General features: G+C 71.5%; 51 protein-coding genes (2 of these 51 only partly in view). 29 read left to right on the forward strand and 22 right to left on the reverse strand.

The features are described 5' to 3' along the window. Positions 1–141: the 3' portion of an SRPBCC family protein gene (locus AB0C84_RS07955; protein WP_361062528.1), read on the forward strand. The gene continues 369 nt to the left of window position 1, outside the view; 141 of the gene's 510 nt are visible here — the last part of the coding sequence; its start codon lies off the left edge, out of view; its stop codon occupies positions 139–141. A 52-nt stretch (positions 142–193) separates the two neighbouring features. Here AB0C84_RS07955 and AB0C84_RS07960 read toward each other — a convergent pair whose 3' ends face one another. Both AB0C84_RS07960 and AB0C84_RS07965 read right to left on the reverse strand, forming a co-directional pair. Next, positions 194–730, reverse strand: coding sequence for a hypothetical protein (locus AB0C84_RS07960; protein WP_361062531.1), 537 nt, complete (start codon positions 728–730; stop codon positions 194–196). A gap of 387 nt (positions 731–1,117) precedes the next feature. Continuing rightward, positions 1,118–1,591 (reverse strand): ATP-binding protein, encoded by a 474-nt coding sequence (locus AB0C84_RS07965; RefSeq protein WP_361062534.1) that lies wholly within the window; start codon positions 1,589–1,591, stop codon positions 1,118–1,120. 52 nt (positions 1,592–1,643) lie between these two features. Here AB0C84_RS07965 and AB0C84_RS07970 point away from each other — a divergent pair, with 52 nt between their 5' ends. The 3 genes from AB0C84_RS07970 to AB0C84_RS07980 all read left to right on the forward strand — a co-directional run bounded on the left by AB0C84_RS07970 (position 1,644) and on the right by AB0C84_RS07980 (position 2,927). Beyond that, the gene (locus AB0C84_RS07970) at positions 1,644–2,459 is read left to right on the forward strand and encodes a helix-turn-helix transcriptional regulator (RefSeq protein WP_361062537.1); all 816 of its coding nucleotides are present in this window, start codon (positions 1,644–1,646) and stop codon (positions 2,457–2,459) included. Continuing rightward, positions 2,459–2,650 carry a DUF397 domain-containing protein gene (locus AB0C84_RS07975; RefSeq protein ID WP_361062688.1) on the forward strand — a complete coding sequence of 64 codons (192 nt, stop codon included), beginning with the start codon at positions 2,459–2,461 and terminating at the stop codon, positions 2,648–2,650. The genes AB0C84_RS07970 and AB0C84_RS07975 overlap by 1 nt, the downstream gene beginning before the upstream one ends. A gap of 82 nt (positions 2,651–2,732) precedes the next feature. Beyond that, positions 2,733–2,927, forward strand: a complete 195-nt coding sequence (locus tag AB0C84_RS07980) for a DUF397 domain-containing protein (RefSeq protein WP_361062540.1) — start codon at positions 2,733–2,735, stop codon at positions 2,925–2,927. Between the two features lie 95 nt (positions 2,928–3,022). Here AB0C84_RS07980 and AB0C84_RS07985 read toward each other — a convergent pair whose 3' ends face one another. Continuing rightward, positions 3,023–3,988 (reverse strand): SDR family NAD(P)-dependent oxidoreductase, encoded by a 966-nt coding sequence (locus tag AB0C84_RS07985; protein WP_361062543.1) that lies wholly within the window; start codon positions 3,986–3,988, stop codon positions 3,023–3,025. 64 nt (positions 3,989–4,052) lie between these two features. Here AB0C84_RS07985 and AB0C84_RS07990 point away from each other — a divergent pair, with 64 nt between their 5' ends. After that, a complete protein-coding gene (locus AB0C84_RS07990; RefSeq protein WP_361062546.1) occupies positions 4,053–4,625 on the forward strand; it encodes a TetR/AcrR family transcriptional regulator in 573 nt (190 codons plus the stop codon). 176 nt (positions 4,626–4,801) lie between these two features. Here AB0C84_RS07990 and AB0C84_RS07995 read toward each other — a convergent pair whose 3' ends face one another. Further along, positions 4,802–5,089, reverse strand: a complete 288-nt coding sequence (locus AB0C84_RS07995) for a helix-turn-helix transcriptional regulator (protein ID WP_179846773.1) — start codon at positions 5,087–5,089, stop codon at positions 4,802–4,804. A 68-nt stretch (positions 5,090–5,157) separates the two neighbouring features. Here AB0C84_RS07995 and map point away from each other — a divergent pair, with 68 nt between their 5' ends. The 3 genes from map (at position 5,158) to AB0C84_RS08010 (ending at position 8,449) form a co-directional block, all read left to right on the forward strand. After that, positions 5,158–5,940: a type I methionyl aminopeptidase gene (map, locus tag AB0C84_RS08000; RefSeq protein WP_361062549.1), complete on the forward strand. Its 783-nt coding sequence runs from the start codon at positions 5,158–5,160 to the stop codon at positions 5,938–5,940. Between the two features lie 584 nt (positions 5,941–6,524). Continuing rightward, positions 6,525–7,952, forward strand: coding sequence for a hypothetical protein (locus AB0C84_RS08005; protein WP_361062551.1), 1,428 nt, complete (start codon positions 6,525–6,527; stop codon positions 7,950–7,952). After that, positions 7,949–8,449 carry a hypothetical protein gene (locus AB0C84_RS08010; protein WP_361062554.1) on the forward strand — a complete coding sequence of 167 codons (501 nt, stop codon included), beginning with the start codon at positions 7,949–7,951 and terminating at the stop codon, positions 8,447–8,449. The genes AB0C84_RS08005 and AB0C84_RS08010 overlap by 4 nt, the downstream gene beginning before the upstream one ends. 164 nt (positions 8,450–8,613) lie before the next feature. On the opposite strand, the gene AB0C84_RS08015 is transcribed toward AB0C84_RS08010, so the two are convergent. The 3 genes from AB0C84_RS08015 to AB0C84_RS08025 all read right to left on the reverse strand — a co-directional run bounded on the left by AB0C84_RS08015 (position 8,614) and on the right by AB0C84_RS08025 (position 10,207). Beyond that, positions 8,614–8,943: a hypothetical protein gene (locus AB0C84_RS08015; protein WP_361062557.1), complete on the reverse strand. Its 330-nt coding sequence runs from the start codon at positions 8,941–8,943 to the stop codon at positions 8,614–8,616. A gap of 30 nt (positions 8,944–8,973) precedes the next feature. Then, positions 8,974–9,309 carry a hypothetical protein gene (locus AB0C84_RS08020; RefSeq protein WP_361062560.1) on the reverse strand — a complete coding sequence of 112 codons (336 nt, stop codon included), beginning with the start codon at positions 9,307–9,309 and terminating at the stop codon, positions 8,974–8,976. A gap of 382 nt (positions 9,310–9,691) precedes the next feature. Continuing rightward, positions 9,692–10,207 carry a hypothetical protein gene (locus AB0C84_RS08025; protein WP_361062562.1) on the reverse strand — a complete coding sequence of 172 codons (516 nt, stop codon included), beginning with the start codon at positions 10,205–10,207 and terminating at the stop codon, positions 9,692–9,694. Between the two features lie 198 nt (positions 10,208–10,405). Here AB0C84_RS08025 and AB0C84_RS08030 point away from each other — a divergent pair, with 198 nt between their 5' ends. Then, positions 10,406–10,852 (forward strand): macro domain-containing protein, encoded by a 447-nt coding sequence (locus AB0C84_RS08030; protein WP_361062565.1) that lies wholly within the window; start codon positions 10,406–10,408, stop codon positions 10,850–10,852. A 33-nt stretch (positions 10,853–10,885) separates the two neighbouring features. Here the strand turns inward: AB0C84_RS08030 and AB0C84_RS08035 are convergent, their stop codons facing one another. Beyond that, positions 10,886–11,266: a nuclear transport factor 2 family protein gene (locus tag AB0C84_RS08035; RefSeq protein ID WP_361062568.1), complete on the reverse strand. Its 381-nt coding sequence runs from the start codon at positions 11,264–11,266 to the stop codon at positions 10,886–10,888. Between the two features lie 116 nt (positions 11,267–11,382). On the opposite strand from AB0C84_RS08035, the gene AB0C84_RS08040 reads away from it, so the two are divergent. Both AB0C84_RS08040 and AB0C84_RS08045 read left to right on the forward strand, forming a co-directional pair. After that, positions 11,383–11,991, forward strand: a complete 609-nt coding sequence (locus AB0C84_RS08040; RefSeq protein ID WP_361062571.1) for a helix-turn-helix domain-containing protein — start codon at positions 11,383–11,385, stop codon at positions 11,989–11,991. 104 nt (positions 11,992–12,095) lie between these two features. Beyond that, positions 12,096–13,064, forward strand: a complete 969-nt coding sequence (locus AB0C84_RS08045) for a suppressor of fused domain protein (RefSeq protein WP_361062574.1) — start codon at positions 12,096–12,098, stop codon at positions 13,062–13,064. Here the strand turns inward: AB0C84_RS08045 and AB0C84_RS08050 are convergent. Continuing rightward, a complete protein-coding gene (locus AB0C84_RS08050; protein ID WP_361062576.1) occupies positions 13,061–15,010 on the reverse strand; it encodes a SpoIIE family protein phosphatase in 1,950 nt (649 codons plus the stop codon). The two genes, AB0C84_RS08045 and AB0C84_RS08050, sit on opposite strands and share 4 nt — an antisense overlap. A 259-nt stretch (positions 15,011–15,269) precedes the next feature. Between AB0C84_RS08050 and AB0C84_RS08055 the strand changes: the two genes are divergently transcribed. Continuing rightward, positions 15,270–16,700: an MFS transporter gene (locus AB0C84_RS08055; RefSeq protein ID WP_361062579.1), complete on the forward strand. Its 1,431-nt coding sequence runs from the start codon at positions 15,270–15,272 to the stop codon at positions 16,698–16,700. A gap of 183 nt (positions 16,701–16,883) precedes the next feature. Here AB0C84_RS08055 and AB0C84_RS08060 read toward each other — a convergent pair whose 3' ends face one another. Then, entirely contained in the window at positions 16,884–19,040 is a 2,157-nt protein-coding gene (locus tag AB0C84_RS08060; RefSeq protein ID WP_361062583.1) for a hypothetical protein, read from the reverse strand. Positions 19,041–19,112: 72 nt separating this feature from the next. Next, positions 19,113–20,384, reverse strand: coding sequence for an acyltransferase (locus AB0C84_RS08065; RefSeq protein ID WP_361062586.1), 1,272 nt, complete (start codon positions 20,382–20,384; stop codon positions 19,113–19,115). 131 nt (positions 20,385–20,515) lie between these two features. On the opposite strand from AB0C84_RS08065, the gene AB0C84_RS08070 reads away from it, so the two are divergent. The 11 genes from AB0C84_RS08070 to AB0C84_RS08120 all read left to right on the forward strand — a co-directional run bounded on the left by AB0C84_RS08070 (position 20,516) and on the right by AB0C84_RS08120 (position 30,867). Next, positions 20,516–21,043, forward strand: a complete 528-nt coding sequence (locus AB0C84_RS08070; protein ID WP_218905653.1) for a VOC family protein — start codon at positions 20,516–20,518, stop codon at positions 21,041–21,043. A gap of 73 nt (positions 21,044–21,116) precedes the next feature. Beyond that, positions 21,117–21,779, forward strand: coding sequence for a nitroreductase family protein (locus tag AB0C84_RS08075; protein ID WP_361062590.1), 663 nt, complete (start codon positions 21,117–21,119; stop codon positions 21,777–21,779). A 262-nt stretch (positions 21,780–22,041) separates the two neighbouring features. Then, positions 22,042–22,827, forward strand: coding sequence for an ABC transporter permease (locus tag AB0C84_RS08080; protein WP_361062593.1), 786 nt, complete (start codon positions 22,042–22,044; stop codon positions 22,825–22,827). A gap of 26 nt (positions 22,828–22,853) precedes the next feature. Beyond that, entirely contained in the window at positions 22,854–23,693 is an 840-nt protein-coding gene (locus AB0C84_RS08085) for an ABC transporter permease (protein ID WP_361062596.1), read from the forward strand. Then, positions 23,690–24,718: an MCE family protein gene (locus tag AB0C84_RS08090; RefSeq protein ID WP_361062599.1), complete on the forward strand. Its 1,029-nt coding sequence runs from the start codon at positions 23,690–23,692 to the stop codon at positions 24,716–24,718. Before AB0C84_RS08085 ends, AB0C84_RS08090 begins: the two co-directional genes overlap by 4 nt. 1 nt (position 24,719) lies before the next feature. Beyond that, positions 24,720–25,784: an MCE family protein gene (locus tag AB0C84_RS08095; RefSeq protein ID WP_361062602.1), complete on the forward strand. Its 1,065-nt coding sequence runs from the start codon at positions 24,720–24,722 to the stop codon at positions 25,782–25,784. Further along, positions 25,775–26,806, forward strand: coding sequence for an MlaD family protein (locus AB0C84_RS08100; RefSeq protein WP_361062605.1), 1,032 nt, complete (start codon positions 25,775–25,777; stop codon positions 26,804–26,806). Before AB0C84_RS08095 ends, AB0C84_RS08100 begins: the two co-directional genes overlap by 10 nt. Further along, positions 26,803–27,849 carry an MCE family protein gene (locus AB0C84_RS08105; RefSeq protein WP_361062608.1) on the forward strand — a complete coding sequence of 349 codons (1,047 nt, stop codon included), beginning with the start codon at positions 26,803–26,805 and terminating at the stop codon, positions 27,847–27,849. The genes AB0C84_RS08100 and AB0C84_RS08105 overlap by 4 nt, the downstream gene beginning before the upstream one ends. Beyond that, on the forward strand, positions 27,846–28,841 hold the full coding sequence (locus AB0C84_RS08110) for an MCE family protein (protein WP_361062611.1): 996 nt from the start codon (positions 27,846–27,848) through the stop codon (positions 28,839–28,841). Before AB0C84_RS08105 ends, AB0C84_RS08110 begins: the two co-directional genes overlap by 4 nt. A gap of 11 nt (positions 28,842–28,852) precedes the next feature. Next, positions 28,853–30,139 carry an MCE family protein gene (locus AB0C84_RS08115; protein WP_361062614.1) on the forward strand — a complete coding sequence of 429 codons (1,287 nt, stop codon included), beginning with the start codon at positions 28,853–28,855 and terminating at the stop codon, positions 30,137–30,139. Between the two features lie 14 nt (positions 30,140–30,153). Further along, complete coding sequence (locus AB0C84_RS08120) at positions 30,154–30,867, forward strand: hypothetical protein (protein WP_361062617.1); 714 nt, start codon at positions 30,154–30,156, stop codon at positions 30,865–30,867. 124 nt (positions 30,868–30,991) lie between these two features. On the opposite strand, the gene AB0C84_RS08125 is transcribed toward AB0C84_RS08120, so the two are convergent. The 5 genes from AB0C84_RS08125 to AB0C84_RS08145 form a co-directional block, all read right to left on the reverse strand. Next, positions 30,992–33,553 (reverse strand): glycosyl hydrolase family 18 protein, encoded by a 2,562-nt coding sequence (locus AB0C84_RS08125; protein ID WP_361062620.1) that lies wholly within the window; start codon positions 33,551–33,553, stop codon positions 30,992–30,994. A 9-nt stretch (positions 33,554–33,562) separates the two neighbouring features. Then, positions 33,563–34,183, reverse strand: a complete 621-nt coding sequence (locus AB0C84_RS08130; RefSeq protein WP_361062623.1) for a DUF305 domain-containing protein — start codon at positions 34,181–34,183, stop codon at positions 33,563–33,565. Positions 34,184–34,196: 13 nt separating this feature from the next. Next, the gene (locus AB0C84_RS08135; protein WP_361062626.1) at positions 34,197–35,066 is read right to left on the reverse strand and encodes a lytic polysaccharide monooxygenase; all 870 of its coding nucleotides are present in this window, start codon (positions 35,064–35,066) and stop codon (positions 34,197–34,199) included. Between the two features lie 64 nt (positions 35,067–35,130). Continuing rightward, on the reverse strand, positions 35,131–36,897 hold the full coding sequence (locus AB0C84_RS08140; protein ID WP_361062629.1) for a glycoside hydrolase family 18 protein: 1,767 nt from the start codon (positions 36,895–36,897) through the stop codon (positions 35,131–35,133). A 10-nt stretch (positions 36,898–36,907) separates the two neighbouring features. After that, complete coding sequence (locus AB0C84_RS08145) at positions 36,908–38,476, reverse strand: cellulose binding domain-containing protein (RefSeq protein WP_361062632.1); 1,569 nt, start codon at positions 38,474–38,476, stop codon at positions 36,908–36,910. 415 nt (positions 38,477–38,891) lie between these two features. Here AB0C84_RS08145 and AB0C84_RS08150 point away from each other — a divergent pair, with 415 nt between their 5' ends. Beyond that, positions 38,892–39,296: a Fur family transcriptional regulator gene (locus AB0C84_RS08150; protein WP_218907114.1), complete on the forward strand. Its 405-nt coding sequence runs from the start codon at positions 38,892–38,894 to the stop codon at positions 39,294–39,296. A gap of 30 nt (positions 39,297–39,326) precedes the next feature. Further along, positions 39,327–41,543, forward strand: coding sequence for a catalase/peroxidase HPI (gene katG, locus AB0C84_RS08155; RefSeq protein ID WP_361062635.1), 2,217 nt, complete (start codon positions 39,327–39,329; stop codon positions 41,541–41,543). A gap of 81 nt (positions 41,544–41,624) precedes the next feature. Here katG and AB0C84_RS08160 read toward each other — a convergent pair whose 3' ends face one another. Both AB0C84_RS08160 and AB0C84_RS08165 read right to left on the reverse strand, forming a co-directional pair. Further along, positions 41,625–42,059 carry a Fur family transcriptional regulator gene (locus AB0C84_RS08160; RefSeq protein WP_179846796.1) on the reverse strand — a complete coding sequence of 145 codons (435 nt, stop codon included), beginning with the start codon at positions 42,057–42,059 and terminating at the stop codon, positions 41,625–41,627. A gap of 126 nt (positions 42,060–42,185) precedes the next feature. Next, complete coding sequence (locus AB0C84_RS08165; RefSeq protein ID WP_361062639.1) at positions 42,186–43,754, reverse strand: cellulose binding domain-containing protein; 1,569 nt, start codon at positions 43,752–43,754, stop codon at positions 42,186–42,188. Positions 43,755–44,016: 262 nt separating this feature from the next. On the opposite strand from AB0C84_RS08165, the gene AB0C84_RS08170 reads away from it, so the two are divergent. Continuing rightward, positions 44,017–44,742 (forward strand): hypothetical protein, encoded by a 726-nt coding sequence (locus tag AB0C84_RS08170; RefSeq protein ID WP_361062642.1) that lies wholly within the window; start codon positions 44,017–44,019, stop codon positions 44,740–44,742. 41 nt (positions 44,743–44,783) lie between these two features. Here AB0C84_RS08170 and AB0C84_RS08175 read toward each other — a convergent pair whose 3' ends face one another. Further along, positions 44,784–45,320, reverse strand: coding sequence for an isochorismatase family cysteine hydrolase (locus tag AB0C84_RS08175; protein WP_361062645.1), 537 nt, complete (start codon positions 45,318–45,320; stop codon positions 44,784–44,786). A 40-nt stretch (positions 45,321–45,360) separates the two neighbouring features. After that, entirely contained in the window at positions 45,361–45,978 is a 618-nt protein-coding gene (locus AB0C84_RS08180) for a TetR/AcrR family transcriptional regulator (RefSeq protein ID WP_361062648.1), read from the reverse strand. An 86-nt stretch (positions 45,979–46,064) separates the two neighbouring features. Between AB0C84_RS08180 and AB0C84_RS08185 the strand changes: the two genes are divergently transcribed. Further along, on the forward strand, positions 46,065–46,979 hold the full coding sequence (locus AB0C84_RS08185) for an oxygenase MpaB family protein (protein WP_361062651.1): 915 nt from the start codon (positions 46,065–46,067) through the stop codon (positions 46,977–46,979). A 23-nt stretch (positions 46,980–47,002) separates the two neighbouring features. Continuing rightward, positions 47,003–48,547 carry an AMP-binding protein gene (locus tag AB0C84_RS08190; protein ID WP_361062653.1) on the forward strand — a complete coding sequence of 515 codons (1,545 nt, stop codon included), beginning with the start codon at positions 47,003–47,005 and terminating at the stop codon, positions 48,545–48,547. A gap of 47 nt (positions 48,548–48,594) precedes the next feature. On the opposite strand, the gene AB0C84_RS08195 is transcribed toward AB0C84_RS08190, so the two are convergent. Both AB0C84_RS08195 and AB0C84_RS08200 read right to left on the reverse strand, forming a co-directional pair. Beyond that, a complete protein-coding gene (locus tag AB0C84_RS08195; RefSeq protein ID WP_361062656.1) occupies positions 48,595–50,235 on the reverse strand; it encodes a hypothetical protein in 1,641 nt (546 codons plus the stop codon). After that, positions 50,232–51,869: a hypothetical protein gene (locus tag AB0C84_RS08200; RefSeq protein WP_361062659.1), complete on the reverse strand. Its 1,638-nt coding sequence runs from the start codon at positions 51,867–51,869 to the stop codon at positions 50,232–50,234. Before AB0C84_RS08200 ends, AB0C84_RS08195 begins: the two co-directional genes overlap by 4 nt. 346 nt (positions 51,870–52,215) lie before the next feature. On the opposite strand from AB0C84_RS08200, the gene AB0C84_RS08205 reads away from it, so the two are divergent. Then, a protein-coding gene (locus AB0C84_RS08205) for an RHS repeat-associated core domain-containing protein (RefSeq protein WP_361062662.1) crosses the window boundary here: on the forward strand, positions 52,216–56,304 show its 5' portion. Its footprint extends 2,364 nt past the window's final position; only the first 4,089 of its 6,453 coding nucleotides appear in the window; the start codon lies at positions 52,216–52,218; its stop codon lies beyond the right edge, outside the window.

Consider the following 56,304-nt stretch of genomic DNA (forward strand, 5'->3'; position numbering starts at 1 on the left):
GAGAACGGTCCTGGCTGGGAGTACTACCTGGACATGCTCGTGGCCGCGCGCGACGGCTCCCCGAAGCCGGACTTCGACGCCTACTATCCCGCCATGAAGCCGTACTTCATCGACCAGATCGAGCAGGACGGGGCCAGCTGAACGGAGTTGAGACGGTACGGGGGCCTGGCAGCGCCAGACCCCCGTGGGTGCGTCAGCCGTCGGTGCGGGTGGTACCGACGGCGAGCCCCGCGGCGCAGCCGCAGAGGCTGATGAGGAAGTCGCCGGGCGTGACGGCGCCCTGAGGGCCGATCGGGCCGCGGACGGCGATGCCGACGGCGGCCAGGACGACGAACGCGACGCAGGCGAGGACCCCGGCGATGACGGCGCCACCGGCGAGGCGGGCGAAGAGCTTCCGCACGCGGGGGTCTTCGAGGACGCGGAGGACGACGCTGACGGCGCCGACGGCTCCGATGGCGCCGCAGGCGGCGCCGATGACGGCTCCCTCGACGACGCGGTTGCGAAGGAAGTCGAGGTAGTTGAACGCGAAGGCGTCGATCTCGTGGCGGTGGTGGAGGTCGGCGATGAAGGCGGCGTAGTCCAAGCCCGCGATGAGGCCGCCGACGGCCGCGCCGGTGATGACGCCCACAGCGACCGAGATCAGCCACGCCCTGCTCGCCGTGATCAGCGAGCGCGCTTTCGTCGAGATCCGCCGAATCCTCTCCGGCGAGACCAGCTGGAACCTGTCCATGTCGGATTTCCTTTTTGGGTCGTGGTGCGCGTGCCTGACACGTGCACCGGGGTTGTTTGTCGAGCGGTCGTGGTTTCACCACGGCCCTGGCTCCTACCGTGCCGAGCACGGCCCTCCCGGCAAACGACCGGGCGCACCGTCCGCGGGGCGTCAACCGTTGGACCACCACTCATGCTTAAAACCGACATGTCCAGCCAGCCTCCTGACCCCAACCCGACGACGGCCATCCGGCGCGACCGGGGGTTGCGGGCCGATGCGCGCCGCAATCGCGAGCGGGCGCTGCGGACCGCCCGACCGAGTTCGACCTGCGCACCGCCGCTCGCTGAGCGGCAGGCCGCGTCGATCCTCCGGAGAGTCGCGGGTGCGCGTGTCTTGTTCGCCCGCAGGTCATGGTCGGATGCGAGACCAGATCCACTTGCCGCCGGCCGGGTCGCCCGTGACGCCGCACTTGGTCGAGAGCGCCTGGACGATGTGAAGCCCCCAGCCGCCGTTGTCGTCGAACGCCTCTTCGGAAAGGTCGAGGTCCTCGAGGGTGAGTTCCTTCGCCGGCTTGGCCTGCGGGAGGGCGTAGTCCGCGTCCCAGACGGCGATGACGACGCCGTGCGCGTCCCGACTGAGCTGGAGCCGGATCTCCTCATGCGGCGTCTGGCGCGCCGCATTGGTGACGAGTTCCGAGACGACGAGAAGCGCATTGTCGAGAATGTGGAAATAGTTCCAGTTGCGGATTCGCGCGTCCACAAGGGTACGTGCCAGCCCCACTGCGGACGGTGTCCCCATAAGAGGCATAAGTAGATCCCCGCTCGCCGTCATCGCCATCGCCCCGCCCTTGTCCGAGATTTCATTCCCTGTGACAAGCTTCACCGGACGTCTTAGGGTTGACCTGTACAAACAACATTGCAAAACAGGAGGACTCATGCCCCTCGTTCGCGACCCCCTCGACCCCAAGATCTCGATGTACCACTTCCTGGCCTTCTACCTGCGATTCCTTCGCGAGAAATCCGGCCTCTCGCTCACTCAGGTCGGAAAGATCACCGGGGTCACCAGATCTTCTGTTTGCAACATCGAGGCGGGAAGGCAGCGGCCTCAGGAGAATCACCTGGTCAAACTGGACGAAAAATACGGTACCGGACGACTGTTGCAGCTCTTACTCTGGTTCGCCCGAATGATGCACGATCCGGATTGGGGGAAGCAGCTCGACAGATACGAAGAAGAAGCGATCTCGATCAAGACCTACCACGGTCAGGCCGTCCCGCTGGCGCTCCAGACCGACGACTACACCTGGGCCTGTGTCGAGGCGAGCAGATTCAAGGACCTGGAGGCGACCATGGCTCGCCGGGTCGCGCGTAAGCGGGCGTACTGGGAGAAGGGAGATTCCCGCCTCACCTGGGCGGTGATTGACGAGGGTGTTCTGGCCCGCATGGTCGGTGGCTCGAATGTGATGAAGAAGCAGTTCGATCACCTGCTTTCCCTCGCGGAACTTCCGCATGTGAGTTTGCGCGTCGTCCCGTTCTCTTCAGGCGCGCACATGGGTTTCGAGGGGTCGGTGCAAATCCTGGGTCTGGAAGACCGTGACGTCGCGTACTCAGGCGCTCAGCATGGAGGGCGCCTGATCGAGACGCCTGGCGAGGTTCGGGAGCTGTCCGTTATGTTCGATCGCATCGGTGTGAAGGCTGCCTCCGAGGAAGCCTCGCGCGAGATCATCAAGCGGTATGCGGAGCGACTCACATGATGCAGCAGTGGCGAAAGAGTTCGTACAGCGGTGGCGTGAACGACGAACACTGTGTTGAGCTGGCCCGCCTTGCGTCGGAGGCAGGAGTCGGAGTGCGGGACAGCAAGGACCCGGACGGGGGCCACCTCACCCTCTCCGGTGTCCAGTTCGCCTGCTTGGTCGAGCAGATCAAGCAGGACTCGACCCGCTGACCGTCCTCCCCTTCTGGCTCGTTCACACACCTGGCCCGTGCCCCTCTCGCGAGATCATCAAGCGGTGCTTGGAGAGTTACCGATGAGCATCCAGTGGCGTAAGAGCACCCACAGTGGTGGAGCAGATGATCAGCACTGCGTTCAGTTGGGGCGGCTTGGGGCAGGCGTTGGGGTCGGGTTGCGCGACAGCAAGGACCCTGATGGGGGCCACCTCACCCTCTCCGGTGTCCAGTTCGCCAACCTGATCGCGCAACTCAAGCAGGACTCGGCTGGCTGACCGTCCCTGGTTCTCAACGCCTTGGGCGGGTGTAATGCCCGCTGCCTGGGACGTCGCCGCTGCCCGGCTCTCCCCGCTCAAGCGGCATCGAGCGGTCAGGTGCAGAGCAGGTCGGTCGAGACGGTCCAGAGGCGTTCGGCGGTGGTGGGGTCGAGCGCCCATTCCTTGACACCGTGCGGGTGTTGCGCGAGGTCGGCGTCGTCCGGGACGGTGTAGGCCTCCTGCGCATCGTCGAGGTAGTGACCTCCGGAGTGGGCGAATTCGGGGGCGACGGCCGCGACGATGCTGGTGGCGGCCCCCTGCTCAACCGTTTTGTACGTGAAGACTCCGGCGGCCTCGGCCGCGTCGAGTGACTCCTTCTGTTCCCGTGTGAAGTTCCGCTGTAGTCCCGTCGCGACACCCCCGGGGTTCACCGCGTTGGCGACGATGCCGTCGGACGCCCACCGGCGGGTCGCCTCCACGGCGAAGAGGGAGTTCGCCGTCTTCGACTGCGCGTACGCGATCTGCGGGTCGTAGCCGCGACGCTCGAAGTGGAGGTCGCCGAAGTCGATGCCGCTCCGCATGTGCGCCGTCGAACTGACCGAGACGATCCGTGCTCCGTCCCGGTCGGACGCTCCCAGGGCCAGGGCGTCGTGAAGGCGAGTGGCCAGGGCGAAGTGGCCGAGATGGTTGGTCGTGAACTGCAGTTCCCATCCCTCACGGGTACGTTCGAGGCCACCGGTGACCACACCCGCATTGTTGATCAGCAGGTGGAGCGGGCCGCTCCACGCGTCGGCGAACCGGGTGACGGAGGTTCGGTCGGCGAGGTCGAGCCGGGCGACTCGGGGCCGGATCCCTCCGGTCGACCTCTCGATCGTCTCGGCGACGGCGTCACCCGCGGTCGTGTTCCGGACGGCGAGCGTCACTTCCGCCCCGGCGGCGGTCAGCGCCCGAGCCGTCTCGACCCCGAGCCCGGACGAGGCCCCCGTCACGATCGCGCGGACGCCGGTGAGGTCGACGTCCTGCAACACCTCGGCTGCGGTGCTGGAGGCGGTGAAGGGCGTGGAGATGAGTCGATCCATGAGGCCGACTATACGCACTAGACTCAACTTGTATAGTTCGTCGGCCATCTCGTAGGGTGCCTCCATGAGCAGCGCCGAAGCCGGCCACTCCCCACCGACAGCCGCCGATTCCGACCGCCGCGCGGCGGTTCTGGACTCCGCCATGGTCACGTTCGCGCGATTCGGCTACAGGAAGACCTCGATGGAGGAGGTGGCGCGGGCGGCGCACATCTCCCGGCCCGGGCTCTACTTCCTCTTCTCCTCGAAAGAAGCCCTCTTCCGGGCCGCGGTCGTTCAAGCACTGGAGCGGGACATCGCAGCGGTCGAACACGTCCTGGCAGACGTCGGCCGCCCACTTCCAGAGCGCCTCGCCGAAGCGTTCGACCACTGGGCGGGCCGCTACATCGGTCCGCTGGCGCGCGATGTCGCGGCGGTCATCGAGGCCAACCCCGGCCTCCTCGGGGAGATCGTCGAGACCATGCCGCGGCGGTTCGAAGAACTGATCACAGACGCGATCGCCGTCGGGTCGGGGCGAGAGGCGGCCTCCTCCATCGCGCAGACGTTGATCAGCGCATCGATCGGCCTCAAGTATCAGGTCGCGTCGCGGGAGTCCTACCTCGACCGGCTGAAGGTCGCCATCGGTCTTCTGGTGCGCTAGATCGCGAAAGGTAAGTGGTACCGGTCGTTCAGCATGGGGCCCGCAGCCGCTCGATCTCCTCCGCCACGCCGCCGGACGCCAAGGGGTATCGCCCGTCTCGTAGAACCGGCGTCCCGGCAGGTCTCGCGTGACGCCTCCGATTCGGCCGCGGAAGTGGGCCTCGTGAGGCCGTCCGCTTACGCTGTATTGCGACCGGTGCTGGTTGATTCGACATCGAGTTCGGGTTGGCTGATCTCGGCCCACACCTCATCGAGGGAGAGGCCGAGGACCTCGGCGATCGCGGCGATGGTCGAGAAGGCGGGGGTGGCCACGCGGCCTGTCTCGATCTTCCGGAGGGTCTCCGGGGAGACGCGGGCGTCGAGCGCGGTGTCGAGTATCGAGCGCTCTCCTCTGGCCCGTCGCAGGAGGGCGCCGAGGCGCTGTCCGCGTTCGAGCTCCGCGGGGGTGAGCGGCAACCTGACCATGGCGCCTATTGTAGTACCGGTATAGTATGACCGGTATAGTTATTGGTACACGTGAGGGTGGGCGCCGCATGATCGAGATCTTGAACGCCAGCGAAGTGGCCCAGGCCAGGCACACGGGCGCCCTGGTCGCCGACATCCTGCAGACGGTGAGGAGCCGCACCACGGTCGGCACGAACCTGCTGGACATCGACCAGTGGACGAAGGCCATGATCGTCGAGGCGGGGGCGGAGTCCTGCTACGTCGACTACGCGCCGTCCTTCGGGCGCGGGCCGTTCGGCCACTACATCTGCACGTCCGTCAACGACGCCGTCCTTCACGGGCTGCCCTACGACTACACGCTCGCCGACGGGGACCTGCTGAGCCTCGACCTCGCCGTCTCCCTGGGAGGAGTCGCCGCCGACTCGGCCATCAGCTTCATCGTGGGCGAGACGAGCCCGCCGGAGAGCGCCGCGCTGATCAGCGCGACCGAACGCGCGCTGCGGGCGGGGATCGCCGCGGCCGGCCCGGGGGCTCGCACCGGAGACATCTCCCACGCCATCGGCTCGGTCCTGCGCGAGGCGGGGTATTCGATCAACACCGACTTCGGTGGCCACGGCATCGGATCGACGATGCACCAGGACCCGCACGTCTCCAACACCGGACGCCCCGGCCGCGGGTACAAGCTGCGCCCCGGGCTGCTGCTCGCCCTGGAGCCGTGGATCATGTCCGACACCGCCGACCTCGTCACCGACGCCGACGGCTGGACGCTCCGCAGCGCCACGGGCTGCCGCACGGCCCACAGCGAGCACACGATCGCCATCACCGACGACGGCGCCGAAATCCTCACCCTGCCAAAGCACGCCCGCCCCTGAGGTCGGAGGCACGCTCGCCCCCGCGCCCCGGCGCTCTTCTTGCTCGGTCGATGCTCGGGTGTCCGGGGCCCGCAGCTTCGCGATCCGCTTCGCACCCCTCACCCCTCCCGGTTCGTGCGGATCACCTGTTACGGAAGCGGGGCCGGGCACGGACGAGAACGATCACTGCCGATGCGGGGCGGGCTGACCTGGCCAAATGGGCCTGCGGGACACCGCCCTGGAGAGACTTCGCCAAGCGGATGACCGAGATCGCGAGAGCGCCAATTGGACACATATCTCTACACTCAGGTCAGCTTCGCATCACTTGATTATATTTGGATATGCTCATATTTCGCCTATGCAAGCCCTCGTCTACACACAAAGGTGGCTGCCTACTGGCTCCGGGCCGCGCGATGACGCATGTCGACCCCCAGGACGTCGATCCGCGCACGTGCAAAGTTCGCACGTGCGCGATTACATGGGGCGCGGTTCTGCCGTGACGTCAGCCCCGCGCGCCTAGCGCAGAGCCCGGCGGGCCGCCCGACCGATGCCCTGGGAACCGGCCCGTCTCTCTCCCCCCAGCGAAAGGGCTGACGAGCGTGGGCGTGGACAATCCACCTGGTGGGCCGGGCAAAGACCCCGAGACCATCGACAAGCCCACCCCACCCGACAGCGGCGGCATGTCATTGCATGACCATCCCGGAGCGGACGGGAAAACGCCCCGCATGGACAGCCTCGCCGCAGCGGGCTGGAAGTTTCCCGGACGACCCGAGGCCGGCACCGGGCAGCCCGGCGACCGCGATACGAAGGCCAGCGGCTCCACGGCCGCCCCTCCCCGCGACAAGCCACAGGTGCAGGGCGGCCCCCCGGCCGAAGTCAAGCCGGACGCCAGGAAAGCCCCCGAGGCCGATGACACCGACTCTGGCCCCCAATCGACCGAACTTGACGACGACGAAACCGACCCGGCCCAGACTGGCAACGGTGGCCCGGAGGCGAAAAAGCTCGGCCCGGTCGAATCCGAGGACTCACGCCAGGACGAGGGTGATCGCGGCAACGACCAGGAAGACAAGACCGGTCAATCCGAAACCGGCGCGGCCGGTGTCCAGGGGAATCAGGACAACAAGGAACCACGTCCCCAAGACAGCGTCAGCTCCACCGGCGACAAGACCGACGATCCCCAACCGCCCCAGCGGCCGCCTTCCCGCCTGGAAAGCCTCGCCCGCGCCCGCGAAGCACAACAAGAGTACGCAGAACAGCTACGCGCCAAGGCCCAAGGCGCCCTTCCCTCCAACGAAATCGGGCAAGAAGCTCTGAGCGGACAGGGCGCCCAAGAAGCCCCACTCCAGAACCAGGGCACGGGAGGGCGGGAGCTTGAGCCAGAAGCGCAGCCCCCAGTCACCGAGACGCCTCCCGACGACGAGGGCGACAGTGCTGACAACGACGCCAAGGGCAACGGCGACGACAGTGGCGACGACGGCGGCGGCAACGTCGATACGTACAGCGGCGGTGACAACGACGACAACGCTGACGAGAACGGCAGGCCGCCGGAGGAACAAACGGATGCAGCGAAACAGGGCGGGGCCTCGCCCGACTCGGAAGGGACGTATTCTGTCACCGAGGAGCAACAGCGATCCTTCGATCAGACCAAGGAGCGTCTCGACGGTCTCAGTAAGAGAAAACAGCTAGAGGAAGTCGGCAAAGGTTTCGAAAGGGACGGTCTGAAGTACAAACCTGAAGCTGATCTGCTCGGGTCCACGAAGCACGGTATCGACTGGTCTGAAGGTAAGGCTCGCGCAATGAAAGACGGTCGACCGCAAGGGCGGTTCGGTGGCGCGGCAGACGTCCAGTACGCGACGGAGTGCGGAGCCGAACTAGGGCCGAAAAAGAAAGGGTTCTTCAGGCTCCCTGAAGGGCATGGCTGTATAGAATATCTGCCAGATGGCGAGACGAGGATACCGGACAGTCTATTCGTCAAGGTGCGCCCCAATGGCAAGGTTCACGCTTACCCGCTGACTCGAGAGGGACGTGCATGATTTTTTGGCTGCAAACAGGGAACCCTGAGACCCTGGAGGTCGCGTCGGCCGCGGACATGGCGCACGCGACCGCGCAAATGTATCCCATGGAAACCGAAGACGTCATCTTGTTCTGGAACCGGGTCCCCGTGCGACTCGAATACCGCTATGACATTCCCGTCCTGCTTGATGACCTGGTCCCGCTGCTTGAAGAGGTCCAGAATCCCGAAGTCCCCCAAACAGAGGTCTACTGGGGATCCGATACTTTCTCCGCCGAATGGAATATCGTCCGCGATGGTGATTCGCTCAGAATCGATTCGCGCTGGGATAGCGTTCATGGAAGCTACGAATCCCTCCTCAATGACCGAAGTCAGTTGACCGTAAGGATCGATTCCTTCGTAGCTGAGTGGCTGAAAGTGCTACGCCGGATCACATCCGACCTCGCCACCCGTCATGTGCGCCTGGAAGACGATGACATCGCCACCCGGGCGCAAGCGTTGTTGTCGAAGTCGAGGTGACCGTTCAGGAGAACCGACGTGCAGACCTCTGACGCCCATCTTCCGGCGACCGGCCTCTCCGAGATCGCCGGTGCGGTCCTGCCTGAAGGCCCCCAGAGCGGCTCCCACGATGCCGGACCCTGGAGTCGATCTGGCGCGCCCGTGACCTCACCGACTAGCAACTCTCAGACGAAGACCGCGCGGATGTCGCCGCCGAAGTAGCCGCTGCCCGCGTAGGCCCATGAGATCGCGGGAGCGTTCACGACGGGTCCGCCGATGGTGGTGCAGTGTCCCGGGCCGCAAGCCGTGCCGACGACGTAGTAGCGGCCCGCGTCGCAACCGACGCCGATGCGCTTGCCGTCCGTGGATCGGTACGTCGAGCAGACGATCCTCTTGCCGGCCCGCCCGGTGGCCTGGACGGACGTGGCGGCGTGGGCGGGAGGAGCGATCAGCCCCGCGGTGGAGGCCGCCGCGGCCGCGAGTACGGCCACGGCGAGTCGTGCGTTCGCGATCATGACATGTCCTTTGTCGGTCATCGGATGGTGTCAGTCGTATTGGGGCTCGGGTCGCGACCAGATCACCGAGGTACCCGGCGGACAGGCCACGAGCGAGAAGTACACGGAGGTGTACCACTCGTAGTTGCCGTGCTTGACGGAGCCGTCGCTGCATCTGGCGTGGGTCTGGTACATGTGCGAGTCGGGCGGCCCTGCCCAGCAGTGATAACTCGCGGTGCGGTCGTAGCTGTGGTCCTCGCAGGTCTGCCCTTTGTAAACGAAGGAGTGTGCGGGCGCCTGCGCGCTCGCGGGGACGGAGAGCGGGGACGCGAGTGCGACCGCGGCCACGGCCGTCGCGGTGATCTTGCCGAGGATGAAGCGGCCCATTCCGACCCTCCCAGAACTCTTACTCTCGGTTTCTTCTTGAATGCATAACGTAATTGTTGCTGGGTGGAGTGGGCATCCGGGTAAACGCGTACAAGGCCGGGACCTTGAAGCCGGGCCGGTGGTAGGGCGTGAGCGTGGCGGCGTCCGGAGCCGTCGTCTGGAGGCGGTGCGCGGCTCGTTCGGCACCGCCCGGACACAGCTCCCACGCACCGCTGACAAGCTGCCGATCGTCAGTTGCGATCAGATAGGCGTGGCCATACGACCCGAGGCGCCGCGGCCGGCCGCCTCGCCCCTGCCCGTTTGCTCGACGCGAACCGCGTTCACCACGAGCATTGACACGGCGAATGCAGCCCTTGCCCTGCGCCGCATCGGAGCGGCGCCATCAGCGCCCCCCGCCGCCTCCCAGATCGAGCACGCCGAAGGCGAAGTCCTGGTTCGGCGGGTCCGCGCTCGCCAGCAGGACGAAGCGGGCCCCCGGCAGGTCGGTCAAGGCGTCACCGAGGTAGGGATCCTGCTCGAACCGTGCCGTGATCATCTCCATCGGCCCGCCGAAGCCGAGCAGGAGTAGCGCGAGGAAGCGACGCCGGTGCGAGACGATGTCGGTGAGCGGCGCCCCGTCGTCCATCGGGCCGTCCTCCTCCAGCCGTTCGAGCAACTCCTCCACGGTGTCGCCGGTAGCCGCCACCACATCGACGGCCAGCAGGTCCAGCGCGTCGTAAACCGACGCGGCGCCGGCCCGGGCCGCGAACTCCTCAGCGCCCTGGGCGCGCAGGCGCGAGACGTCCAGTTCGAGTCCTTCGCCGTATGCGACCGCAAGATAAGGGCCGGCGCACAACTCGGGTCGCCGCCGGTTCCCGTCCGCCTCCGCCAGGCAGCGCAACGCTTCATCGAGATCCATGCCGCGCAAGCCTGCCGCACGCTTCCGACACCGTCCGTTTCGCCGCCGTCGCCCTTCAGACCCCTTTCGCCGCCCTCTCGCCTGTTAACCGCGTCGTGCCACCGTCCGTTGGAAGCGGTGCCGATCCGATATCGGCCATTGTCAGTGTCCGTCGTTACGCTCGCCCTCGGCGGGGCAGAGGCGGCGACGGGGGAGCTGATGATCGTCGAGAGGGCGGGGGACCTTCTCCAGGACGATGCGCAGGCGCTCGTCAACCCGGTCAACACGGTCGGGGTCATGGGCAAGGGGCTCGCGCTCCAGTTCAGGCGGGCTCACCCGGAGAACTTCGAGGCCTATGCCAAGGCCTGTGCGGAGAAGCGGGTCCGGCCCGGAGAGGTCTTCCCGGTGCCGGTCGAGGCCGGCCGCTGGATCCTCAACTTCCCCACCAAGCGGCATTGGCGGGGCTCCTCCCGGCTTGAGGACATCGAGGCGGGCCTTGATGACCTCGTCCGCCTTTCGGGTGAACTGGGGCTGGTCACGATCGCCGTTCCGCCGCTCGGCTGCGGCCACGGCGGCCTGCCGTGGCCGACCGTCCGTTCATTGATCGACGAGAAACTCGGCGAACTGAATGCGGAGATCCGCCTTTACCCGCCGGAGCCGCGATGAGGTCCGCTCGGTGAACATCCGGGGTCGAGCGCACTAGGCGAGCAGGTCCTCGGGGCTCGCCGAGGTGGGGAAGCCGGTGCTGGCGCCCCACATCTCCGCGAACCGGCCGTCCTCGAAGCGGAAGATCTCGAACAGCTCGGGCTGCGCGCCGCCGTCCGGAAGGGCGAGTCCTTCGACGATCGAGCGGACGGCGGCCCTGTCGCCGTCGACCAGGATGTCCCGGGCGACGACCCGCACTTCCGGGAACCGGGAGACGAGCATGCGCCAGGCCGCCTTGCCCGCCTCGAAACCGGCGCCGAGGGGATGGCTGAAGAAGTCAGGCGTGTGCAGGGCGGCGGCTGCGTCGAACTGCCGGGTGTTGAAGCATTCCTGCATCCGCCGTACCAGGGTGCTTGCGTCCTCGCGAGTGGTCATCGGCGCGATCTCCTCGTGGCCGGTACATGGCGAGCGGCGCGGAACGTAAGCGGTGCGCCGCCCCGGTTAGTTTCCAGAGTATCCGGTGCGGCGCCCCGGTTATGCTGGATCCAGATATGTCCAGCCAGCCACCTGATCCCGACCCGGCGACGGCCACCCGGCGCGACCGGGGGTTGCGGGCCGATGCGCGGCGCAATCGTGAGCGGGTGCTGCGGACCGCTCAGCGGCTGTTCGCGACGGAGGGGCTGGGCGTCTCGCTCGACGAGATCGCCCGCCGCGCCGGTGTCGGCCCCGGTACCGTCCACCGGCACTTCCCGGCCAAGGAGGAGCTGTACCTCGCCGTCGCGATCGACATGCTGGAAGGGCTGACAGCCGAGGCGGAGGCGCTCGCCGCCACCGGCGATCCCGAGGCCGTGTTCACGCTGCTGGCCCGGATGGTCGCCGCGGGGGCCGAGAACGAGGCCGTGAAGAGCGCGCTCGCGGCCGCCGAGTTCGACCTGCGCACCGCCGCCCCCGATGTCGCGGCAGACCTCACCCGCCACGTCACGGACCTGCTCGACCGCGCGCACACGGCCGGAACAGTGCGCGACGACGTCACCGCCGACGAGGTGATGGCCCTGGTCGCCGGCGCCTTCGCCGCCATCCGCCACGCCGGCGCGGAAACCGACCAGCGCCGATCAGCCCGCATCGCCCAACTGATCCTGGACGGCCTCCGCCCCGGCTGACCAGCAGGCCGCATGAGACCGAGAGGGTCGCGCCCCCGCGGGGTGAACCTTGATCGTGTTGGGTGCGTCGGTACGGGGGACGTTGGGTCGACGGGAGGAGCGGGATGCTCAATCTGGACGGGTGGAATGCGATCGACGGGGTGCTCAAGGAGCACTACGGGGACGCGGCGCGGTTGGAGTGGGGTGCGCCCGTGCCGTACCGGCCGGTGGGGCCGATGCCGGTGGGGCGGTTCGTCACCAACACGATCGCGATCTATCCGCGGGACGAGCCCGTGCCGCACTGGCATCTGATCGGGTACGCGCTGACGGCGCCGTACGAGGAGCGCGGGTACGAGTTCACGCTGCGGGTGCCGCGGGGGCCGGAGGAGACGGAGGCGCCGAACTGGGCGCTGGCGCACCTGGAGGACCTGGCGTTGTACGTGGTGAAGAGCGGCAACGACTTCCGGGTGGGGCACTACATCGAGTTCCCCGACCCGATCGACCCCGACCGGCCGGACTCCGACGTCCGCGCCGGGGGGCTGGTGCTCGACCCGGAGCTCGGGCGCGCGCGGACGGACTTGGGGGATGTCACGTTCCTGCAGTTCGTCGGCCTCACCACCGACGAGCTGCACGCGGCGCAGTCGTGGCATGTGGACGGGCTCCTCGAGGCGATGGCGCCGCACCTGCCGATGCTGATCACCGATCTCGACCGGATGTCGCTGGCGGATCTGCCCGACGTCGCGTGGGCGGTCCGCGAGGGCTCGGCGCGGGAGGGGGCGGGGACGGGGTTCCTGTTCTTCCAGCGGCTGGCCGTCGACACCTCGGACGGTGTCACGCTGGAGATCGGCGTCCAGCACGTGTCGCAGTTCACCAAGGTGCTGCCGGCCCGGGTGCCGCACGGGAACCCGCTGATCCTGCGCGGGCCCGGTGAGCCCGTCGTGCTGCTCCCGGGACGGGACTTCCGCCACGCCCGCAACGGTGACGCCCTGGAGATCACGATGCCGGACGGGGTGTGCCGCGCCGTCGCCGACACCGTCCGGCCGCGGCCCGGGTCGTACCTCGTCGGGCTGCTGACGGTGAACGTGGTCGCCTAGCCGGGGTCGGCGGTCGTGTGGGGGAGGGCGACCATCGCCATGACGTGCTGCGCCGGGCTGCCCGGCGGGGAGTAGAGGAGGAACGGGCGGCCCGGGGAGTCGGTGCGGTTCTCGGCCTCGTAGAGGACGGCGACGCCGGCGCTGGACAGGTGGGTGACGCCGGTCAGGTCGACGGTGAGGGGCGTGGTGCCGCCGCGGGTGCGGACCACGAGCTCCTCGCGCAGCTGCTCGGCGGTGGCGGCGTCGATCGGGCCGTCCAGGCGGATCCGCGGGTGCCCCTCCGAGGGCTGGTCCAGGATCAGCAGCAGGTTCGGCAGGTCGGACGGCGCCGGTGCCGGCGCGACCTCGCCGGGGGTGAGGAGCCGCGCGGGGCGGGTCAGCCGGTGCCGGACGGTCGCCGTCGTCCCGCGCGGGCCGGTCTCGACGTGCAGCTCGTCGGCGAAGTCGCTCGCCATGGCCAGGCCGCGGCCGCGGTCCTCGGTGGGCTGCCAGGGCTCGCGCCAGTGGCCGTCGTCGGCGACCTCGATCTCGACGACGCCCCGCGCGGTGCACTCGGCCCGGATCCGGACGGCGCCGGGCGTGCCGTCGTAGGCGTGCTCGACCGCGTTGGTGACGAGCTCGCCGATCGCGTGGCGCAGGAGGATGACGTCCTCGGCGCGGGCCCCGAGGTCGTACAGCCACTCGTCGAGGGCCTTGCGGGCGGCGGGGATCGCCTCCGACTCGGCCGGCAGGTCCAGCGGCAGCGGCGCGGGCGGGGCGGTCCGCTGCGCGGCCAGCAGCGCGATGTCGTCGTCGTGCCCCGACGTCCTGATCAGCAGTTCCAGCGTCTGCGTGGTGAGGCGGTCGACGGCGGTGAGCCAGTCCTCGCGCAGCGCCCGGCCGGCGGCGACGTCCGCGGCGACCTCCGCCAGCTCGACGGTTCCGGCCGCGACCTCCTGGCCGGGCCGCCGCACGATGCCGTCGCTGTAGAGGAGGAGCTGGTCGCCGACGGCGAGCCGGTCGTGCGCGAGCGGGAAGCCGGTCCCGGTGCCGAGCGGCCCGCCGCCGGACGAGCGCAGGTAGCGGGCGGGGCCTTCGGACGGGATCAGCAGCGGCGGCGGATGCCCGGCCGTGCAGTACGTCACCCGCCCGTCGCCCGGGTCGACGGCGGCGACGCACACGGTCGCCGCCCGCGCGGCCGGGAGGCGTTCGGCGAGCCGGTCGGCGGCGGCGAGCGCCTCGGCGATGTCGCCGGTGTGGTCGAGCCGGTCCTCCAGGACGGCGCGGATCCGTCCCATCGCCGCCGACGCCTCGACGCCGTGCCCGGCCACGTCCCCGACCACGAGGGCCGTCCGGCCGTCGGGGAGGGGGACGGCGTCGAACCAGTCGCCGCCCGCGGCGGAGGCGCCGCCGGGCAGGTAGCTGCCGCCGATCTGCAGGCCCGGCAGGATCGGCAGGCCCGCGGGCAGCAGCTGCCGCTGCAGCGCCCCGACGGCGTCGCCGGGCTCGCCCGCGCCCTCCTCGGCGGCGCGGCGCGCCGCCTGCCGCTCCCGCACCCGCTCGGTGACGTCCTGAGCGAACGCCACGAGCCGGACCACCTCGCCGGTCGCGGACTTCTGCGGGACGACCGTGCAGTCGAGGTAGACGTCCTCGTCGGGGCCGGTCGCGCGGGGGAGCTGGATCCGCCATTCGCGCGCCGTGACCGTCTCACCGGTGCGGAACGGGCGGTCGAGCAGGTCGGACAACTGCTGGGCGACGAACTCTGAGAACAGTTCGGAGGCGGAGCGGCCGAGTACCTCGTCCCGCTCCACCAGCGCGCGGTAGGCGGCGTTCACCGCGACCAGCCGGTACTCGCCGGGGCTCTCGACCCCGGCGACCGCGGCCGGGATCGCCTCGAACACCTGCCGGACGGTCCGGGCGTCGCCGGTGAGCCTGTCCATGTCCTCGTCGCGTGCGGACTCTTGCATCAACCCTCCGGATGGTCACCTCCGTGCGTCCCTTTGTTTCCGACTCATCCGGGTTAACACCTTGTGACGCACTCGTTGCGCAAGCATCCGGTACCCGCTTGCGTCGAGGAGATTCATTCATACCTGGGGTGCCCGGCGCCAGGCCTGGACCCCCGCCGGCCGCGCCGCCCCACCTCACCTGGTCCTAGGCCGATCGGACCTCAGCGGTCGGGACCGCAGACCGACGCGGGCGCCCGCCCTCGGCGATCAGCATGGACGCATGACCGCAGACCTCACCGCCGAGGCGGCGGCGCGGCCGGCCGCCGGGGCGGGCACCCCGGGCTGGGCCGCGCTGCTCGCCGCGTCGATCGGCCAGTTCCTCGTCGTCCTCGACATCTCCGTCGTCAACGTCGCTCTGCCGCACATCCGCGAGGGCCTCGGCCTCGGCGCGACCGGGCTGCAGTGGGTCGTCAACGCCTACTCGCTGGCCTTCGCCGGGTTCCTCCTCCTCGGCGGGCGCGCCGCCGACCTCTTCGGCCGCAAGCGCGTCTTCATCACCGGTCTCGGCCTGTTCACCGTCGCCAGCCTCGCCGGCGGGTTCGCGCAGGACGGCGCGATGCTGGTCGGGGCGCGCGCGTTCCAGGGCCTCGGCGCGGCGATCCTCGCGCCCGTCACGCTGTCGCTCATCACCGGCACCTTCCCCGAGGGCCCGGCCCGGACGCGGGCGATCGCCATGTGGACGGCGGTCGGCACCGCGGGCGGCGCGACCGGCGGCCTCGTCGGCGGGCTGCTGACCGACTACCTGAGCTGGCGCTGGGTGCTGCTGATCAACGTTCCGGTCGGCGCGGTCGTCGCGGTGATCGCCGCCCGCTGGCTGCGCGGCGAGGGCGACGCGGCCGGGCGGCGCCGCCTCGACCTGCCCGGCGCCGTCCTCGTGACCGCGGGCGTGGGCCTGCTCGCGTTCGGCATCGGCGAGACGGGGGACCACGGCGTGCGGGGCGCGATCCCGCTCGCCGCCGGCATCGTTCTGCTCGCCGTGTTCGTCGCGGTCGAGGCGCGCACCCCCGAGCCGCTCGTCCAGTTGCGCCTGTTCCGGCTGCGCAGCGTCGCGGTCGGCAACCTCGCGACCCTCGTCGGGACGATGGCGGGCTTCGCGCTCTGGTACTTCCTGTCGCTCTACATGCAGAACGTCCTGCACTACAGCGCCGTCCGGACCGGCCTGTCGTTCCTGCCGCACACGGCGGGGATCATCATCGGCTCGCGGCTCGCGCCGCCCCTGATGGCGCGGATGGGCGCCCGGCGCCTCGCCGGCATCGGCGGGATCGTGGCCGCCGCGGGCTTCGCGTGGCAGAGCCTCGTGCTGGAGGCCGACGGGACGTTCCTCACCGCGATCCTCGGTCCGGGCGCGGCCATGGCCCTCGGCTTCGGCCTCCTGATGACCCCGCTGGTGGAGGCGTCGACGAGCGGCGCGGACCCCTCCGAGGCGGGCGCGGTCGCGGGCGTCGTCAACACCTCCCGCACGATCGGCGGCGCGATCGGCCTCACCGTCCTCGGCACCGCCGCCGCGCACGCCGGGCCGGACCTGGTGGACGGCTACTCGACCGCCTTCCTCGTCGCGGCCGTCATCACCGCCGCCGGCACGGCCATCGTCCCGTTCCTGCCGGGGCCCCACCGGGTGTCTCAGCCGGAGGAGGAGGCGGCGACCGCGTGACGCACGCCCCGGCCGCGACGACCGCCCTACACCGACAGGGGGCCGGGCCAGTTGGCCGATAACAGAACGGGCGCACCGGAAGGTGCGCCCGTTTCTGTCAGAAGCGAGGAAAGCGAAAGGGCTGGTTGCCTATCAGGGATGAGAAGGAAGCCCCTTCATGGCCTCGCATGTCGACTTTATCAGTCAGGCCGGGATCAGGTCACTCAGGTTTTCCGGCGTGTAGACCGTGGAGTCCTCGTGCAGGCCGTCCGGGCGTTCCAGGCCGATGAACACGACCGGCTCGCCGGGCGGCGTGCCGTCCCAGAGGGTCGTCTCGCCGGCGCCGAGCAGGTCCACCAGGTGGCGGACGGTCAGGTGGCGGCGCTCCACGATGCCGCGCAGCAGTTCCGCCGTCGTCACGCGGTTGTCCTCCACCCGGTTGAACTCCGGCGCGCCCTTCAGGTGCAGGTGCAGCCACTTGGCGCGCCACCGGCCGTCGTCGCCGCGCAGGAACACCAGCGGCAGCGCGACCCGGCCCGGCCCGCGCAGCTCCGACTTCATCCGGACGGTCCGCGCCTCGAACGGGCGCCCCTTCTGCTCCCCGTCGCGCAGCATGAACCCGAAGAACGACTCCTCGACCTGTTCGAAACTCTCCCCGGAATAGATGTCCACCTGCGGGACGATGAACCGGGCCTCGATCTTGGCGAGGGTCAGGTTGATGAACTCCGAGGCGCCTTCGGGGGCGTTGGTGATGTCGCCGGAATGCTCTCCCGCCACGGACTTGAGGTTGGTGTAGGAAATCCATTCGGGGTCGCCGTAGTCCTCGCCGAGCATGAGCACGGAGAGGTCGAAGTCCGTCCTGCGCTCGCGCTGCCGCCAGTAGACGAAGAAGCGCAGCAGCTCGCCGTCCACGGGCGTCACCGAGCCGCGCGGCAGGACGTTGAGCCCCTTCCCGGCGGACTTCCCGCTGAGCGGGAGCGCGACGTCGAGCACGGCGGGGTCGACGACCAGGCGGCCGACGGACGGGAGGCGGTCCCGGATCTCGCCGTCCAGCAGCGCCGTGAGCCGCTCCGCCGCGCCGGGGTCCAGGGGCGGGCGGGTGTCGGGCAGGGTGACGCCGCGGCCGAGCCGGTTGGCGAACAGCCGCGTCCGCCCGGGCTCGGCGGCGCGGTTGAGCAGGTGCTCCCGCACCGACAGCAGCACCCGGCCCGAGACGCGGCCGATCACGGACTCGGCCGTGTCCAGCACCGCGTCCTGGGAGTCCGGCGCGAGGCGCAGGAGCCGGTCCAGGGACCGGAACAGCATGCCGGGCGCGCCCGCCGCGACGCGCGCGGCGCCCTCGACGTCCTCGGACGCCAGCCGCGCTTCGAAGCGCGCCGCGAACGACGGCGCCTTCTTCTCACCACGGGCGACCGCGAACACGTCCGCGGCCCCGGGCCACTTCGGGTGCTCGTGCGGGTGGAGCCGCTCGCCGAGCCGCTTCCACGGCTCGCGCCGGGCGGCGACGTCGCCGAGCTTGCCGGGGTCGTCGCGCACGACGCCGTCGAGCGCGGCGAGCAGTGCCCGGCGCACGGGACGCGGCATCGACACGAAGCGGGTGGGCTCCTGGAGGGTCACGTCGCCGTCCGACAGCGCGCACGCCAGGCGCAGCACGTCGGTGACCGTGTCGACGAGGAGGCCGGCGCCCAGCGTCAGGCGGACCCGGTTGATGACGGCGCGGTTCTCCCGGACGGGGATCCGCTCCGGGTGCGGGCCGCCGGTGTGGTGCGCGGCCAGCTTCCCGAGCGTGTCCAGGTCCTCCTCGCCCAGCGGCGTGGTGCTCTCCGCGAGCCGCAGGTACAGCTCCGCGGCCTCCTCGGCGAGGGCCCGCCCGAGGTGCAGGACGGTCACCCGGTCGCCCGCGGCGGCGACCAGCTCGTCCTGCGCCGCCAGCATCTCCTCGTAGGTGTGCTGGTAGCGGCCGTAGCCCTTGAGCGCGAGCAGGTCGAGGACGCCGCCGCGCTGCGACTCGCGTGCCGCCGGCGCGAGCTTGGCGTCCTGCAGCGTCTCGTGGAGGAGCCCGAGCCAGAAGTCCAGGGTGTCGGGCACGTTGCGCGGGAAGTCGCGGAAGTAGGTGTTGTGCTGGACGTGGTCGCCCGCCATCTCGCGGACGGTCGCGAGCGTGCGCACCGCGACGCTCCGGACGGTCTGGTCCGCCAGCCCCGACAGGGCGCGCAGGACGTCCCCGGACAGCTTGAAGCCGGCCGACATCAGCGCGGCGTCGAACTGCCGCGCGACCGCCGCCCCTTCTCCGGACGGACCGGGCGGCGCGGGAATGCGATGGGTGTGCCGGACGACCAATGCCTCAAGCCAGATGCTCACCGCGCCATGGTGACAGAGCGCCATAAATCACTGCACTCGATTAAGCGCGGCCGGTGGAACGGCCGTGCTTGGTCAGGAGGCGAGGGCGTGCTGCGCCGGCCGCGTGTCCGGCGTGGACGGGCGGGCCAGGCGCCTTCCGAGCCGTTGGGCGGGGGCCTCGATCCAGCGCTGCGAGGCCCAGCTCGCCGCGATCAGGACGAGGATGAAGAAGGCGAGGCCGGCCGCGTCCTCGCGTCCGGAGACGTCGAAGAACTGCGCCGCCACCATCAGCAGCAGCGGATGCAGCAGGTACACCGAGAAGCTGATGGTGCCGAGACCGGTCGCCCAGGCGGGGAAGCGCCGGTGCCGGAGCCGCCAGCCCGCCGCGAACGTCGCGGCCGCCGCCAGGACCGCGCCGCACCACACGAGCTGGGCGTTGCGGCCGTAGGAGGCCGCGTTCCACGTCCCGGCGGCGAGCGCGCCCGTCAGGACCACCGCGCCCGTCGCCCCGGCCGTGCGCCGCGAGATCTGGCCGTGCTCGGCGCGGTGCACGGCGGTGCCCATGAACATGGCCGCCAGCATGAGCAGGCCCTCCCACGCGCCGACGCGGCCGTTGACCGCGACGAGCGCGAGCGCGAGCAGCCCGCCGAGCAGCCCGCCCGCGACGCGCGGCGCGGGACGCCCGGACGACGCCGCCGGGATCGCCACCGCCAGGGCGGCCACCGTCACCGCGACCACCGGACCCGTCCCGGCGGTGCGCGACAGCAGGGCGGTGGGGGCGTACGCGCCCGTCAGCAGCCCGCAGGCCGTCAGCGCGACCGCCACCAGCGCGACGACCGTGAGGACGGCGGCGGCCGGCGCCGAGCGGCGGTGCCCGCCGACGACGAACAGCGCGACGACCAGCAGGTAGAAGGCCATCTCGTAGGACAGCGTCCACAGCACGTTCATCGCGTTCGGGACGTTCAGGACGTCCTGCAGCATGGTCATGTGCGCGAGGACGGCGGTCGCGGGGGAGTACTGCTCCAGCCCGGCGCGGAGCCCGAGGACGCCCAGCAGGAACGGCAGGACGGCGAGGAGGCAGGTCACGGCGAGCAGCGGGTAGATGCGGAAGAACCGGCCGACCCAGAACCCGCGCACGCTGCCGCGCCGTTCCAGCGAGGCGGGCACGATGTAGCCGCTGACAAGGAAGAACACCAGCACTCCGAACAGGCCGGGGTCGAACCAGTCGGCGAGCCGCACCCGGAGATCGGGCAGGTACACGTAGCTCGCGTGGTGCAGCGCGACCGCCAGGGCGGCGGCCCCCCGCAGCGCATCGAGCCACCCAAGCCTGGACGATGCGGAGGAAACACCCAAAGCGGGAAGCATTCCGACAGACTAGTAGCTCTCGCATCATCTCCACCATCGGCCGCAGGCCTTCCCTGATTCGCATTCCTGCCGTGAAATGGATGAGAAAGGTTTCTCGCTCGCCGCTCGTAAAGCGGCGGATCGGAGGGGAAATGCCGGGGATAACGCATCGCTCGACCAGGGAACCCGCGATCAGGTCGCGTTTCCTCTCGCACGGCACGCTCAAGATCACCGATGTGGCGGCGACGCGGCGCTTCTACGAGGAGGTGCTCGGCCTGGAGGTCGTCCAGCCGATGACGGCGGTCCTCTACGCGCGGCTCGGCGGCGACCACACCTACGTGTGCGTGGAGTCCAGGTCCGACCGCCCCGACATGCCGCTGCTCTACCACAACGGGATCGACGTGGGCAGCGACGAGGAGGTGGACGAGGCGTACCGCGAGATAGCGGAGGTGTCCGAGGAGTACGGGGTCAGGGAGCTCAACAAGCCCGTCCGCCAGCACGGCGTCTACTCGTTCTACCTCAAGGACCTCGACGGCAACTGGTGGGAGATCGGCCACCTGCCGCCCGGCGGCTACCGGTTCCGCTTCACCGACGCGCGCAACGACCTCACCGGCCGCACCGGCCTCACCCCGCAGGAGGCGAAGGACGTCTTCCTCAACCCGGTCATCGACGCCGGCTGACCGCGGCCCCCGCACCGGCTGACCACGGCCCCCGCGCCGGGTAACCCCAGGGGCGCCTGGGGACGATGGGGGCATGACGACTGACGAGGGCAGGACGACGCTGCCGCTGAGCCCGGACGAGCTGCTGACCACGACGCGCACCGTGCGCAAGCGCCTCGACCTCGACCGGCCCGTCCCCATGGAGCTGGTCCGCGAGTGCCTGGAGATCGCGCTGCAGGCGCCGAGCGGCAGCAACCGGCAGGGCTGGCAGTGGATCGTCGTCACCGACCCCGGCACCCGCGCGGAGATCGGCGAGCGCTACCGGCGCGCGTTCGCCGCGTACGCGCAGGCGGGCGGGGCCGGCGGCGCGCAGTACGAGGGCGAGCGGGCCGAGGTGCAGCGCCGCGTCGGGGAGAGCGCCGCCTACCTGGCCGACCGCATGGGGGACGTGCCGGTCCTGGTGATCCCGTGCCTGCGGGTGCCCGGCGGGCGGCTGCCGGAGGGCAACCAGGCGGGGCTGTGGGGCTCGCTGCTTCCCGCCGTCTGGAACTACGCCCTCGCGGCGCGCGCCCGCGGGCTCGGCACCGCCTGGACGTCCCTGCACCTGGCCTACGAGCGGGAGGTCGCCGAGCTGCTCGGCCTGCCCGAGGACGTCCGCCAGGGAGCGCTCATCCCGACCGCCTACTACACCGGCGAGACGTTCCGGCCGGCCTCGCGGGTCCCGCTGGAGGAGATCCTCCACCTCGACCGCTGGTGACCGCCGCCCGGTGAGCAGGCCCTCCGAGGCCGCGCCCCACACCGGGCGCGGCCTCGCCGCGAGATCTTATTGGCGGATCGCCAATAAGCTATTGCCGCACCGCCAATAAGGCTCTAGGGTTCGGTGTGCCCCCGAGACACCGGCGGCCCCGCGTGATCCCCGTCTTCGCGCCAGACGCACGCGGGACCGCCGGCTTCCGTCCCGGCCCCCGGCGCCGCCCGACCCCCGGGCGGCCCGTCCCCGCGCAGGAGGTGGAGCCCCGATGCCCGTCGTCTCCCTCCCGCGCCGGGTGCACGGCCTGCTGGGCGAGGTCGGCGAGCTGTTCGTGATCGCCCTGGAGGCCGTCCGCCGGACCTGGGACGTGCGGACCTGGGCGTGGGAGTTCGCCGAGCAGGCCTGGTTCCTCGCCCGGGTGACGAGCCTTCCGGTGATCCTCGTGTCGCTGCCGCTCGGCGCGACCGTCGCGCTTCAGGTCGGGCAGCTCGCGGCGCAGCTCGGCGCGCAGTCGGCGACCGGCGGCGCCGTCGTGGTGGGGCTGGTGCGCGAGGTCGCGCCGATCGCCGCCGCGCTGATCATCGCCGGAGCCGGGGGCTCGGCGATGACCGCCGACATGGGCGCCCGCCGGATCCGGGACGAGTTGTCGGCCATGGAGGCGATGGCCGTCAACCCCGTGCACCGGCTCGTCACGCCCCGGCTGTGGGCGGCGAGCCTCGTCTCGACCCTGCTGGCCTCGCTGGTCATCGTCGCGGGGGCGGCCGGCGGGTTCGTGTTCAACGTGCTGCTCCAGGACGTCACGCCGGGCGCCTACTTCGACGGCGCGGTCTCCCTGCTCCAGACGTCCGACCTGCTGGTGACGCTGCTGAAATCGTGGCTGTTCGGCGTGGTCGCGGCCGTCGTCGCCTGCCACATGGGGATGAGCTGCGCGGCGAGCCCGGTCGGGGTCGGCCGCGCCGTCAACCGCGCGATCGTGGTCGCGTTCATGCTGGTGTTCGCCCTCAACTACGTGATCACGACGGTGTACTTCGTCGCGTTCCCGCCGCGTATCTGATGGCCGGCCTGCCCACGATGCGGAGGATGGCGCCGCGCGCCGCCCGGGCCGGGGCGGCGGCGCTGGACAGGTCCGGGGACCTCTCCCGGTGGCCGGTGTTCGTCTACCGGATCCTGCTGTACACGGTGCGCGACCTGCTGCTGCGCCGCAAGTACGCCAAGACCGTCGCCCGGCACGTCAGCGACGTCGTGGTGGGCGTCGGCGCCAGCGTCGTCGGCGGCGGCATGATCTTCGTGATCTTCACGATGGCGTTCTTCGTCGGGACCGAGGTCGGCCTGCAGGGCTACACCGGGCTCCAGTCGATCGGCGCGCAGTCGTTCATGGGGCTCGTCGGGTCGTTCGCCAACGTCCGGGAGATCACCCCGGTGATCGCCGCGACGGCGCTCGCGGCGCAGTGCGGGTCGGCGTTCACCGCCGAGCTGGGCGCGATGCGCATCTCCGAGGAGATCGACGCCCTGGAGGTCATGGGCATCGGCTCGTTCGCCTACCTGGTGTGCACCCGGGTCGTGGCGGCGCTGATCGCGCTCGTGCCGCTGTACCTGATCGCCCTGTTCGCCAGCTTCTTCGCGACCCGGCTGATCAGCACCGGCTTCTTCGACCTCGCGCCCGGCGTCTACGACTACTACTTCCGGCTCTACCTGCCGACGATCGACCTCGTCTACAGCGCGGTCAAGGTCGCGGTGTTCGCCTTCGCCGTGATCACCATCCACTGCTACTACGGCTACTACGCGACCGGCGGCCCGGCCGGGGTGGGACGCGCGGCGGGCCGCGCGATCCGGCTGTCCATCATCGTGATCGTCGCCCTGAACCTGCTGCTGTCCTACGTCTTCTGGGGCGGCGGCGCGACCGTGAGGCTCACCGGATGACCGACGACGAGATGCCGCTGCCGCGCCGGCTGCTCATCAGCGCGGTGACGCTGGCCGCCGCCGCGGCCGTGCTGTACGTGCTGGTGGCCCGGCCGGGCCGCGACCCCGGGACGGTGCTGACCGCCGAGTTCGGCCGCGCCGGGCAGGGCCTCGGCTCCGGCGCCCCGGTCAAGGTCCACGGCGTGACGGTCGGGTCGGTGTCGGCGGTGGAGCTGACCGGCGGCGGCCGGGCCCGGCTCCGGCTCCGCCTGGACGCCGGGACCCGCGTCCCCGACACCGTCACCGCGTCCGTCGAGCCGGCGTCGGCGTTCGGCCCCAAGTTCGTCGACCTCGTGCCGGGCGCGCACGCCGCCACCGGCCCCTACCTGGCCTCGGGCGCGCGGATCGCCCGCACGTCCGACCCGCGCGACCTGTCCGACCTGCTCGCCCGCGCCGACGCGGGCCTCGGCGCCGTCGACGCGCGGGAGGTCGGCACGATCGTGCACACCGTCGCGACCGGGCTCGACGGGCAGGGCGCGCGGCTGCGGCAGACCATCGACCAGACCGGCGTCCTGCTGGACGTCGCCTACCGCAACCGGAAGGACGCCCGCCGGTTCGCCGGCGACGCGGCCGACCTGTCCGGGACGCTGTCGAGCCGCGGGGACGAGCTGGTGGCGATCTCCGGGGACGCCGGCGCGCTGATCGGGGCGGCGGCGCGGGGACGCGGCAGGCTCGCCGGTTTCGCGAACGGGCTGTCGGACGTGTCGCTGCTGGTAGCGCACGGGTTCGACAAGCGCGGCGGGCAGCTCGGCGAGGCGTTCCGCTCGTCCGAGCGCACCGCCCGCATCATCTACGCGCAGCTCGGCCTCGTCGGCGACGCCGTCCGGACCGGGAACCGCCTGCTGCCCCTCTACGGCGAGCTGACCTCGCTGAAGGGGCCCGGCGGCAAGAACTACCTGCGCTCCCAGGGGCTGCTGCCGACCGACCCCTGCGAACTGGTCCTCGGGATCTGCGGCCCCTACGGCACCCCGGACGGAGGGCGGTGACATGGCGTCCACCCTGTCCAAAGGCGCCCGCGCCGGGCTCGTCGTCCGGCTCGCGCTGTTCGTGACGGTCACCGGAGTCCTCACCGCGGTCATCGGGATGCAGATCGCCCGCGTGGACACCTCCGGCGGCTGGCACCTGACCGCCACCTTCGACGACGCCAGCGGCCTGGCGAAGGGCGACGAGGTGAAGATCGCCGGGGCGCCGGTCGGCCGCGTGGACGGGGTGGAGGTCGTGGACGGCAGGGCCCGCGTGAGCCTCACCGTCCGCGACTCGGTGGAGATCCCCGCCGACAGCGAGGCCGCGATCCGCTGGCGCGACGCCATGGGGCGCCGCGTCGTCTACCTGGTGCCCGGCAAGAGCGCGGCGACGATGCGGCACGGCGCGCACATCACGCGGACCCGCTCCGCCGGGGACGGAAGCGCACTGCTCGACCAGCTCGGCCCGCTCGTGAGGAGCCTGGACCCGAGGCAGGTCAACACCGTCCTCGTGTCGCTGTCGGAGGCGCTCGACGGAAACGCCGGAAACGTCGACCGGCTGATCGCCGACATCGACACGCTGGCGGCCACGCTCGCGCGGCGGCGCGCGATGCTGCGCCGGATGCTCGCCGACTACGCGACCGTCACCGGCGTGATCGCCCGGCGCGACCGGCAGATCGGCTCCGCCGTGGACGACCTGGTCAGCCTGAGCGGCGCGTTCGACGGCAACCGGCGGCTGATCGACGCCACCCTCGTGCAGCTCGCGGCCCTGGCCCGCACCTCCGACTCGCTCCTCGCGGGCAACGAGCGCGAACTCTCCCTGGTCGTGGACAAGCTGTCGGCGTTCGCGTCCGGGGTGGGCCGCAACAGGGGCACGGTCCTGGAGGTCATGCGGTCGGTGACGCCCAAGCTCCAGCACATCTTCGCGGCCGTCGACAACGGCGGCTACGTGGAGGCCGCCATCCCCTGCCTGACGCTGGCGGCGCCGCCGTGCCCGTACCCGACGCGCCTGCCCGGCCCGCGCGAGGGGCGCGTCGACACGCCGAAGGAGCTGGAGAACCTGATGGTCGGGGGGACGCCGTGGCGCTGAAGTCGTTCCGCGACCGCGACCGGGTCGCGGTCGGGCTGGTCTCGGCGGGCACGCTCGCCGCGCTGGTCGTCTCGGTGTACCTGGTCGGCACCCGCGGGCTGTTCCAGGACCGCTACACCGTCACGGGGATCTTCGCCGCGACCGGCGGCCTGCGCGCCGGAGACGAGGTCCGGGTGGCGGGGGTCCGGGTCGGCGAGGTCGGCTCCGTCACCCCCGACCACCGGCACGGACACGTGCTCGTCGCCTGGAAGGTCGACGGCGGGGTCGCCCTCGGCCCGGCGACCCGCGCGGAGATCAAGGTCGCCAACGTGCTCGGCGGGCGCTACCTGCGCCTGTCCGGCCCCGTCGCGGACCCGCACCTGGCCGACCTGCCCGAGGACCGGCGCCGCATCCCCCTCGACCGCACCCAGGTGCCGACGACGGCCTCCGACGTGCTGGACGCCTCCACCCGCACGATCTCCCGGCTCGACACCAGGGCGATCAACAAGCTGGTCGGCGAGCTGAACGGCGTCGGCGCGGGCGACCGGGGACGGCTCGGCCGGGCCCTGACGAACCTGGCGGGCCTCGCCGAGACCGTGCACGACGCCGATCCGCAGATCGGGAAGCTGCTCGCCAACGGCGACCGCCTCCTCGAGCTCGCGCGCGCCAAGGACGCGGAGCTGTCCCGGCTGCTGACCAACGTCCAGGCCATGCTGGACGAGCTGCGCACGCGCCGCGCCGAGCTCGCCGCCTTCCTCGGCGGAAGCGACCGGACGGTCGCGGCCCTCACCCGGCTCATCGACGACCGGCAGGAGAAGCTGCTGTCCCTCGTCGCCGACCTGCGCGGCACCCTCGGCACGCTCCGCCCCGCGACCGGCGACTTCAACTCCCTGCTCGCCTGGGCGGGGCCCACCCTCTCCGGCCTGGCCGGCACCGGCGGGCGCGGGCCGTGGCTGGAGGTCGTCGCCACCGGCCTCGGCCCGCTGTCGCCGAAGGACCTCGCCGAACTCGCCCGCGTCGCACCCGAGGAGGCACGGCGATGAGACCGGCGACGGCACGCCCCGCCGCGATGGGCCTCGTGCTCGCGCTGACCGCGGCCCTCGGCGGCTGCGGCGTCGGCTCCGAGCCCGGCTACCCCATGACGGTGTACTTCGCGAAGGCGCCCTCCCTCTACGAGAAGTCGCGGGTGAAGGTGATGGGCGCCGACGCCGGGACGATCACGTCCGTCACCGACCAGGGGAACCGGGTCCGCGTGGACATCGAGGTCGAGCGGTCCGTCCCCGTCCCGGCCGGGGTGCACGCCGCGATCGACTCCTCCGACGTGCTCGGCGAGCGGTTCGTGTCGCTGCACCCGGTGTGGAGGCCCGGGATGCCGAAGGCCGCGCCCGGCGCCGTCGTCCCGCAGGAGCGCACCGAGCTGCCGGTGGAGATCGACGACGCGCTCGCCGCGTTCGCCCGGCTCGGCGAGTCGATCGACGGCGCCGCGCTGGGGCCCGCCGTCCACCGCGCCGCGGGCGCCGTGCGCGGGCGGGGCGAGGGCATCAACGGCGCCCTGCACGACACGTCCGGCCTCACCCGCGACCTGGCGGCCCAGGACACGAGGATCGCGTCGCTGGCGCGGGGCCTGCACGATCTCGCCGCGAACCTCAACGGACGCGACCGGCAGCTGTCGGACCTGCTGCGGTCGTTCTCCACGACCAGCGGGACGCTCTCCGAGGAGCGCACCCGGCTCCGCGACTTCGTGGCGGGGCTCGCCGCCGCGATGCGCAGGAGCGACGTGCTGATCACCGCTTACCGGGAGACGCTCCCGGACACGGTCGCCGACCTGTCCAACATCGTGCTCGGCCTCAAGGGCAACGCCGCCGCGCTCACCCAGGCCATCGACGGGCTCGGCCGGTTCGCCGACGTCGCCGTCCAGGCATGGGACCGCCGCAACCACGTCGCCACCATCCGCGTCGCCGTCCACGCCACCGTCCGGGCCTGGCTCCAGCCGCTGTTCACCGCGATGGGCTGGGGGACCGTCCCGTGCGCGCGGGACGCCCCGGCGCTCGCCGACTGCCGCCCGGCACCGGGAGGGCCGCGATGAAGAACGTGAGACGGGGAGCGGCGTGCGTGCTCGTGGCCGTCCTGGCGGCGGGCTGCTCGCTGCGGACGGCGGGCGCGCCGCGCGGCGACACCACCCTGCGCGCCACCTTCGACGACGTCCAGAGCCTCGTCGTCGGGCACAGCGTCCAGGTCGCCGACATCCGCGTCGGGACGGTCACCGGCATCCGGCTGGCCGGGTTCCGGGCCCGCGTCACCATGTCGCTGCAACGGCGCGTTCCCACCGGCACCACGGCGACGATCGCGAAGTCGTCCCTGCTCGGTGAGAACTACGTGCGGCTCGACCTGCCTCCGGGGCGCCGTCTGGACGGCGGGCCGTTCCTGGCGTCCGGCGCCGTGCTCGGCCGCACGTCCGTCCAGCCGGACCTGGAGCAGATCAGCGAGAAGGTCGGCCCGCTCCTGGCCGCCCTCGCCGGTCAGGACGTCGCCACGATCAGCGCCGAGTCCGCGACCGCCCTCGGCGGCAAGGGGCGCAGGCTCAACACGCTCATCGCCCGCGCCGCCGACGTCGGCGACGAGTACGCCGCCGCCAGCGCCGATCTCGGCCGGGCCCTGGACTCCCTCGGACGCCTCGGGCGGTCGCTCGGCGCGGGCTCGGGCGAGCTCGGACGGCTGCCCGGCGACGTCGCGCTCGCCACGCGCCGCCTCCAGAACGACCGCGCCGAGCTGAAACGCGCCGTGCAGGCCCTGCTCAAGCTCGCGACCTCGGTCAACGCCAGGGTGCAGCAGCGGCACGCCGCGCGGCTCGCCGTCCTGCTCAGGCGCGCCGACGATCTGCTGGCCGCCGCGCTGCGGGGGCGCGACGAGCTGAAGACGCTCGCCGGGACGGTGCTGGACTTCCTCGACGGGCCCTCGGTGTCCTCCAGCGGGCAGGCCCTGCTCTTCCTGTGGATCAAGGGGTTCCTGCCGCATCCGAATGCCGCCGCCTCCGCCCCGCGGCGGAGCCTCGGCGGACTGCTGAGGCCCGCCCCATGAGACTCCCGCCGATGAGATACCCGCGGGTCGCCGTCAACCTCGTGTTCTTCGCGGTGCTCGGCGTCGCCCTCGCGGTCTGGGCGGTGCGCAGCGTGATCCACATCGACGCGCTCGAACGGCCCTTCACCGTCACCGCAGACTTCGCCTCCTCACCCGGCCTGCACGGCGACCTGGAGGTCACCCACCTGGGCGTCCGCGTCGGCGCGGTCGGGGCCGTGCGGCTGCGCGGCGACCACGTCGCCGTCACCCTCGACCTCGACCGCGGCGCGCGGATCCCCGCCGACGTCGGCGCCCGCGTCCAGCGCAAGTCCGCGATCGGCGAACCGTACATCGAGCTGACCCCCGCGCCGCCACGGGCGGGCGGGTCCCGGACGCTGCGGGCCGGCGACCACATCCCGCTGGCCCGCACCGCCGGGACGACCGACTACAGGCGGCTGTTCGAGGGCCTCGGCCGGACCCTCGACGCCGTCGACCCGCGCGACACCCGCACGCTCGTCCACGAGCTGGCCACCGGGCTCGACGGGCGCGGCACCGACCTGCACGACATGATCTCCGACACGCACCGGCTGACCGGCACCCTCGCCGCCGACGCCGGCACGCTGGACGCGCTGTCGCGCGAGCTCACCCGCCTCACCGCGACGCTCACCGCCCACCGCGGCGACCTCGGCTCCGGCATCGACGACCTCGCCCTGCTCACCGCGTCCCTGCGGCGGTCCGCCCGCGACCTCGACAGCGTTCTCGCCACCGGGCCCGGCACCCTGGCGAACCTGCACGGGCTCCTCCAGGACGCGCGCCCCGGCCTGGACTGCCTGCTCACGGCCGCCGCCACGCCCACCGCGCCGCTGCTGACGCCCGCCAACGAGGAGAAGATCCGGCACGTGCTGCGGCTCGTCCCGACGCTGCGGGCGCTCGTCGCGGACGTCACCGCGACCGACGCGACCGGCAAGTACCTGCGCGTCACCCCCGTGATCACGCTGACGGGACCGGCGAAGGCGCCGCCCGAGTACACCGGCCCGGCCGCCAGGCCCACGGCGCCCCGCCTCACCCTGTGCGGTGCCGGCGGCCCCAAGGACGGCCAGGCCGCGAAGGCGGAGTCGAAGCCGCGCTCCGGGACGAGGTCCGGCGCCCGGCCGCCCGACGGCAGCGCGCCCGACGGCGCCATGCGCCCGGTGGGCGCCGACGGGAAACGCCCGTCCACGGACTGGCCGCTCCTCCTGCCGCCCCTGCTCGGCGCCCTGATCGTCATCGCCGCCGTCCTCAACGCCCTCCGCGCCGCCCTGCGCCGCCGTTCCCGCTGACCCCTGGAGGACCCGTGAGCAAGACCGACACCCCTGTGAAGGACAGCGCCGAGGAAGAGCGCGAGCCGGACGATGCCCCGACCGACGAGGCCGAGGAGAAGCCAGAAGCCGAGGAGAAGCCAGAGACCGAGAAGAAGCCAGAGGCCGTGCGTCCTTCCCGGCGCTGGATCCCCGGCAAGGCGGAGCTGGTCAGGGCGACGGTCGCCGTGGCGCTCGTCGGAACCGTCGTCACGGCCGGGCTGCAATGGCGCCAGGCCCACCAGGCGGCGCAGCGGGACGAGGAGAAGCGGCAGATCAGGGCCGGCGCCGCCGAGTTCGGCCGGGCGCTGCTCAGCTACGACCACACGAAGCTGCGCGACGCGCGCGACCGCGTCCTCGCGCTGGCGTCCGACGACTTCGCCAAGACCTACGACGAGGCGTTCACCGGCGGGCTGGAAGGCGTCATCGCCAAGCTGAAGGCGGACGCGACGGCCACCGTCCGGACCGTCTACCTGGGCGAGATCGAGTCGGGGACCGCCAAGGCGGTCGTCGTCATGGACTCCGAGGTGCACAGCACGGCGGGCACCCGCCGCGTCCTCGGTTCCTACCTCGACATGCGGCTCGCCCGCCGCGGCGGCGAGTGGAAGGTCACCGACGTCACCTCGGTCGGCGCGGCGAACGAGAGCATGACCGACCCGCAGGGCCGGACGCGGAACCCCGGTACCCCCGAGCCGGAGAAGACCCCCTGACCTCGGAACGTCTTCCGGGCATGGAACAGGGCCGGCGCCGCGAGCGGGGCAGCGACGCCGGCCCTGGGATCGGGGACGGGACGGGCTCAGGCCGTCAGGTCAGGCTCGGTCATTTCAGGCTCGGTCATTTCAGGCCGTCGTCGAGGGCCTTGGTCAGGACGCCCGGGTCGCCGGACATCTCCCAGATCATGGCGCCGAGCAGGTTCTTGCTCCGCAGCCAGGCGGTCTTCTTCTGGATGGACCAGGCGTCGTCGAACGTCCACCACTGGCCGTTGTCGCCGGTGTAGCAGGACGTCGCCACCGCCTGCTCGTCGTGCACGACCCTGCAGTCGGGCACGCTGGCGATCAGGTTGCTGTAGCCGCGCGTCCCGGCCTCCTCCTGGAACTGGCCGGGCGCCGCGCCCTTCGCGGCCTGCCACTCGCCGCTCTTGCCGCCGTCGGTCACGTTCTGCCAGCCGCGGCCGTAATAGGCGAGGCCGAGCGTCAGCTTGCGTGGGTTGACCCCGGCGTCCAGGTACGGCTTGACCGCGTTCTCGACGCTGAAGTGGAACGGGTACGGGTCGTCGGTGTCGGCGTAGAGGTTGCCCTGGTGGCCCGTCCGGTTGGGCTCCCAGGAGTTGTCGCTGCCCGCGCCGTGGAAGTCGTAGCCCTGGACGTTGAAGATGTCCATGGACTTGGCGACCTCCGCCAGCTCCCAGCCGGCGTCGATCTTCGCCGGGTCGGCCGGGGTGAACGCCGACAGCAGGTACCGCTTGCCGGTCGACCTGGTCAGCTCGTCGAGCTGGCGGCGGAACTCGGCGATGAGCAGCGTGTTGTTGTGCTTGTCGTCCGGGCTGACGTGGTTGCCGGCGTGGCCCTCGGCGCCCGGCCACTCCCAGTCGAGGTCGATGCCGTCGAAGATGCCCGCGGCCGTGCCCGGGCCGCCCGCGCCGTTGTAGTCGGGCAGGTTGCCCTTGATGTAGGTGTCGATGCAGGACGCGGCGAACTTCCTGCGGGACGCGTCGGTCCTGGCGACGTCGGAGAAGTACTTGGAGTACGTCCAGCCGCCGATCGAGATCAGCACCTTCAGCTTCGGGTACTTGGCCTTGAGCTTCTTCAGCTGGTTGTAGTTGCCGCGCAGCTTCTCCCAGCCCGTGTCGGCCACGCCGTCCACCGACTGGGCGGCGCTGAACGGGCGCCCGTAGTCGGCCTCGGCGTCGCCCGCCCCGTCGCCCTGGCTCGGGTCCTGCGGGTCGGCCGTGGTGCCCTTCGTGACCCCCTGCAGGCAGGTCAGGTTGACCGGGTCGACGTTGGCGAACGCGTAGTTGATGTGGGTGAGGCGGGCGGCGTTGCCGGTGGTGTCCAGGTTCTTCACGAAGTACTGGCGGCCGTAGATGCCCCACTGGACGAAGTAGCCGACGCGCGCGTAGCCGTCGCCGACCACGTCGTCGGTCTTCACCTTCACCGCCGCGCTCGCCGCCGACACGTTGTCGTACAGATCGCGCGCCCGGACGGCGAACGCGTACTCGGTGGACGGTGACAGGCCCGCGACCGTGGCGCTCGTCCCGGCCACGGTCGTGGCGACCTTCCCGTCCACCAGCACGTCGTAGTTCGCGACGCCGGTGTTGTCGGTGGAGGCCGTCCACGCGAGCTTCACGCTGGCGGAGTCCTTGCCGGTGCTCTGCAGCCCGGCCGGCACCGACGGCGCCTGGGTGTCGGCGGCCGGGTCGTTGGTCTTGACGGTGACGGGCGCGCTGGCGGGGGACAGGTTCCCCTTGCGGTCGCGGGCCTTCACCGTGAACGTGTACTCGGTGTTCGGGGTGAGCCCGGTGACGGTGGCGTTCGTCTCCGGGACGGTCGCCGCGAGCGCCGACCCGTTGTAGACCTCGTACGCGGTGACCGGCAGGCTGCCCGCCTTCGCCGCGTCCCAGGCCAGGGAGACGGTCTTGGTCGTCCTGACCGTGGACCTCAGGCCGCCGGGCGCGCCCGGCGGCGCGTCGGCCGCGCCGTCGCAGTTGACGTCGTTGACGCGGCAGCTCGTCGGTTCGGCGCCGGACCTGCTGACGGTGAACGTCGGGCTGTAGGGCTCGGTCGTCCGCCCGGCCCCGATCGTGGAGTTGTAGTAGACGGGGGTGAGGGTGACCGTGGTGCCGCTCTGGCTGACCGTCCCGTTGTCGGCGCCGCTCGCGGTCACGCCGGCCGGCAGGTCGAACACGACGGACCAGTTGCTGATCGACGCGGCGGTGTGGTTCGCGACGACGAACTTGGCCTGGGTGCCGCTGACCGTGTACTCCGCGGTGACGCCCGCGGGCGCGGGCGGCGGTTCACCCGTCCCGTCGCAGTTCGCGCCGTTGAGCGTGCAGCTCGTCGGCTGGGCGGCGGAGCTGAGCGTGAACGTCGGGCTGTAGGGCTCGGTGCTCCCGCCGCCCTTGACGGTGTTGATGTAGAACGCCGGGGTCAGCGTCACCTTCGTGCCGTTCTGCGACAGCGCGGCGTTCTGCGGGTTGCCCGCCGTCACCCCGGCGGGCAGCTGGAAGACGAGCTTCCAGCCGCTGACGTCGGCCGTCCCGGGGTTGCTGACCACGTACTTGCCGGTCGTGCCGGACAGGCTGAAGACCGCCGTCAGCCGGTCGGCCGCCCGCGCGGGCGCGACGGCCAGCGCCGCCACGACCACGAAGGTCAGAAGGATTCCGATTAATCTGCGCATGCCGAACACCTACTTCTGGGGGTGGTTCTTCGGGGCCGGGGAGCCGAGGAGCGTCAGCATCCGGTCGATCTGGGCCGAGCGCGACCTGTCGACGCGCCCCGCGAGCCGCCTCGTCCACGCGTCCTCGCCCCTGCCGGTCTCCAGCCGCGCCAGCTGGACGGCGTCGTCCTGGTGGGCGATCAGCAGGTCGAGGAACGCGCGCTCGAACCGGTCCGGCGGCGTCCTCGCCAGGGATCTCAGCTCGGCGTCGGTGGTCGCGGGCATCCCGCCGTGCGAGTCGTGGTCGTGGGAGTGCGGGTCCGCCGTCGGCGGCCGGTGCCAGCCCCGCAGCCGCCCCGCCATGTCCCTGATCTCGGCGAGCTGCGTCGTCTCGATCGCCGCGGCCAGCGTCGCGACCTCGGGCCGGACGGGGCGCCCGCGGGCCGTCCGCGCGAGCTTCACGCCCTGGCCCTGATGCGGGACCATCATCTGCAGGAACATCACGTCGGTGGAGTTGAACCCGGCCCCGCCGCGCGCCCGCACGGGGACCGGCGACGGCGGACCGCCGCCGGCCCCGCACTGGACCGCGAGCAGGGCGACGCACGCGGCGATCAGCGCCAGCGAGCCGGACGTCGTCAGACCGCGCCTCATGGTGGCGGGCTCGTCAGACCGGCTGCCAGAGCGCGGCCGTGGTGGGGGGCTCCCAGCCGGCGATCGCCGTGTGCGCCTGGCGGCACGCGTAGGTCGCGCCGCCGTAGGTCACCCGGTCGCCCGCGGCATAGGACGTCCCTGCCTTCCACGTGCCGCCCGGTGTCTCGGTCGGTGTGGGCGTCGGGGTCGGTGTCGGGGTCTCGGTCGGCGTGGGAGTCGGCGTGGGGGTCGGCGTCGGGGTGTTCGTCCCGCCGAAGTCGACGTCGGAGCAGGTGTAGAACGCCTCCTGGCTGCCCAGCACCCGCTGCCAGATCGAGTACAGGATGTGGCGGCCCGTCCGCGGCGGGATGTTCAGCGTCCAGTTGGTGTACTCGGACGGGTTCTGGTGCGTGAAGCTCGCCAGCGGGACGAGGTCGCCCCAGCGCAGCGGCTGCGTCGGGTCCCAGCCGTCGCGGGTGAGGTAGAACTCGAAGTCGCTGTCCCCGTGCGGCGCGGACGCGCGGTAGGTGATCGTCTGCTGCCCCGCCCTCATCGGCCTGGCGGGCCAGTCCGCGCGCTGGAGGTCCAGGCCCCGGTACTTGGCCCGCCCGGCGCTGCACAGCCGCCCGTCCGGGATGATCTCCCGGTGCCGCCCGCCCGCGTCCAGCAGCGACACCTCGTTCCAGTCGTAGAAGGCCTGCGCGCCGCTGGCCGCGACGGCCGCCTTGCAGGCGTCCGAGTCCGGGCTCTCCGGGCCCTCCTGGTTGCACACGTACACGCGGCTGGGCGGATCGGACATCGTGCCGTGCGCGCTCGCGGCGGTCGCCGTACCGAGCACGACCAGCGCGGACGCGGCCGGCACGGCGGCCGCCGCGACGGCGGCCTTCCTGCGGGTCGATCGCATGGGTTTCCTTCCGGTGGGGGTGGGTTCCGGTGAAGGAGGCGGGGGGCGGGTCAGGGACGGCGCGTCAGGGGAGGCCGTTCAGGAAGGGCTCGTGGCTGTTCATGAACTCCCAGCCGTAGTAGCGGTCCCAGTTGATCGACCACGTCATCAGCCCGCGCAGGTCGGGGGACGTCCCGCCGCGCAGCGTGTAGGAGCCGCAGCCCTGCCCCTTGACCAGGCAGTTCACGGCCTGCTGCACCTGGGCGGGCGGCGTGTGCCCGTTGCCGGCGCTGACCGCCGCGGGCAGGCCGATCCCGATCTGGTCGGGGCGCAGCCCCGGGAACGTGCGGCCGGTGTTCGCGACCGGGAACCCGGCCTTCACCATGTCGGTCATCGCGATGTGGAAGTCGGCGCCGCCCATGGTGTGGTATTGGCCGTCCAGGCCCATCACCGGACCGGAGTTGTAGTCCTGGACATGCAGGACGGTGAGGTCGTCCCGCATCGCGTCGATCACCGGCAGGTACGCGCCCGTCCGGTTGTCGCCGCCGCCCGCGCCGCCGTAGAACTGGTGCCCGACCTGCACGAAGAACGTCTCGGGCGCCATCGTCAGGACGAACTTCGCCCCGTACTTCGCCTTCAGCGACCTGAGCGCCGAGATCAGGTTGACGATGACCGGGGTGGTCGGGTTGCGGAAGTCGGTGTCGCCCGCGTTCAGGTAGAGCGAGTGGCCCTCGAAGTCGACGTCCAGGCCGTCCAGCCCGTACCTGTCGATGATGGCCGAGACCGACCGGACGAACGCGTCCCGCGCGGCCGCCGTCGTGAGCTGCACCTGGCCGTTCTGGCCGCCGATCGAGATCAGCACCTTCTTGCCCTGCGCCTGCTTCGCGCGGATCGCGGCGACGAACTCCTCGTCGCTCTCCACGTTCGCGCACTCGCTCGCGGGGCAGCGGGTGAACCGGATGTCGCCGGAGGTGACGGACGTCGGCTCGCCGAACGCGAGGTCGATGATGTCCCACGCGTCCGGGACGTCCGCCATCCGCACGTAGCCGGAGCCGTTGGCGAAGCTCGCGTGCAGGTAGCCGACGAGCGCGTGCCGGGGGAGCCCGGTGTCGGTGCAGCCGCTGGTCCGCGCGCTGACCGGCCCGGACTTCGCCGACTCGCCGACGTCGTTGTAGGCGGCGACCGTGAACGTGTGCGAGCTGCACGCCGCCAGACCCGACACGGTGGTGCCCGTCCCGGTGACCGTCGCCCTGACCGTGGCGCCCTCGTAGACGCGGTACCCGGTGACCGTCCCGGACGACGCCCCCCATTGCAGGGCGATCGAGCCGTCGGTGACGGCGCCGGCCTTCGGTGCCTCGGGCACGCCCGGGACCCCCGGCTGCGGTTCGCCTCCGGGACCGTCGAGGGCGACGTCGTCGGCGTAGTAGGCGCCGTTGCCGTACCAGCCGTGCAGGAAGATCTGCACGGACGTCTGGCCGGCGCCGGTCGTGAACGCCACCGACAGCTTGGTGAAGTCGGCGGCGGACGGCGTCCACGTGGACGCCCCGCCCGTCACGCCGAGGTAGACGTAGCTGCCGCGCACCCAGGCCGACAGCGTGTACGCGGTGTTCGCCTTCACGCTCACGGTCTGGGCGCATTGGCCGGTGCTCCCGGCCGACACCCCGCCCGCGAGCGCGTGGCCGCCCGTCCGCGCGGGGCTGGTCACGACCGACCCGCCGTCGCACGTCCAGGGGCTGAGCGAGCCGCTCTCGAACCCGGCGTTGGCCAGGATGTTGTCCGCGTGGGCCGGGGCCGTGACCCCGGCCAGCAGCCCGGCGAGCAGGGCCGCCACCACCACGATCTTCTTCTTCATGACAGGCTCCCTACGGCAGGGTGTCCAGGTGCGGGCCGACGGTCCCGGCGAAGCCGCCGCCGTTGGTGACGTCCCAGTTGACGGACCACGTCATCGCGCCGCGGATGTCGGGGTAGGTGCGCGACGGCTTGAACGTGCCGCAGCCGGTCCCCTTGGCGAGGCAGTCCAGCGCGTTGTTCACGACCGAGGGCGCCACGACGCCGCCGCCCGCCGCGCCCGGCCCGGCCGGGAGCCCGAGCGACACCTGGTCGGGGCGCAGCCCGTTCTCCAGCTGGATGCAGGCCAGCGCGGTCATGAAGTCGACCGTGCCCTGCCCGTACACCTTCTGGTCGCAGCCGAGCATCGCGCCCGAGTTGTAGTACTGCATGTGGACGACGGTGAGGATGTCCTTGATCTTCAGCGCGAGCTGGAAGTACGACCCGCCGGTCGACTGCATGTCGAGCGTCTGCGGCGCCATCGTGATGATCAGGTCGGCGCCGGCCTTGGCGCGCAGCGCCCGCAGCGCCTGCTCCATGTAGGTCGGGTTGAGGCCGTTCTCCAGGTCGATGTCGACGCCGTCGAACCCGTACCGGGTCATCAGCCCCGACACCGAGTCGGCGAACAGCTGCGCGGAGGCGCCGTCCGCGACCCGGATGGCGCCCTTCTCGCCGCCGACCGACAGGATGACCTTCTTGCCCTTGGCGTGCAGTCCGGCGATGTCGGCCTTGAACTGCGCGTCGGTGTAGCCGCCGAGGGCCGTGGACAGCTCGGGGTCGACGCGGAACGAGACCTCGCCGGACCGGGCGGTCGCCTCGCCGAAGGCCACGGCGACCAGGTCGTACTGGTCCGGGACCTGGGAGAGCTTGAGCTCCTGCGCCGGGTTGACGAAGTCGTGCCAGTAGCCGGTCAGGAAGTGCTTGGGCAGCGGCCCGGTCGCGCACCCGCTGGTCGTCCCGGTGACCGCCGCGCTCGCGGGCGACTCGCCCTTGTCGTCGTAGGCCTTGACCGTGTAGCCGTGCGTCGAGCATTTCGCGAGCCCGGCGACCGTGGCGGAGGTTCCGGGGACCGTCGCCTTCAGGTCCGAGCCCTCGTAGACGCGGTACCCGGCGGGCGTCCCGCTGCCCGCCTGCCAGGCCAGCGTCAGCGAGGTGTCGGTCCGTCCGGTGACGGTGGGCGTGCCGGGTGCGCCGAGCCCGCCCGGGGGATCGGTCGGCCCGCCCTCGCAGGGCCTGCCGTTGAACGTGCAGCTCTGCGGGCTTCCGGGACCGTTCCCGAGGAACCCGAACGTGACGGTCCCTCCGGGCGGGACGACGGCGTTGTACTCGCGGTTCTGGAACGTGCTGCGCTGGCCGTTCTTCGTCAGCAGCGCGTCCCAGTAGGACCCGACGGACGTCCCGGACGGCAGGTCGAACTCGACCCGCCACCCGTTGATCGCGGTGTCGGTGCCGTTGGTGAGCGTGAAACGTCCCTCCCATCCCGAGCCCCAGTCGGAGGGCTTGGTGAAGGTCGCGGCCGCGGTTCCGGCGGCGTGCGCGCCGGGCGCGAGGGCGAGGACGAGGAGCAGTGCGGCGAGGACGCCGAGGGCAGAGCGGGGGCGCAAGGGCTCACTCCATCGCTTGGGAAGGCTGGCGGATTCCCCCGAACCCCGAGATCGTTCACGTATTAGACAGGAAGGTTTCCTATCTATTTAGGGTCAAGGTAGCCAGCGCCCGGGACGTCGGCAAGACCCCTGTCCGGGCGCCGTTCCGCCGTCCGGCCATCACCCCAGCTCGCGACCCGAACCAGCTGCGGCGATCTTCGAAATCGGCAACTCTCGCCGGAAGAGGCGGCGATCGACGGCGAACATCGCCAGATGACCGGACGCACCGCGCGATCTAGGCTCACGAGGGTCCCCACCCCCCGGTCGCGCGCGGGCAAAGAATCGATCTTCCTGAACATGGTCTATTCAATATCTTGACTGATTCCAGAAAATGGGACAGTCTGGGGACGTGGCCAGCTCCTTGGACTTCCACGCGATGCTGCGTGCGGCCGCCCTGCGCGTGACCCGCCCGCGGCTGGCGGTGCTGAGCGCCGTCCACGCGCACCCGCACGCCGACACCGAGTCGGTCATCGGCGCCGTGCGCGGGGATCTTCCGAAGGTGTCCCACCAGGCGGTCTACGACTCGCTGCGCGCGCTGACGGCGGCGGGCCTGCTGCGGCGCATCCAGCCGTCCGGCTCCGTGGCCCGCTACGAGTCGCGGACCGGGGACAACCACCACCACGTCGTCTGCCGCTCGTGCGGGGCCATCGCCGACGTCGACTGCGCCGAGGGCGAGGCGCCCTGCCTGACGGCCTCCGACGACCGCGGCTACCTGATCGACGAGGCAGAGGTCGTCTACTGGGGCCTCTGTCCCGCCTGCTCAACCGCCCACAGTTCCTGATTCACCCACGGTCGCCCTGGAAGGAATCACATGTCTGAGAACAACGAAACCGCCGCCGGCGGCGGCTGCCCGGTCGCGCACGACCGCGCTCCCCACCCGACCCAGGGTGGCGGCAACCGCGGCTGGTGGCCGGAACGGCTCAACCTGAAGCTGCTCGCCAAGAACCCGCCCCTGGCCAACCCGCTGGGCGAGGACTTCAACTACGCCGAGGCGTTCGAGAGCCTCGACCTCACCGCGGTGAAGCAGGACATCGCGCACGTCCTCACGGACTCGCAGGACTGGTGGCCCGCCGACTTCGGCAACTACGGGCCGCTGATCATCCGTATGGCGTGGCACAGCGCGGGCACCTACCGCGTCAGCGACGGCCGCGGCGGCGCCGGCGCCGGCCAGCAGCGCTTCGCGCCCCTCAACAGCTGGCCGGACAACGCGAGCCTCGACAAGGCCCGCCGCGTGCTCTGGCCGGTCAAGAAGAAGTACGGCCGCAAGATCTCCTGGGCCGACCTGATGATCCTGGCCGGCAACGTCGCCCTGGAGACGATGGGCCTGAAGACCTTCGGCTTCGCCGGGGGCCGCCGGGACGCCTGGGAGGCCGAGGAGGACGTCTTCTGGGGGCCCGAGACCGCCTGGCTGGACGACGAGCGCTACAGCGGCGAGCGTGAGCTGGAGAAGCCCCTGGCCGCGGTGCAGATGGGCCTCATCTACGTCAACCCGGAGGGCCCGAACGGCAACCCGGACCCGGTCGCCGCGGCGCGCGACATCCGCGAGACGTTCGGCCGCATGGCGATGAACGACGAGGAGACCGTCGCGCTGATCGCCGGCGGCCACACCTTCGGCAAGACGCACGGCGCGGCGCCGGCCGACAGCATCGGCGCCGAGCCCGAGGCCGCCCCGCTGGAGGACATGGGCCTCGGCTGGAAGGGCACGCACGGCACCGGCAAGGGCCGCGACTCCTACACCAGCGGCCTTGAGGTCACCTGGACGCCCACCCCGACCACCTGGGACAACACCTTCTTCGAGGTGCTCTTCGGGTACGAGTGGGAACTGACCGAGAGCCCCGCCGGGGCGAACCAGTGGCGGCCGAAGGACGGCGCGGGGGCCAACACCGTTCCGGACCCCGAGGACGGCACGCTCAACCGGCAGCCGATGATGCTGACGACCGACCTGTCGCTGCGCTTCGACCCGATCTACGAGCCGATCTCGCGGCGCTTCATGGAGAACCCGGACGAGTTCGCCGACGCGTTCGCCCGCGCCTGGTTCAAGCTGACCCACCGCGACATGGGCCCGGTCTCGCGCTACCTCGGCCCCGAGATCCCGTCCGAGTCGCTGGTGTGGCAGGACCCGGTCCCGGCGGTGGACCACGAGCTCGTCGGCGCGCAGGACGTCGCGGAGCTCAAGCGCCGCCTGCTGGACTCCGGCCTGTCGGTCGCCCAGCTCGTCACCACCGCGTGGGCGTCGGCAGCCTCGTTCCGCGGCACCGACAAGCGCGGCGGAGCCAACGGCGCCCGCATCCGGCTGGAGCCGCAGCGCAGCTGGGAGGTCAACAACCCCGACGCGCTGCGCGGCGTGCTGCGCACCCTGGAGCAGGTGCAGGAGGCGTTCAACGCAGAGCAGACCGGCGGCAAGCGCATCTCCATCGCGGACCTGATCGTGCTCGGCGGCTGCGCCGGGGTCGAGCAGGCCGCCAAGGCCGCCGGGTACGACGTCGAGGTGCCCTTCACGCCGGGGCGGACCGACGCCTCCCAGGAGGAGACCGACGTCGAGTCCTTCGAGGTGATGGAGCCGACGCACGACGGGTTCCGCAACTTCCTCCAGAAGGGCAACGTCCTGCCGGGCGAGTTCCTCCTGGTCGACAGGGCGAACCTGCTCACGCTGACCGCGCCGGAGATGACGGTCCTCGTCGGCGGCCTGCGCGTCATCGGGGCGAACTACGACGGGTCGTCCCTCGGCGTCCTCACCGACCGGCCCGGGGCGCTCACCACGGACTTCTTCGTGAACCTGCTCGACATGGGCACGGTGTGGAAGGGGACGGGCGAGGACCCGATGACCTCGGAGGCCTTCGAGGGGCGCGACGCCTCGGGGGCGCTCAAGTGGACCGGGAGCCGGGCCGACCTCGTGTTCGGCGCGAACTCCGAGCTGCGCGCCGTCACCGAGGTCTACGCGAGCGACGACGCGGGCGAGAAGTTCGTCCACGACTTCGTCGCCGCGTGGGACAAGGTGATGAACCTCGACCGGTACGACCTCACCTGATCGAGAACGTCCGGGACGTCCGGGCCGGCCGCTTCGGCGACCGGCCCGGACGCCGTCACGGGGGAGTGCCGGGGCCGGGGGTCAGCCGGCGTCCGTCCGGCACGCCGGGCACAGGCCCCAGAAGGTGACGTCGGCCTCGTCGACGAGGTACCCGGCGTCGTCGACCGGGTCCAGGCAGGGCGGGTGCCCCACGGCGCAGTCGACGTCCTTGATCGCGCCGCAGTTCCGGCACACCAGGTGGTGGTGGTTGTCGCCGACGCGCCCCTCGAACCGGGCCGGGCTCCCGGCCGGTTCGATCCGGCGGACGAGCCCCGCCGCGGTGAGCGCGTGGAGCGCCTCGTACACCGCCTGGAGGGAGATGTGGCCCACGCGGTCGCGCACGCCCGCGGCCAGCGCCTCGACGCCGAGGTGGTCGCCGGCCCGGACGGTGTCCAGCAGGGCCACGCGGGCGGCCGTCACCCGCAGGCCTGCCCCGCGCAGCTCCTCGGCGGTGGACGGGGTCTGGGACGCGGTCATGGCGCCGAACCTTCCCTTGCAAACGCGAATCGTTTAAGACAACAAATGAGGCAAGTCTAGCCGGGCGGGCCGGATGCGGGCGCGGCCCGCGCCCCCGAGCCGGGACGCGGGCCGCGGCCGGGCCGGTCAGAAACCTGCCGTGATCTTGGTGAACTCCCAGGGCTGCTGGTCGGTGCCGCTGCAGTTCTCGGCGACGCCGCCGCCCGGGCAGGGCCGGTCCCGGTTGACCGACCAGAACGCCAGCCTGGCCAGGCCCTTGGACTTCGCCCAGTCGCGGATCTTCGTCCAGGTCGCGGTCGAGGTGAGCTCCTGCTGGTCGGACAGGCCGTTCATGCCGGAGATCCCCATGTGGGTGTAGGCGGTGGCGTCCGACCACCCGAACGCCGACTTCAGCGCGGTCTTGAGGCCCTCGGACGCGTTGACGGTGCTGCCGTACATGTCCGCGCCGCCGCCGAAGTCGAACGGCATGATCGTGAACACGTCCACGTTCGCCTGCAGCGCCGCGGCCTGGTCGATGAGCCGCTTGCCCCAGTAGTTCGGCCCGGTGGTGGTCGTGCCGAACGTCAGGATCGTCTGCAGGCCCGGGTCGTTCTGCTTGAGGATCTTCAGGGCGCCGAGGACGCGGTCCTGGACGGCCGCGTTCTCGAACTCGTCGCTGTTCTCGATGTCGATGTCGATGGCCTTGAGCCCATAGGCGTCGATGACCTTCTGGTACGCGCCGGCCAGCGCCTCGGGCGTGGAGCAGTTCGGGCCGAGCTTGTTGCCCGACCAGCCGCCGACGGACGGCAGCACGTCACCGCCGGCCGCGCGGATCTGCGAGATCGCCTGCTCGTCCACGCCGCCCTTGAGCGGGCGCTGCCCGTCCCACCCGGGGTTGCAGCCGCCGCTGGACAGGATGAACGCCATCGTGAACCACTTGATCCCGGACGCGCTCATGACGGTGGACGGGCTCGGCGGGTCGCCCCAGCCCATGTACAGGTAGGGCGCGGCGCGCCGGCTCGCGGGCGGCGGCTCCGTGCAGCCGGTCGTGGTGGCCGTGACCGGGCCGCTTGCCGCCGACTCGCCGGCGGTGTTGTACGCCCTCACCGTGTAGGTGTGGTCGGAGCAGGCGGTCAGCCCGCTGACGGTGGCGCCGGTCCCGGTCGCGGTGGCCTTGACCGTCGTGCCCTCGTAGACGCGGTAGCCGGTGACGGTTCCGGTCGAGGCCGGCCACGACAGCGTCAGCGACGTGTCGGTCTTGGCGGTGACGGTCGGCGCCCCAGGTGCGGAGGGCGTGCCGGGCGGGGGAGTGTCGCCGCCCGTGCAGGAGGCGCCGTTGACCGTGCAGTTCTGCGGCGCCCCGGTCCCGTTGACGATGAAGCCGAACGTGACGCTGGCGCCTGCGGCGACGCTCCCGTTGTACTCGCGGTTGGCGAACGCGGCGTGCTGCCCCGACTTGGTGAGCAGCGCGTCCCAGTAGGTCCCGACCGACGAGCCGGACGGCAGGTCGAACTCCACCTTCCAGCCGGTGACGGCCGAGGCGGTGTCGTTCTTGATCGTGTACCTGCCCTCGTACCCCGAGCCCCAGTCGGAGGCCTTGGCGAAGGTCGCCGTCACCGAGGCGGCGGCGCCGGCCTGCACGGGGACGAGCAGGGCGAGCAGGAGGGAGCAGAGGGCGGTGAGCAGGAAACCGGGGAGAAGCCTTCTTCTTCGCAATGTCACTCCCGGGTAGGAGACGTGGACGAGCGGGAATCCCCCGAACCCCGAGTCGGTCGCGCTGATCTGATAGGAAACTTTCCTATAAAACCCGAGTGCACCGTAACCATCCGACCGCCGTCCCGCAAGACCCTGGAACGCGCCGTTCGCGGCCCGCCCGGCCGCCCCTCCGACCACTCCTGCTGACGCACCGAACCAGTCGGGCGGAGGCCGGAGAACTGGCATGATCGTTTCTGTCGAACCTAGACAGGACGGTACGCCGATGCCTCCCAGAATCGTTTCCGGCGCCCTCGCGCTGGGACTGGCCGCCGGCGTGCTCGCCGGCGGCGCCACCGCTGCCGAAGCCGAGTCGCTGCAGTTCCACATCAAGGTGCCGAAGCACCTCTCCGTAGGAAAGGGGGATTACAACAAGGCCTGCGCCATGGACGTGTGGGTGTGGGGCACCGAAGGCTCCTCGGTCGCCTATTCCAAGGCCTATCTGATCGATCCCAACGGGCGGGCCCCGTCGCCGCTCGTCTACAAGAAGGTCCTGCCCGGATACCAGGTCGGCTGGGGCGTCGGTTGCCCCAACCAGGTCGACGACCTGGGGAAATGGCGCGTCCGGGTCATCGCCTATGACCGCAGGGGCAAGGCGCTGGGCAGCCGTGAGGACTACTGGTACGAGAAGTACGACACGGTCGTCCAGAGTCACAACGCGGCGCCCGAACCCGTGCTCAGGGGCCGTCCGATCACCGTGTCCGGCCGCCTGAAGCGGCTCAACGACATCGGCACCGGATACACGGCCTATCCGGGCAAGGCGATCCGCGTCTATTTCCTTCCCAAGGGCTCCACTTCCTGGACCTACATGGGAACCGCGAAGACCGCCCGCGACGGCCGTTACCGCAAGGCGTTCACGGCGGCGCGCGACGGTTACTGGCGCGCCTACTTCCCCGGCACGAGCAACTTCGACCGGCAGAAGTCCCCCGACGACTTCGTCGACGTGCGCTGAAGGTCAGGGGGCGTCCCGCCCGCGCCGCGGGGCGTCCCCTCTCAGAAACACCGCCCGGCGTCGACGATCTCGGCGCGCATGTTCGACTCCATCATGCGCAGCGCCGCGTCCCCGAGCCCGGCGTCGATGTGCGCGACCGCGTCCCGGACCACCGTGAGCCGGAAGTGCCGGACGTAGGCGTCCAGCGCGCTGTAAAGGACGCACTGCTCGGTGACCTGGCCGGTGAGGACGACCCGCTCCACCTTCTCGCGGGACAGCAGGTACTCCAGGGCGGTGCCGTAGAACGCGCTGTGCCTCACCTTGGACATGAACCCGCAGCCGGGCGCCGGGACGACGGGCTCGACGAGATCGGGCCGCCGCCCGTTCAGGGCGCGGTCGATGATGTCCTTCCGGTCGGCCGAGAAGTCGCCGTAGTTGTCGTTGACGTAGAGGACGCGCACGTCGTCGCGCCGCCTGGCGTCGTCCAGCAGGCGGCGCAGCGGGTCCACCACCTCCTCGACGCTCTCGATCAGCGCGTCCGCGTCCCGGTGGTCGTACGGGTTCAGCATGTCGATGACGACCAGTGCGCTCGTACTCACAGACGTGCCCTGCCCTGCGAGGACGTCCGCAACCGCCGGGTCAGCCGCGGATGTGGCCGATGACGAGGGCGGCCAGCTCGTCCACCATCCGCTCGTGCGGGATGGGCGGCCGGTCCAGGACGTACTTGATGGACAGCAGGCCGACGGTCTCGGTGATGACCCACAGCGTGGCGTCGATGTCGAGGTCGTCGCGGAACTCCGCGCGGTTGAGCAGGAGGTAGACGCGCACCAGGTCGGTCAGCCGCCGCTGCAGGGCCGCGAGCTTGTCGAACGGCCCGAGCCGCGGCACCTGCTCGACGACGATGCGCAGCAGGTCGGCGTTCTCCTCGAACAGCCGGATCTGGACGTCCAGCAGGGCGCGCCCGGCCTCCTGCCACGGCAGGCGCATCGTGGCATCGATCTCCTCGCCGAGCCGGTCGGCGAGGCGGTCGGCAAAGCGGTCCAGCACCGCGATGACGATCGCGTCCTTGTTGGGGAAGTACTGGTACAGCGACCCATTGCCGACGCCCGCGGCCTTGGCGATCCGGTTGGTGGAGGCGCCGTCGTACCCGCGCTCGGACAGAACGCGAGTGGCGGCCTCCAGGATCCGCTCGACGGTGCGGCGCGAGCGGTCCTGGGAGGGGGTTCTGCGCGGCGAAAGCCCAGGTGAGCGCGCCACCGGCGGTTCCCTCCGAAACGCGACTTGTAAGCGACTGCTTATTCGCGTTTAGCTTACAGGAGTCGTTTCGTCAGGAGGTCGCGCCGATGACGGTGACCGAGGGGACGCCCGCGAGCCCGCCGGCCGGGCGGGAGCGCCGCGGCGAGCCGGCGCCGTTCGGGCCCGGCTCGCTGCTGTGGGAGCAGATGGGGCTCTACACGTCGGCGATCGCGGGCAACGGCGTGTTCATCCTCCAGGTGATGCACCCGGCGATCGGCACCGTGGTCGACCGGTTGTCGAGCTTCCGCACCGACCCGCTCGGCCGCGCCGCGCGCAGCTTCGCCTCGGTGCAGACCTGGGTCTACGGCGGGCGCACCGCCATCGAGGAGGGACGGCGGCTGCGCGAGATGCACAAGCCGCTCAGCGCCGTCGACGAGGAGGGCCGGCGCCACCACGCGCTGTCGGCCGGGCCGTGGGCGTGGGTCCACCTCACCGGCTTCTACGCCGCCGTCACCGCGGCCAGGTACTTCGCGCCGGCCCCGCTGACGCCGGAGGAGGAGCAGCGGATATTCGACGAGTTCCTCCAGCTCGGGAGGATCCTGCAAGTCCCCGAGCGGATGCTGCCGGAGACAATCCCCGACTACTGGGCCTATTTTGACGACATGGTGGCCAACACCCTCGTCCCTCACAAGGTCGCGCACGAGGTGCTCGCGCAGATGGACCGGGTGCCGCCGGGCGTGCCCGGCCCGCTGCGTCCGGCCGTCGCCCCCCTGAGCATGGCCGCCGGACGGCTCGGACGGCTGATCACGATCGGCACCCTCCCGGCGGAGGCGCGCGACAAGCTCGGCCTGCGGTGGACCGCCGCGGACGAGCGCAGGCTCCGCCTGGCCGGGCAGGTCATCGGGCGGGGCGCGCCGCTGCTGCCCGAACGCGTCCGCTACATGCCGATCGCCTACCGCGCCCGGCAGGCCGCCCGCGCCCAGGAACGGCTGGAGCGCGCCCTGGCGCACCGGCCCATGTGAACCCCCGCAGGAGGTCGATCACCATGTCCGCCGAAGACCCGCTCGCGGCGATGGCCGCCGGCGCCCCCGCGAAGCTCGCGGTCGTCGAGGACGAGCGGCGCCTGACCTACCCCGAGTTCAACGCGCTGGTGAACCGGTACGCCAACCTCCTGGTCGAGCACGGCGTCCGGGCCGGCACCAAGGTCGTGTGGTGCGGCCGCAACAGCACCGAGGTCGTCGCGCTGATCTCCGCCCTGCGCAAGTGCGGGGCCGTCGGCGTCCCGCTGAACTACCGCCTCACGCCGGAGGAGACCGCCTACGTCGTCGAGAACGCCGACGCCGCGCTCGTGGTGTTCGACGCCGAGCAGGCTCCCCAGCTCGAAGCGGCCCGGAAGCAGGCGGCCGGCGTCCGCGCCTGGCTCGCCTGGGGCCCCGCGGCGCCGGACTGGGCCTCCTCGCTCGACGCCCTGGCCGAACGGAGCCCCGAGACCGAGCCCGTCGCCCGCGGCGCCGACCCGGCGGCCGGCACCTCGATGTTCTACACCTCCGGGACGACCGGCAAGCCCAAGGGCGTCGTGCGGGGCGAGCACGACCCTGCGCTGGTCCTCGGGCTGGTCGGCGAGATCGGCTTCGAACCCGGCGACGTCTACCTCACGACCGGCCCGCTCTACCACTCGGGCCCGATGAGCTTCATGCTCATCGTCCAGCTCATGGGCGGGACCGTGGTCGTGATGCGCGACTTCGACCCCGAACGCTGGCTGGACCTGGTCGAACGGCACCGGGTCACCACCACCTTCTCGGCGCCGACCCCGATCCGCCGCGTGGTGGACCTGCCGGAGGAGACGATCCGCCGCCGGGACCTGTCGTCCCTGCGGCGCGTCATCGCCAACGCCGCCCCGTGGCCCTTCGAGCTCAAGCGCCGGTACGTCGACCGGATCGGCGACGGCTCCCTGTTCGAGGTGTACGGCTCCACCGAGCTCGGCGTGGACACCGTCCTGCGCCCCGAGGACCAGATGCGCAAGCCCGGAAGCTGCGGCCGCGCCGCCCCCGGCGTCGAGATCGCGCTGTTCGGCGAGGACGGCGGCCCCGTCGAGGAGCCGCACGTGCCCGGCGACCTCTACGTGCGCGGCACCGGCACCTTCAACGCCTACTACAAGGCCGAGGGCAAGTTCCAGGACGCCAGCCGCGGCGACTGGCTGACCGTCGGCGACATCGCCTACCGGGACGAGGAGGGCTTCTACTACATCTGCGACCGCCGCACCGACATGATCATTTCGGGCGGGATGAACATCTACCCGGCCGAGATCGAGGCCGTCCTCACCGCCCACCCGGCGGTGGCCGACGCGGCCGTGTTCGGCGTCCCGTCCGACGAATGGGGCGAGTCCGTCCACGCCGCCATCGTCCTGGCGCCGGACGGCGCAGCCACGGACGACGACCTGCGCGCCTTCTGCCGGGAGCACCTGGCCGCCTACAAGACCCCCCGGGGCTTCGACCGGCTCTCCGAGATCCCCCGCAACCCCTCGGGCAAGACCCTGAAACGCCAGCTCCGCGCCCCCTACTGGGAGTCCCGAACCTCCAACCTCACCTGACCCGGCGGCAGAGCACGTCGCCCTGCCGCCGCGTTGGGGACGTCCTCTCAACCGGCTTGGACGGGCTCGCTCCTGGCCGAGCGGTAGCGGTTGTCGAAGGGGTCGATCGCGCGGATGGAATAGGTGTGGCCGCTGCCGGGGGCCAGCCCGGTGTCGGTGTAGACGTGGGTCTTCAGATCCCAGAACCTGGACGTCGACTCGATGGTGTGGACGACGGTGTTGTCGTCGCGGACGACCTGGTAGGTGAGCTTCTCGTTGTCGCGGTCCCAGGTCTCGGTCCAGGTGACCGCCAGCTGGCCGGTGGTGCCGTCCGGCTTGGTGACGGTCGGTTTGTGGACGGGCTCGGAGGGGTTGGCGTCCTTGGTGACGGCCAGGGAGCCGTAACGGGTGAGCCCCTGCTGGGATCGTCCGTTGACGGTGGTGAAGTCCCCGCCGACCCAGAGGTAGCGGCCGTCGTTGTCCATGGCGCGGGGGCCCTGGTTGTAGGTGGTGGGGCCGCCGTTGGTGTTGGGGAACCAGTGCAGGATGGGCGGGGTGTCGTACTGGGCGGGGTCGGGATGGGTGGGCTCGGCGAGCAGCCGCTGGTAGGGCAGATCGGGGACGATCTCGGGGAACCCGCCGGGCTGGGTGGAGCAGTCGTGGGCGTGGGAGCCGCTGTAGAGGATCCCGTCCATGATGCTGACGGCCTGGGTGGCGCCCCGGCATCCGTCGATCCAGCGGAGGGTCCCGTCGCCCGGGTCGAGGGCCAGCCGCCCGTCGAAGGTGCTCTCTCCGTCGGCCGAGGCGTAGACGGCCTCGTCATCGGTCACCAGGTCGGTCACCCAGGAGCGGCGGGCGTCGTCGATGTGGTCGACCCCGGTGGCCCAGGGCGCGCTGGCCCCGGTGGCGGCGTAGACGGCGCCCAGGCCGTGAGGCGGGTTTCCGTTCAGGTTGTTGAAGTCGCCGCCGATGATGACGCGGCTGCCGTCGGGCGAGAGGACCATGGCGTGGACGCCACGGTCCGCGGTGGGCGCCCAGCCGGTCAGGGTGCCGTCGGCGGCGGTGAAGGCGGCGAGGCGCTGCCGGGAGGCGCCGTCGACCGTGGTGAAGTACCCGCCGGCGTAGACGGTGGTGCCGGTCACCGCCAGGGCCTTGACCCGGCTGTTGAGCTCGTGCTGGAAGCCGTCGAGGGCTCCGGTGGACGCGTCGAACGAGGCGATCTTCCCCCGGCGCTGATTGTCGATCTTGGTGAAGTCGCCCCCGACGTAGAGCCGCGCGCCGTCCGGGGACGGCCGGATCTCCCAGACCGCGTCGCAGACCCAGCGGTCGCCGCCGAGGTCGTCGCAGTCGTTCTGCCGGGTGGTACTGGTGAAGGGGGTGCCCTCCACGACGGGCGCCCACGGCAGGGGCTCGCCCGTGGCGACGTCGAAGGCGGCCAGGTTGTGGCGCGGCAGCTCGCCGGGGTCGCCGGGCGAGGTGCCGGGGGGACGGATGTGGTCGAAGTTCCCGCCGGCGTAGACCACGCCGCCGACCGTCGCGACCGACCACACCACCCCGTCGGTCTGCCAGGTCGGCAGGTCGTCGGCTGCGATCGTCGCGGGCGTTCCGGCGGGCGGAGCGGTGTCGGCGCCCGCGGGCGCCGCGAGCGCCCACAGGAGCAGAGCGGCGAGGCCGGCCGCCGCCTGCCGTCGCGTACGGAGTCGTGTCACCGCTGAGCCTCTCCGCCGCTCGGCGCAAGCCCGGCCTGGACCGGACCGGCGGGAGGCGACTCGGTGGTGTTGCCGAAATGGTCCGTGGCCCGGACCGTGTAGGTGTGGGCGCTGCCGGGCGCCAGACCGGTGTCGGTGTAGGTGAGTTTCGCCAGGTCCCAGAACGCGGACGCCGAGTCGAGGGTGTGGACGACGGTGGTGCCGTCCCGGACCACCCGGTAGGTGAGCCGCCGGTTGTCGCGATCCCAGGTCTGGGTCCAGGTGACCGTCAGGGCGCCGCTGCTCCCGGCGGGCGGGGCCACGGTGGGAGCGGCGAGCGGCTGGGGCGGCGTGGTGTCGGCCTGGACGGCGAGGGTGCCGAAGCGGGTGAGCCCCTGTTGGGACCGGCCGTTGACGGTCGTGAAGTCCCCGCCGGCCCACAGGTACCGGCCGTCGTTGTCCATCGCGCGCGGACCCTGGTTGTCGGTGCCGGCGCCGCCGTCGGTGTCGGGGAACCAGTGCAGGATCGGCGGGGTGTCGTACTGAGCGGGGTCAGGTCGGGCCGGCTCGGCGAGCAACCGCTGGTGGCTGCCGTTGAGGGACGGGAAACCGCCCGGCTGGGTGGAGCAGTCGTGGGCGTGGGAGCCGCTGTAGAGGACGCCCTCCAGCAGCGAGACGGTCTCGGTGCCGCCCAGGCAGTTGTCGATCCAGCGCAGGGCGCCGCCGTCGGGGTCGACGGCCAGGCGGCCGTCGAAGGTTCCGGTCCCGGCGGCGCCGACGTAGACGGTGTCACCGTCCGCGACCATGTCGGTGGCCCAGGACTGGCGCGAGTCGCTGACGTACTCCAGGCCGGTCTGCCAGGGGGCGCTGGTGCCGGTGGCGTCGGTGCGGACGGCGCCGAGGCCGTGCGGCGGGTTGCCGTTGAGCGTGTTGAACTTCCCGCCGATGACGACCCGCGACCCGTCCGGCGAGACGATCATGGACATGACGCGGCGGTCGGCCGCGGGTGCCCACGCGGTGAGCGATCCGTCGGAGGCGGCGAAGGCGGCCAGGCGGGCGCGGGGGACGCCGTCGACGGTGGTGAAGGAGCCGCCGGCGTAGACGGTGGAGCCGGTCGCGGCAAGGGTCTCGACGGCCGACTCCATCTCGTGCCGGAACCCGGTGAGGGCCCCGCCGGGCAGAGAGAACGACCCGATCCGGGGCCTGGACAAGCCGTTGATCTTGGTGAACCGGCCGCCGACGTAGAGGGTCCGGCCGTCGGGGGAGGGCTCCAGGTCCTCGACGGTGGCCTCGTTGCCGGGGTTGGCCTCCACGAGGGGGTTCCACGGGAGCGGTTCACCGGTGGCGGCGTCGAAGGCGGCCAGGCCGCCGCGGGGGATCTCGGCGGGGTCTCCGGGGGCGGTGCCGGGCGGGCGGATCGCGGTGAAGGAGCCGCCGGCGTAGACGGTGCCGCCGACGATGGCGACCGTCCAGACGGTGCCGTTGGTCTGCCACGCCGGCAGCGGGTCGGCGGTTGCGGTGCCCGGCTCGCCCGGGGGCGGGTCGGTGTCGGCGGTCGCGGCCGGCGCTCCGGTGAGCGCGGCGGTCAGGGCGGCCGCCGCGGAAAGGAGGGCGAACGGCCGCCGGACGAGGCCGCGCCCGCTCGGGTGCCTCACCCGCGGTGCGGCAGGGATCGGTGCTGAGGGGAGCCGTGTCGCCGGGAGTCGTCTCGTCCGGAGCCACGCGGTCGGGAGCCAGGGCGCAGGGAGCATCGGGGCCTCTCCGTGGAGGTCGAGGTCTCGTCGGCGTGATCATCACATCCGCCCACCGCGCGGACAAGATCGGTATTGACCGATTCTGTCATTAGGGTCAGCACCCTCTTTTCCGGGTGAGTTCCTTGATCTTTTCGCGCGCGGACGCCCGGTTCCGCGTTCCGGTTGGCGCGCTGTCCGGACGCGGACTTGATCTTGTGAGTGACCTGCCGCTCCGTCCGGCGGGGCCGTCCGCGATCGTCCGCGGGTCTTGATCACCTTCGTCGGCGACCGCATCGTCGAGGGCGTCGGCGACCGGTGGACCCACGACGCGGCGAAGTCCTCGTCGTGCCACCGGCGCCCGGGACACCGCAGGCGGCTCGGCCGAGCCGGCCGCCTGCCTTGGAAGGGGCAGGTGACTCGCATGGGCGGGCGCAAGGCGTTGCGGACCGGACGGCCGCTGCGGATCGTGGCGATCGGCATGACGGTGGTGCTAGCGGCGGGATTCGCCACGGCCCCCGCCGCGCAGGCCGACCCCCGGCGGTCGGGCCGTCCCGAGGTCGCCGACCGCACGCGCACGGTCGACGGGAAGAACCTGAAGGTCCGCCCCCGGACCCCGGACCCCGCCGCCGGAGCGGCGCGGACTGCCAGGGCCGCCTGGCCGCGGCCGGGGACGGCCGTGGTGAAGGCGCCGGGCCGTCAGGCCGCGCGTTCCGGTTCGGCCGAGGGCCTGGAGCGGGCGAAGGGGCTGCCGGTCGCGCTCGCGGCCCCCGGCCCGGCGGCCGAGGGCGCGGCGGCACGGCCCGCGCTGGAAGGGCCGGTGGACGTCACGGTGCTGGACCGCCGGGCGGCGGGCCGGGCGGGCGTCGACGGCCTGATGTTCACTCTGGCCCCGGCGGACCAGGGAGCCTCGGGACGGGTCGGGGTTCGCCTGGACTACTCCTCGTTCGCCCAGGCGTTCGGCGGTTCCTACGGCACCCGGCTCCGCCTCGCCCGGCTGCCCGCCTGTGCCCTGACGACCCCCGCCAGGCCGGAGTGCCGGACGTCCGTCCCCGTTCCCACGGCCAACGACGGCGAGAAACGGACTCTCGCCGCGGACGTGGACACCGCCGACGCGAGCGGCCAGGCGGCCCCCACCGTGCTCGCCGCGGTCGCCGCGCCGGAGGGATCGCAGGGCGACTACACGGCCACGAAACTGGAGCCCTCCGCCACGTGGACGGCATCCGGGAGCACCGGCGACTTCACCTGGTCCTACCCCGTCAAGACGCCTCCGGTGCCCGGGGGCCTCACCCCCGGCGTCACCCTGTCCTACTCGGCGCAGAGCGTGGACGGCCGGACCGTCAACACCAACAGCCAGCCCTCGTGGGCCGGTGAGGGCTTCGACTTCTGGCCGGGGTTCATCGAGCAGCGCTACAAGTCGTGCGCCGACGACGGCGCGCCCAAGGACGCGCAGGGCAACACCCCCGGGGACCTGTGCTGGGGCTACGAGAACGCCACCGTCACCTGGAACGGCAAGGGCGGCGAGCTGATCAAGGCGGCCGACGGGAGTTGGCGGCTCAAGAACGACGACGGGACGCGGTTCGAGCGGCTCGCCTCGTCCGACACCGGCAACGGCGACCACGAGGGCGAGTACTGGAAGGTCACCACCACCGACGGCACCCAGTACTTCTTCGGCCGCAACCACCTGCCCGGCTACGGCTCGGGCGGCCCGGAGACCAATTCGGCCTGGACGGTGCCGGTGTTCGGCGACGACGCCGGCGAGCCCTGCCACAAGGACTCCGGGTTCGCCGAATCCTGGTGCCAGCAGGCGTGGCGCTGGAACCTGGACATGATCGTCGACCCGGACGACAACGCCGCCATCTACCTGTACGACAAGGAGACCAACCACTACGCCCGCAACCTCAGACCGGCCGACGCCACCCCCTACACCCGCGGCGGCTACCTGAAGTCCGTCGAGTACGGGCTGCGCGGCGCCAACGTCTTCGCCGGAGCCCCGCCCGCGCGGGTCCTGTTCGAGACGTCCGAGCGCTGCATCCCCGACGCCTCGTTCGACTGCGACCCCGCGAAGATCTCCGCCAACCCGGCCCAGTGGCCGGACGTGCCCTGGGACATGAACTGCGAGGCCGGCACCGAGTGCAAGGACGGGCACGGTTCCACCTCGCCCACGTTCTGGTCGCGCAAGCGCCTCACCAAGATCACCACGCAGGTCAACCGGGGGTCCGGATGGCCGTACCGCGACGTCGCCTCCTGGACCCTCGCCCACCGGTGGGGCGCGGAGACCGACGAGCGCGACCTGCTGCTCGAAGGGATCCAGCACACTGGCCTGGCCGGCCCGCAGGGCGCCGAGAAGATCGCCCTTCCCAAGGTCACGTTCAACCATGTGGCGAAGGCCAACCGGCTCGACCAGGCCGGAGACGGGCTCCCGCCCTACACGCGGTACCGCGTCAGCAAGATCTTCGACGAGGTCGGCGGCGAGTTGGACGTCGCCTACTCGGGCGCCGACTGCACCCGGGCGGCGCCGCCCACCCCGGAGAGCAACACCCGGCGCTGCTTCCCGACCGTCTGGCACGCGCCGGGATCGAGCACGCCGATCACCGACTGGTTCCACAAGTACGTCGTGACATCGATCGTGCAGAAGGACCGCACCGGCCGTTCCCCGGACATGGCGACGGAGTACGGCTACCTCGGAGGGGCCGCCTGGCACTACGACGATGACGACGGCCTGACCAGGGAGAAGTACAAGACCTGGTCTCAGTGGCGCGGCTACGGCCAGGTCCGGGTGACCTCGGGTGCCGCCGGCGCGCCGACGGCCCAGACCGACACCTACTATTTGCGCGGGATGCACGGCGACCGCGCCGGCCCGGACGGGGGCGCCAAGACCGTCACCGTCCCCGACGGGGAAGGCGGTGTCCACACCGACGCGGAGGGGCTCGACGGCTTCACCCTGAAGACGGTCGACTACCTCGCTCCCGGCGGCTCGGTGCACCAGAAGGCCGTGAACGTCCCGTGGCGGCACCAGACGGCGATCCGGGAGCGGTCGTGGGGGACTGTCACCGCCAACGCCGTCCTGATCGACAACTCCCGGACCTGGACCGCGCTGGACGGCGGCGCCTGGCGCCAGACCAAGACCGCGAGCGTCTACGAGACCGACCTGTCCAAGGTCGGCCGGGTCAAGCAGGTGGACGACCTCGGCGACGTGAGCATCGCCTCTGACGACAAGTGCACCCGGACCGAGTACGCCGACAACGTCGACAAGTGGATGGTCTCGTACAAGGCGAGGGTCGAGACCGTCTCGGTCGCGTGCGCCACGACCCCTGAACGGCCCAAGCATGTCGTGTCGGACGAACGCACCTTCTACGACAACGGTGCCTTCCAGGCCCCGCCGACCAGAGGTGACGTGACCCTCACCGAGAAGGTCGCGGGCTATGACGGATCCACCGCCCGGTACGTCACCGACAAGAAGAGCACCTACGACGCCTTCGGCCGCACGCTCACCGAGTCGAACGCGCTCGGCCAGACGACCACCACCCGCTACACCGACACCGCGGGCCTCACGACGAAGACGACGAAGACCACGCCTCCCGCCGTCCCCGGGAACGCGGCCACGGCGCTGACGACGACGGAGGAGCTGGACCCGGCCTGGGGTGAGCCCACCGCCAAGGTCGACAACGCCAACAACCTGCGCACGACGCTCACCCGCGACGCGTTCGGCCGCCTCGACACGGTGTGGCTGCCCAACCGCCCGAAGAACGACCAGCAGCCGCCGAGCCTGAAGTTCGACTACCAGATCACCGACGGCCGGATCGTCGCGGTGACCACCCGCTCCCTGACCGCGGCCGGCGGGCAGCGGACGTCGACGGAGCTGTTCGACGGCTGGCTGCGGTCCAGGCAGACGCAGGAGCCGCGGGCCGGGGGGCGGCTCGTCTCCGACACCTTCTACGACGACCGCGGCAAGGTCGCCAAGAAGTACTCGGCCTATCCGGCCGCGGGCGCTCCCTCCACCGACCTGTTCGGCGTGGACAGTCCCGGCGACGTGGCGACGCAGACGCTGTTCTCCTATGACGGCCTCGGCCGCACGACCCTGGAGCGCTTCGTGACCGGGAGCGGCTCCGGGCAGGAGCGGTGGCGGACGACGACCACCTACGGCGGGAACTGGAAGGCGGTCGATCCGCCCGCCGGCGGCACGCCGACCGCCGAGATCACCGACGCCCGCGGCCGCGTCGTGGAGCGCCGCCAGTACTCGGGCCCGGCGCCGACCGGCGGTTACGACGCCACGACGTACGCCTACGACGGCGCCGGACGCGTGACGAAGGTGACCGACCCGTCCGGCAACATGTGGACCGACGAGTACGACCTGCTC

Origin of the sequence: Actinomadura sp. NPDC048955 (assembly GCF_040649435.1) — a bacterium.
GTDB lineage: Bacteria > Actinomycetota > Actinomycetes > Streptosporangiales > Streptosporangiaceae > Spirillospora > Spirillospora luteofluorescens.

Coding starts and splice junctions, on each gene's coding strand:
- AB0C84_RS07960 (WP_361062531.1), bottom strand. CDS start 730: ATGGACAGGTTCCAGCTGGTCTCGCCGGAGAGGATTCGGCGGATCTCG.
- AB0C84_RS07970 (WP_361062537.1), top strand. CDS start 1,644: ATGCCCCTCGTTCGCGACCCCCTCGACCCCAAGATCTCGATGTACCAC.
- AB0C84_RS07975 (WP_361062688.1), top strand. CDS start 2,459: ATGCAGCAGTGGCGAAAGAGTTCGTACAGCGGTGGCGTGAACGACGAA.
- AB0C84_RS07980 (WP_361062540.1), top strand. CDS start 2,733: ATGAGCATCCAGTGGCGTAAGAGCACCCACAGTGGTGGAGCAGATGAT.
- AB0C84_RS07985 (WP_361062543.1), bottom strand. CDS start 3,988: ATGGATCGACTCATCTCCACGCCCTTCACCGCCTCCAGCACCGCAGCC.
- AB0C84_RS07990 (WP_361062546.1), top strand. CDS start 4,053: ATGAGCAGCGCCGAAGCCGGCCACTCCCCACCGACAGCCGCCGATTCC.
- AB0C84_RS07995 (WP_179846773.1), bottom strand. CDS start 5,089: ATGGTCAGGTTGCCGCTCACCCCCGCGGAGCTCGAACGCGGACAGCGC.
- map (WP_361062549.1), top strand. CDS start 5,158: ATGATCGAGATCTTGAACGCCAGCGAAGTGGCCCAGGCCAGGCACACG.
- AB0C84_RS08010 (WP_361062554.1), top strand. CDS start 7,949: ATGATTTTTTGGCTGCAAACAGGGAACCCTGAGACCCTGGAGGTCGCG.
- AB0C84_RS08015 (WP_361062557.1), bottom strand. CDS start 8,943: ATGATCGCGAACGCACGACTCGCCGTGGCCGTACTCGCGGCCGCGGCG.
- AB0C84_RS08020 (WP_361062560.1), bottom strand. CDS start 9,309: ATGGGCCGCTTCATCCTCGGCAAGATCACCGCGACGGCCGTGGCCGCG.
- AB0C84_RS08025 (WP_361062562.1), bottom strand. CDS start 10,207: ATGGATCTCGATGAAGCGTTGCGCTGCCTGGCGGAGGCGGACGGGAAC.
- AB0C84_RS08030 (WP_361062565.1), top strand. CDS start 10,406: ATGATCGTCGAGAGGGCGGGGGACCTTCTCCAGGACGATGCGCAGGCG.
- AB0C84_RS08035 (WP_361062568.1), bottom strand. CDS start 11,266: ATGACCACTCGCGAGGACGCAAGCACCCTGGTACGGCGGATGCAGGAA.
- AB0C84_RS08040 (WP_361062571.1), top strand. CDS start 11,383: ATGTCCAGCCAGCCACCTGATCCCGACCCGGCGACGGCCACCCGGCGC.
- AB0C84_RS08045 (WP_361062574.1), top strand. CDS start 12,096: ATGCTCAATCTGGACGGGTGGAATGCGATCGACGGGGTGCTCAAGGAG.
- AB0C84_RS08050 (WP_361062576.1), bottom strand. CDS start 15,010: ATGCAAGAGTCCGCACGCGACGAGGACATGGACAGGCTCACCGGCGAC.
- AB0C84_RS08055 (WP_361062579.1), top strand. CDS start 15,270: ATGACCGCAGACCTCACCGCCGAGGCGGCGGCGCGGCCGGCCGCCGGG.
- AB0C84_RS08065 (WP_361062586.1), bottom strand. CDS start 20,384: ATGCTTCCCGCTTTGGGTGTTTCCTCCGCATCGTCCAGGCTTGGGTGG.
- AB0C84_RS08070 (WP_218905653.1), top strand. CDS start 20,516: ATGCCGGGGATAACGCATCGCTCGACCAGGGAACCCGCGATCAGGTCG.
- AB0C84_RS08075 (WP_361062590.1), top strand. CDS start 21,117: ATGACGACTGACGAGGGCAGGACGACGCTGCCGCTGAGCCCGGACGAG.
- AB0C84_RS08080 (WP_361062593.1), top strand. CDS start 22,042: ATGCCCGTCGTCTCCCTCCCGCGCCGGGTGCACGGCCTGCTGGGCGAG.
- AB0C84_RS08085 (WP_361062596.1), top strand. CDS start 22,854: ATGGCGCCGCGCGCCGCCCGGGCCGGGGCGGCGGCGCTGGACAGGTCC.
- AB0C84_RS08090 (WP_361062599.1), top strand. CDS start 23,690: ATGACCGACGACGAGATGCCGCTGCCGCGCCGGCTGCTCATCAGCGCG.
- AB0C84_RS08095 (WP_361062602.1), top strand. CDS start 24,720: ATGGCGTCCACCCTGTCCAAAGGCGCCCGCGCCGGGCTCGTCGTCCGG.
- AB0C84_RS08105 (WP_361062608.1), top strand. CDS start 26,803: ATGAGACCGGCGACGGCACGCCCCGCCGCGATGGGCCTCGTGCTCGCG.
- AB0C84_RS08110 (WP_361062611.1), top strand. CDS start 27,846: ATGAAGAACGTGAGACGGGGAGCGGCGTGCGTGCTCGTGGCCGTCCTG.
- AB0C84_RS08115 (WP_361062614.1), top strand. CDS start 28,853: ATGAGATACCCGCGGGTCGCCGTCAACCTCGTGTTCTTCGCGGTGCTC.
- AB0C84_RS08125 (WP_361062620.1), bottom strand. CDS start 33,553: ATGCGCAGATTAATCGGAATCCTTCTGACCTTCGTGGTCGTGGCGGCG.
- AB0C84_RS08130 (WP_361062623.1), bottom strand. CDS start 34,183: ATGAGGCGCGGTCTGACGACGTCCGGCTCGCTGGCGCTGATCGCCGCG.
- AB0C84_RS08135 (WP_361062626.1), bottom strand. CDS start 35,066: ATGCGATCGACCCGCAGGAAGGCCGCCGTCGCGGCGGCCGCCGTGCCG.
- AB0C84_RS08140 (WP_361062629.1), bottom strand. CDS start 36,897: ATGAAGAAGAAGATCGTGGTGGTGGCGGCCCTGCTCGCCGGGCTGCTG.
- AB0C84_RS08150 (WP_218907114.1), top strand. CDS start 38,892: ATGCTGCGTGCGGCCGCCCTGCGCGTGACCCGCCCGCGGCTGGCGGTG.
- katG (WP_361062635.1), top strand. CDS start 39,327: ATGTCTGAGAACAACGAAACCGCCGCCGGCGGCGGCTGCCCGGTCGCG.
- AB0C84_RS08160 (WP_179846796.1), bottom strand. CDS start 42,059: ATGACCGCGTCCCAGACCCCGTCCACCGCCGAGGAGCTGCGCGGGGCA.
- AB0C84_RS08170 (WP_361062642.1), top strand. CDS start 44,017: ATGCCTCCCAGAATCGTTTCCGGCGCCCTCGCGCTGGGACTGGCCGCC.
- AB0C84_RS08185 (WP_361062651.1), top strand. CDS start 46,065: ATGACGGTGACCGAGGGGACGCCCGCGAGCCCGCCGGCCGGGCGGGAG.
- AB0C84_RS08190 (WP_361062653.1), top strand. CDS start 47,003: ATGTCCGCCGAAGACCCGCTCGCGGCGATGGCCGCCGGCGCCCCCGCG.